38 protein-coding genes and 1 riboswitch are annotated in these 41166 nt (G+C 59.3%); of the genes, 22 read left to right on the forward strand and 16 right to left on the reverse strand.

Going from position 1 to position 41166, the window contains the following annotated elements:
• Positions 1-239: 239 nt before the first annotated feature.
• Entirely contained in the window at positions 240-1463 is a 1224-nt protein-coding gene (locus HDF15_RS24370; RefSeq protein WP_184260683.1) for a hypothetical protein, read from the reverse strand.
• A 138-nt stretch (positions 1464-1601) separates the two neighbouring features.
• On the opposite strand from HDF15_RS24370, the gene HDF15_RS24375 reads away from it, so the two are divergent.
• The 3 genes from HDF15_RS24375 to HDF15_RS24385 all read left to right on the forward strand — a co-directional run bounded on the left by HDF15_RS24375 (position 1602) and on the right by HDF15_RS24385 (position 4017).
• Positions 1602-1874 carry a hypothetical protein gene (locus HDF15_RS24375; RefSeq protein ID WP_184260685.1) on the forward strand — a complete coding sequence of 91 codons (273 nt, stop codon included), beginning with the start codon at positions 1602-1604 and terminating at the stop codon, positions 1872-1874.
• A gap of 251 nt (positions 1875-2125) precedes the next feature.
• Positions 2126-3517 (forward strand): carboxypeptidase-like regulatory domain-containing protein, encoded by a 1392-nt coding sequence (locus tag HDF15_RS24380; protein ID WP_184260689.1) that lies wholly within the window; start codon positions 2126-2128, stop codon positions 3515-3517.
• Entirely contained in the window at positions 3514-4017 is a 504-nt protein-coding gene (locus HDF15_RS24385) for a DUF4149 domain-containing protein (protein ID WP_184260692.1), read from the forward strand. Before HDF15_RS24380 ends, HDF15_RS24385 begins: the two co-directional genes overlap by 4 nt.
• Positions 4018-4263: 246 nt before the next feature.
• Here the strand turns inward: HDF15_RS24385 and HDF15_RS24390 are convergent, their stop codons facing one another.
• From HDF15_RS24390 to HDF15_RS24425, 8 genes are all read right to left on the reverse strand, one after another.
• Positions 4264-5427 carry a VWA domain-containing protein gene (locus HDF15_RS24390; protein WP_184260695.1) on the reverse strand — a complete coding sequence of 388 codons (1164 nt, stop codon included), beginning with the start codon at positions 5425-5427 and terminating at the stop codon, positions 4264-4266.
• A 386-nt stretch (positions 5428-5813) separates the two neighbouring features.
• Positions 5814-6398: a hypothetical protein gene (locus HDF15_RS24395; RefSeq protein WP_184260698.1), complete on the reverse strand. Its 585-nt coding sequence runs from the start codon at positions 6396-6398 to the stop codon at positions 5814-5816.
• A gap of 86 nt (positions 6399-6484) precedes the next feature.
• The gene (locus HDF15_RS24400) at positions 6485-7156 is read right to left on the reverse strand and encodes a hypothetical protein (protein WP_184260701.1); all 672 of its coding nucleotides are present in this window, start codon (positions 7154-7156) and stop codon (positions 6485-6487) included.
• 37 nt (positions 7157-7193) lie between these two features.
• Positions 7194-7835 carry a hypothetical protein gene (locus tag HDF15_RS24405; protein ID WP_184260704.1) on the reverse strand — a complete coding sequence of 214 codons (642 nt, stop codon included), beginning with the start codon at positions 7833-7835 and terminating at the stop codon, positions 7194-7196.
• 38 nt (positions 7836-7873) lie between these two features.
• The gene (locus tag HDF15_RS24410) at positions 7874-8293 is read right to left on the reverse strand and encodes a hypothetical protein (protein WP_184260707.1); all 420 of its coding nucleotides are present in this window, start codon (positions 8291-8293) and stop codon (positions 7874-7876) included.
• Between the two features lie 306 nt (positions 8294-8599).
• On the reverse strand, positions 8600-9217 hold the full coding sequence (locus tag HDF15_RS24415) for a hypothetical protein (RefSeq protein WP_184260710.1): 618 nt from the start codon (positions 9215-9217) through the stop codon (positions 8600-8602).
• Positions 9217-10023: a LysM domain-containing protein gene (locus HDF15_RS24420; protein WP_184260713.1), complete on the reverse strand. Its 807-nt coding sequence runs from the start codon at positions 10021-10023 to the stop codon at positions 9217-9219. Before HDF15_RS24420 ends, HDF15_RS24415 begins: the two co-directional genes overlap by 1 nt.
• Positions 10024-10026: 3 nt before the next feature.
• Complete coding sequence (locus HDF15_RS24425; RefSeq protein WP_184260716.1) at positions 10027-10440, reverse strand: hypothetical protein; 414 nt, start codon at positions 10438-10440, stop codon at positions 10027-10029.
• A gap of 411 nt (positions 10441-10851) precedes the next feature.
• Here HDF15_RS24425 and HDF15_RS24430 point away from each other — a divergent pair, with 411 nt between their 5' ends.
• The 7 genes from HDF15_RS24430 to HDF15_RS24460 all read left to right on the forward strand — a co-directional run bounded on the left by HDF15_RS24430 (position 10852) and on the right by HDF15_RS24460 (position 19761).
• The gene (locus tag HDF15_RS24430; RefSeq protein WP_184260721.1) at positions 10852-12093 is read left to right on the forward strand and encodes an ABC transporter permease; all 1242 of its coding nucleotides are present in this window, start codon (positions 10852-10854) and stop codon (positions 12091-12093) included.
• Between the two features lie 300 nt (positions 12094-12393).
• Entirely contained in the window at positions 12394-13083 is a 690-nt protein-coding gene (locus tag HDF15_RS24435) for an ABC transporter ATP-binding protein (RefSeq protein ID WP_184260724.1), read from the forward strand.
• 235 nt (positions 13084-13318) lie between these two features.
• Entirely contained in the window at positions 13319-14125 is an 807-nt protein-coding gene (locus HDF15_RS24440; protein ID WP_184260727.1) for a hypothetical protein, read from the forward strand.
• A 294-nt stretch (positions 14126-14419) separates the two neighbouring features.
• Complete coding sequence (locus HDF15_RS24445) at positions 14420-15646, forward strand: RHS repeat-associated core domain-containing protein (protein ID WP_184260730.1); 1227 nt, start codon at positions 14420-14422, stop codon at positions 15644-15646.
• 37 nt (positions 15647-15683) lie between these two features.
• The gene (locus HDF15_RS24450; protein ID WP_184260733.1) at positions 15684-16322 is read left to right on the forward strand and encodes a hypothetical protein; all 639 of its coding nucleotides are present in this window, start codon (positions 15684-15686) and stop codon (positions 16320-16322) included.
• 364 nt (positions 16323-16686) lie between these two features.
• A complete protein-coding gene (locus HDF15_RS24455; protein WP_184260736.1) occupies positions 16687-19164 on the forward strand; it encodes an ATP-dependent Clp protease ATP-binding subunit in 2478 nt (825 codons plus the stop codon).
• A gap of 78 nt (positions 19165-19242) precedes the next feature.
• Complete coding sequence (locus HDF15_RS24460) at positions 19243-19761, forward strand: cupin domain-containing protein (protein ID WP_184260739.1); 519 nt, start codon at positions 19243-19245, stop codon at positions 19759-19761.
• A 78-nt stretch (positions 19762-19839) separates the two neighbouring features.
• Here the strand turns inward: HDF15_RS24460 and HDF15_RS24465 are convergent, their stop codons facing one another.
• Both HDF15_RS24465 and HDF15_RS24470 read right to left on the reverse strand, forming a co-directional pair.
• Positions 19840-20136: a YtxH domain-containing protein gene (locus HDF15_RS24465; protein WP_014266378.1), complete on the reverse strand. Its 297-nt coding sequence runs from the start codon at positions 20134-20136 to the stop codon at positions 19840-19842.
• A gap of 98 nt (positions 20137-20234) precedes the next feature.
• A complete protein-coding gene (locus HDF15_RS24470) occupies positions 20235-20912 on the reverse strand; it encodes a uracil-DNA glycosylase (RefSeq protein ID WP_260331331.1) in 678 nt (225 codons plus the stop codon).
• A gap of 260 nt (positions 20913-21172) precedes the next feature.
• On the opposite strand from HDF15_RS24470, the gene HDF15_RS24475 reads away from it, so the two are divergent.
• The 7 genes from HDF15_RS24475 to HDF15_RS24505 all read left to right on the forward strand — a co-directional run bounded on the left by HDF15_RS24475 (position 21173) and on the right by HDF15_RS24505 (position 30662).
• Entirely contained in the window at positions 21173-22462 is a 1290-nt protein-coding gene (locus tag HDF15_RS24475; protein WP_184260742.1) for a hypothetical protein, read from the forward strand.
• A 157-nt stretch (positions 22463-22619) separates the two neighbouring features.
• Positions 22620-24056 (forward strand): trigger factor, encoded by a 1437-nt coding sequence (gene tig / locus HDF15_RS24480; RefSeq protein WP_184260745.1) that lies wholly within the window; start codon positions 22620-22622, stop codon positions 24054-24056.
• Between the two features lie 108 nt (positions 24057-24164).
• Positions 24165-24755, forward strand: a complete 591-nt coding sequence (gene clpP / locus HDF15_RS24485) for an ATP-dependent Clp endopeptidase proteolytic subunit ClpP (RefSeq protein ID WP_044176876.1) — start codon at positions 24165-24167, stop codon at positions 24753-24755.
• A gap of 254 nt (positions 24756-25009) precedes the next feature.
• Positions 25010-26296 (forward strand): ATP-dependent Clp protease ATP-binding subunit ClpX, encoded by a 1287-nt coding sequence (gene clpX, locus HDF15_RS24490; protein ID WP_184260748.1) that lies wholly within the window; start codon positions 25010-25012, stop codon positions 26294-26296.
• A 228-nt stretch (positions 26297-26524) separates the two neighbouring features.
• Positions 26525-28954, forward strand: coding sequence for an endopeptidase La (lon, locus tag HDF15_RS24495; protein ID WP_184260751.1), 2430 nt, complete (start codon positions 26525-26527; stop codon positions 28952-28954).
• A 286-nt stretch (positions 28955-29240) separates the two neighbouring features.
• Complete coding sequence (locus HDF15_RS24500) at positions 29241-29393, forward strand: DUF3309 family protein (RefSeq protein ID WP_184260753.1); 153 nt, start codon at positions 29241-29243, stop codon at positions 29391-29393.
• 69 nt (positions 29394-29462) lie between these two features.
• Positions 29463-30662: a pyridoxal phosphate-dependent aminotransferase gene (locus tag HDF15_RS24505; RefSeq protein ID WP_184260756.1), complete on the forward strand. Its 1200-nt coding sequence runs from the start codon at positions 29463-29465 to the stop codon at positions 30660-30662.
• Positions 30663-30964: 302 nt separating this feature from the next.
• Here HDF15_RS24505 and HDF15_RS24510 read toward each other — a convergent pair whose 3' ends face one another.
• The 3 genes from HDF15_RS24510 to HDF15_RS24520 form a co-directional block, all read right to left on the reverse strand.
• The gene (locus tag HDF15_RS24510) at positions 30965-31246 is read right to left on the reverse strand and encodes a MoaD/ThiS family protein (RefSeq protein ID WP_184260759.1); all 282 of its coding nucleotides are present in this window, start codon (positions 31244-31246) and stop codon (positions 30965-30967) included.
• On the reverse strand, positions 31243-32535 hold the full coding sequence (gene thrC / locus HDF15_RS24515) for a threonine synthase (RefSeq protein WP_184260761.1): 1293 nt from the start codon (positions 32533-32535) through the stop codon (positions 31243-31245). Before thrC ends, HDF15_RS24510 begins: the two co-directional genes overlap by 4 nt.
• Before the next feature lie 116 nt (positions 32536-32651).
• A riboswitch (SAM riboswitch) is annotated at positions 32652-32754 on the reverse strand.
• A 106-nt stretch (positions 32755-32860) separates the two neighbouring features.
• Positions 32861-34582, reverse strand: a complete 1722-nt coding sequence (locus HDF15_RS24520; protein WP_184260764.1) for an esterase — start codon at positions 34580-34582, stop codon at positions 32861-32863.
• A gap of 194 nt (positions 34583-34776) precedes the next feature.
• On the opposite strand from HDF15_RS24520, the gene HDF15_RS24525 reads away from it, so the two are divergent.
• The 4 genes from HDF15_RS24525 to HDF15_RS24535 all read left to right on the forward strand — a co-directional run bounded on the left by HDF15_RS24525 (position 34777) and on the right by HDF15_RS24535 (position 37767).
• Complete coding sequence (locus tag HDF15_RS24525) at positions 34777-35457, forward strand: heme exporter protein CcmB (RefSeq protein ID WP_184260767.1); 681 nt, start codon at positions 34777-34779, stop codon at positions 35455-35457.
• Between the two features lie 26 nt (positions 35458-35483).
• Complete coding sequence (ccsA, locus tag HDF15_RS24530) at positions 35484-36209, forward strand: cytochrome c biogenesis protein CcsA (RefSeq protein ID WP_184260768.1); 726 nt, start codon at positions 35484-35486, stop codon at positions 36207-36209.
• Complete coding sequence (locus HDF15_RS26105) at positions 36199-36330, forward strand: hypothetical protein (protein ID WP_260331332.1); 132 nt, start codon at positions 36199-36201, stop codon at positions 36328-36330. Before ccsA ends, HDF15_RS26105 begins: the two co-directional genes overlap by 11 nt.
• Positions 36331-36564: 234 nt before the next feature.
• On the forward strand, positions 36565-37767 hold the full coding sequence (locus HDF15_RS24535) for a YncE family protein (protein WP_184260770.1): 1203 nt from the start codon (positions 36565-36567) through the stop codon (positions 37765-37767).
• A 5-nt stretch (positions 37768-37772) separates the two neighbouring features.
• On the opposite strand, the gene HDF15_RS24540 is transcribed toward HDF15_RS24535, so the two are convergent.
• Positions 37773-38738, reverse strand: a complete 966-nt coding sequence (locus HDF15_RS24540; protein ID WP_184260772.1) for a YihY/virulence factor BrkB family protein — start codon at positions 38736-38738, stop codon at positions 37773-37775.
• 348 nt (positions 38739-39086) lie between these two features.
• Positions 39087-40286 carry a tRNA epoxyqueuosine(34) reductase QueG gene (queG, locus tag HDF15_RS24545; RefSeq protein ID WP_311733201.1) on the reverse strand — a complete coding sequence of 400 codons (1200 nt, stop codon included), beginning with the start codon at positions 40284-40286 and terminating at the stop codon, positions 39087-39089.
• On the opposite strand from queG, the gene HDF15_RS24550 reads away from it, so the two are divergent.
• A complete protein-coding gene (locus HDF15_RS24550; protein WP_311733202.1) occupies positions 40264-40998 on the forward strand; it encodes a zinc permease in 735 nt (244 codons plus the stop codon). The two genes, queG and HDF15_RS24550, sit on opposite strands and share 23 nt — an antisense overlap.
• Positions 40999-41166: the final 168 nt, after the last annotated feature.

The following is a 41166-nucleotide window of genomic DNA, read 5'->3' on the forward strand; positions in this document are numbered from 1 at the left end:
TCCTCCGGATGGATTATCTGTGCCTCGAGCACGTACCAGGAAGGTACGCCGCTCTTCATACCATCTGAGCGGTACGCGAAGGACCCCCGCATTCTTGCCACCACAGACGCACGCCCCTACCAACAACGTGCGGGTACGATTTCGTAGACTTCCTCTGTGCCTTGGTGCAGCCACCAATGCGGGGGTCCTTCGCCTACGGCTCAGGATGACGACGAAAAACAAGCAACGGCGAAAAACTCTTACTTCCCCGTAAACGGCGTCTTCTGATACTTTCTCGCCGCCTCGGCCTGCGACTGGTCCCCACCCGACGCCGCAGCCATCTGGTACATCCGTACCGCCTGCGCGCGGTCATTCAACAGGTCATACATCTCGCCCGCATTCAACTGTGCGCGCTTGCGCAGCCAGTCGCTGCAATTGGTCTGCATAGCGGCCTGCATATACCCTTCCGCCGCTGCGTGAATGTCGTTGTATCCCCGCTGCGTATCGGCCAGGCCAAACCACGCCATCTGCAGGCGCGGGTCAACGAAGTACCCAGGCTTCTGTGCCAGCTCCAGCACATGCTTGTACGCTTCGATGGCCTGCAACCCCTGCCCCGAATCCTTCAACAGGTTCGCCACCTCAAGCTGAAACAGATAGTCGTGCGGATACTGTTCCGCCAGTCCGCGCTGCGTCTGCAACGCCTCGGCATAGCGACCATCGTGCCGTAGAAACAGCGACAGCGTCGTGCGCGACTCGATGCCTGTAATCACGCCATGCGCCGCAGCGTCGCGCAGCATGTCGAGACCCTTCTCCTTCGATCCGCCCACGCCCATGATGCCCACCATGAGGCGCACAAAGCGCGGCAGGCTCGCCACCGCAAACTGCTGAATGCCGATCGCCATCTTCGCGTCCGCGTACTGCGGATCGATCTTCAGCGCGGCCTCGCTGTCGTTGCGCGCCTCGTACCCCTGCTTCGCCGCGGAGGCAAACGAGTGGTCCACCAGCGTAATAAATGCCGAGTGCATGCCATGCGCATAGCCCCGCGCAAAGTAGGCGTTCTTGTCGTTCGGATTGTTCTTGATCCGCGCGTCGCACATCGCGATGACCTTGTCGGTCAGCGAGTTGATCTGGTCGCGCGTCGCCTGCGGAACCTCCACCTCGCGCTTGGTCGAAAGAAAGCTGTCATGCGCGTAGTAGGTCGTATCGAGCAAGTCCTGGTGGTAGAGCTCGCGGAAGATCGTCGCCATCAGCACGTAGTTCCAGGACATCGGCTCCTGGGGATGCTGTTGCGTGGCCTGGTTGAAGTACTTCAGCGCGCCATCGTAGTCGAGGTTGTAGAAGCGCTCATACCCCTGCCGCACGATGGGGTCGAGGTTCAGGGGGTCAGTATGCGCCGCAGCCTGCGCCCTGCAGTTCGCAGCCATCCCACCCAGGGCCATGACCGCCATAAGGACTGCCAGCACCACGCGTCGACTTCGACTCACCAGTAGAAACCTCCTGCCGCTCCGCCCGGTTTCAGGCGAAAGGGCAACCGCAGATACACTATACCTTCGACGCAAGAAAATCGGCGCCGGCTTTCTCCCGCCGCCACTCCAGGTCTGCGCCGAACCGAGGCCGCTGCTATGAACACCCAGATCATCCTCTCCGTCACGCTCCTCTCCATCGGCTGCTTCGCCTACATCTTCTGGCCCCAGCAAAGGCTGGCAGCGGTCGTCGAAAAGACGCGACTCGACTACCTGCGCGAGCGCAAAGAGGTCGTCTATGACAACCTGCGCGACCTGAACTTCGAATACCGCGCAGGAAAGTATCCGGAAGACGACTACGCCAGGCAGCGCGCCTCTCTGGAAGCGGAAGCTGCATTGATCTTGGGCGAAATGGATTCCCTCGGCGGCTAGGCTTTCCACTGCACTATTGACCGTTGCTTGTTTTTCGTCGTCATTCTGAGCCGCAGGCGAAGAATCCCCGCATTTGTAGAGCCTCAGACCTCAAGGGCAAACAAACAACCTCAGATTCGCGTGTGCCCCGGACGCTCGTTCCACCGCTAAATGCGGAGGTTCTTCGCCTACGGCTCAGAATGACGGCGAAAAACGAAACGCGCCCTCTCTATCCTCTACACTCCACCCTCTACACTCTGTATCCTTGACCTGTGCCCGCATTCAGAACTCTCTTCCGCAGCCTGACCGTCCTCGCACTCACCCTGCCCGTCGCCGCCTTCGCAGCCGACTCCATCACCGGCACCGTGACGAACCGCACGAACAACCGGCCCGCCGCCGGAGACGATGTGGTGCTCATCCGTCTGCAGCAGGGCATGCAGGAGTCCACGCGCACCAAGACCGACGCGCACGGCCACTTCAAGCTCGATGTTCCGGATACAGGCATTCACCTCGTCCGCGTAACGCACGACAAGGCCAACTACTTCCGCCCCGCGCCTCCGGGAACCGACTCCGTCGATCTCGACGTCTACAACGCCGCCCCCAAGGTAAAGGGCGTGAGCAGCGAAGCAGACGTCATGCGCATCCAGACCGACGGCAGCGGCAACGGTCTGCACGTCGTCGAAAACTTCTTCGTCAAGAACGAGTCGACACCACCCATGACCCAGTTCTCCAACGAGCCGTTCGATTTCTGGCTCCCCGAGGGCGCCATCGTCGAAGGCTCCGCCGCGCTCGCGCCGGGCGGCATGCCGGTGCAGGCCGCGCCCGTGCCGCTTGCCGAGAAGAACCACTACACCTTCCTCTTCCCCATTCGCCCCGGCGAGACGCGCTTCCAGGTCACCTACCGGCTTCCCTACTCGGGCAAGTTCAACTTCGCGCCGCATCCTTCGATGACCACCGACACCATCGCCATCATGCTGCCCAAGAGCATGACGTTTGTGCAGGCGCCGAACACTCCCTACACCTCGGTCAGCGATGAAGTGAACGCGCAGACCTTCGTCGCGCGCAACGTCTCCCCCGAACAGCCCATGGGCTTCACGCTCTCCGGCAGCGGCCAGCTTCCGCGCGACACAGGCGCACCCGATCAGGGCGGCGGCGCACAGGCCCAGGGCCAACCCCAGGCACAGGGCGCCGACTCCGGCCAGCCCATCCCAGAGACCGAAAACAAGATGCCCGGCCGTGGCCTGCAGAATCCGCTGGACCCCGAAGGCACCCGCGACCCGTGGGCGAAGTACAAGTGGTGGATCCTCGGCGGCCTCGCCGTGCTGTTGACTGCCGCCGCAGGCCTGCTGCTGCGCAAGCCTTCCGGCGCCCCCAGCATCGGAGGCGCACCTCAGCCGCAGCCCTTCACACGGGTCCTGAGCGAAAACGACATGCAGACCCTCCTCTCCCCGGAGCCCCATACCAGCAGCAACAACGTACTGGCGTGGGAGAAGACGGTGATGACCGTGCTCAAAGAAGAGCTCTTCACCCTGGAAACCGAACATCTTCAAAACCGCATCTCAGAGAACGAGTACCAGGAGCTCAAAGCCGCACTGGAGTTGATTCTGCGCCGCGCTCTGAAACGCGCACAGGCAACCTCAGCAGGGACATCCGTTTCACTATGACCACTCTTCTTCGCATCCTTCGTTCCTTCGCCGCTACAACCTGGGTCGGTGGTCTTATCTTCTTCGGCTTCGTCACCAAGGTGGCGTTCAGTTCCCTGCCCAACGCGCACGAGGCCGGCATCATCGTCCGCGGCACATTGAGCGAACTGCACCATATCGGCCTGATCGCGGGCCTTCTGTACCTGCTGCTGACGCTGACCCTGCTGGCAACGCAACGCGACAGCCACCCGGCCCGCGCCGCCGAGCTGGTGCTGGTCATCGTCATGCTCGTCATCACGCTCTACTCGCAGTTCTCGATCCTGCCGCGCATGGAGAACGACCGCCTCTCCGTCGGCGGAGACATCGCCACCGCCTCGCAGGATCTACCTGCCGTACATCACTTCGAGCGCCTCCACGGGCTCTCCGTCAAGATGGAAGGCGCAGTCCTGATCGAAGGCCTTCTTCTCCTGGTCCTCGCCCCCATCCACGGCCGCGAAGACTTCGACCGCTTCGTCAGCTAACACCAAACCCCAAGTAGGGTCCATCCCCAATCGGGTGCCCCATCCTCGACGCGCGCCTTTTGCGCGGCAGGGTGGGGTATCGTTTGCGGTAGCAAACGACCGCACTCTCTAATACAGGCACCATCTCCGCTACGAGCCAAAAGCGGTCGTGCTTTCGCACGATACCCCACCCTGCCGCGCAAAAAACGCGCGTCGAGGATGGGGCACCCGACTTGTGGCACGCCACTACAAGAGAGCTGTAGCCCCTTACTCCACCGGCAGCTTCGCCCGATACCCATCCCGCGCAATAATCGAATACTTCAGCGGCTTCCCCTTCTCATCCTGCATCTTCAGCGGCTTCCCCTCGTTATCCACGAGATAGATCTTCACCTTCCGAAAGGTGCCGTCATTCTTGTTGTTCGTCGGCTTGTAGGTCAGCACGTACTGCGTGCGGATCGACTCGTTGATCTGCGAGAAGATATCCGGCAGCTCGCCCTGGAACAGGGGCTGATAACTCGCGCCTCCGGTCATCTGTGCGAAGGTGCGCATCTGGTTGTCAGCCTGCAGATAATTCATGCGCGTCGACCCGCTCATTCCCCCGCGAGCATCGCTCAACTCCCGCGCCAGTCCCCCGGTGCTGATCGTGTAGATCGTTACATTTGGAGTCGCCTTGATCTTCGCCATCATCTGGTCGAGCGTCAGGCGCGACATCGTATCGCGGCCATTGGAGATCAGGATGACGTACTTGCGGCCCTCCACACGGCTCAACCGGTCGAGCGTCTCATAGAGCGCGTCGAACTCGTTGGTCTCCCGAAAGCCCGGCATCGTAAGGCTCTGCAGCGCCTGGCGAATCGTGTCCTTGTTGTTTGTGAAATCGGTCAACACATGCATGCGCATGTCGTAGGTCTCGACCGCCACATAGTCGTCCGGCTGCAGCGAGTGGAAGAAGCTGGCCGAGGCATTCTGCATGTCCTGGATAAACGCATACGAGTTCGACGCGAACTCCAGCAGCATGACCGCCGTAATGGGCGTCCGCGCCGTGCGAATGGTCTGCACGTCCTGCTCGACTCCATCCTCAACCACCAGGAAATTATCCGCCTTCAATCCCGGAACGAACGCATGTGTCCTGTCCAACAGCACACTGACATCAAGGTTCACAATGGGCACATCCACCCGCATCGAGAAGACCTCTTCGCCGGGATTCTTGACCTTCTCTTCAGCGGGCGCCGGAGGAGGCGGGGTCTCCTCTTTTTTCTTCGGCAACACAATGGAGCCGTTATCCATGACGGGGCCGCTGTCATCGGTCTGAGGGACCGTGGGAACTGGAGCCGGGGAAGTCGGGGCCGGAGGAGCGGGCTTTGTCGACTGCCCGTAGGCAGGCAGCACCGCCACCATCATTGCCAATCCAAGAACGAGTCTCTTTCGCATCATGAACACCTGTCCTGCCGGGTCCGAGTCTCTGACGTAGGGATTTACAAGAGAGTTTAGACCCAACGAGGGCAGTTCTTCCAGAGGAAGAGAGCTTCAAAAGAACGATTCATGGAGAGGCATTAAGAAACTTGCATCCATCAGTTGTAGTTCTTAGAGCGCACACGTGATACCACGCCCTGGCAATTTAGGAATCGCACAGCCGTCAGATCAGGCACCAAACCAAGCCCCAAAGGGGCGACGCCATCACAGCCCAGGGCGAAGCCCTGGGTCAAGGACCCTATAGCCTGCAGAGCGCTGTAGGCGCGACCTATCGATACCACCTCTCCCCTGCATGTCCTGTATGGATGTGGAAAGCTAGCGCTGAAGGCAAAAGATAAATGAAATGATTAATGAACAGGCACAGGCGCAGGCAAGAGCTGTAGGTTGTAGTCGAAACTGCAGGACGCGACCTTCCGATGACGTGGATCAAGACTGACTCCGATGAGGATTTGTGCGTGACCGCATTGGAGATCTGAGGTGATGATCCCGGTGTTCTCTTCCAGCAGATGCCGAATCCGAGCGGGCGAATCCCGGACGGCATAGGGAGTAAACTTCCAGCCAGCAGCTTCCAACCGCCTGGCGAGGCGGGTTGCTGTCGCGAGCGCCAACTCTTCTGTCATGTCTCCAAAGCTGTCGATGATTAGCCTTGTCGCAACGTCATTTGGCTTGGACGCGGCGAGGAGAACAAATGCCGCGTGTTTGTGGGGAACCGGCAGACTAAAGGAGCATCCTGGCTCACCACCCGCGAGTGTAAAAGATGTCTCAACATCCCACAGGGTCCCGGTGGGACTGTCATCAAAGACGAGATGTGTGATCTTTACACCAGGCGATACAGCCTGCACGTCAGCCACCGGCTGCTCGGTGGACAGATGCAGCATCGGAGGAGCCGTCTGGGCTTTGACGCGCGTGATCGGCAAAGCGATCACGCTCAAGCAACTTACAGCGAGGACAGTAAAAAACGGGACAGAAGACGCGACCATTTGAGCCTCATAAACATTGCTGCAGAACAATGCAATACCTAATGAACCGCAGATGATTTAGACGGCAGATCAGGCGGACGAGGAGCCAACAGCAACTCGGGCTTTGGCTGCATATCGTAGATGAACCGCCAGGTCGCGTTCTTTGAATGACGCGGATCGCTGCTGATTGAGACGAGTATCTCGGCATGACCGCAACGGAGATCTACGATCTCTGCCTCGAAGTCCCTTTGCAGCAGGCGCAGAGCTCGGGCAGGCGAGTTTCGGTCGACATTGGGGGCAGGCTTCCAACCCACGCTCTCCAATCGACGGTCGATCCGGATTGCAGCGGAGAGAGCCTGAGCTGCCGACATGTTATTGGATCTTGCGATTTCAAGCCTTGTTACAACATTATTTGCCGTAGGTGGCGTGACGAGAACAACGTCCTCTATGGACATGTGGGCAATAGGCAGGGTGAAAGAGCATCCTGCCTCGCCACCGGCAATCGTCAGAGGCGTCTCAGCCGACCACATGGTAATGGTGGGACTACCGTTGTAGATCTGAGTGATCTTTACCCCCGGCGACGCCGCCTGCACCGTGTCCAGTGGCTGCGCGGTAGGCAGATGCAGTACGGGAGGTGCCGTCTGGGCGCTGACGCGCGTGATAGGCAGAGCGATCAGGCTTAAACAACTTGCAGCGAGGGCATAAAAAGACAGGGAAGAAAACGCGGCCATCGGAGCCCCTAAACCTTGTAGTTGCGCGATGCAATGCCTAATGAACGGTAGACGGTTGAGATAGCGGATTGGGCCGAGGCTGCAGATCGTAACCAAAGCTCCAGGTTACGTTCTTTGGATGACGCGGATCGCTGCTGGCTGAGATGAATATCTGAGAGTGGCCGCAACGGAGATCCCTGATGGAAACGCTGAAGTCCCTTCGCAGCAGACGCTGAGCCTGGGCGGCCGAAGGTTTTGTGTAGGGGTTCGGTACCCAGCCGTGCGCTTGCAGTTTGGCAGCCAACTGGTAAGCAGCAGCCAGAGCCTGCGCTGCGGACATATTTCCGAAACGAGCAATGTCTAACGTTGTCACAACGCCGTTCGCTTCAGGCGGCGTGCTGAGAACAACATCCTCCGCTGACATATGGGGAACAAGCAGACTGAAGGAGCATTCGCTCTCACCACCAGCAATCGTCAGAGGAGTCTCAGCCGACCACATAGTAATAGTGGGACTGCCGTTGTAGATCTGCGTGATCTTTACCCCCGGCGATGCCGCCTGCACCTTGTCTAGTGGCTGCAAGGAGGACAGATGCAGCACGGGAAGAGCCGTCTGGGCGTTGGCGCGCGTGATCGGCAAAGCCATCAGGCTTAAACAACTTGCGGCGAGGATATAGAAAAACGGAAAAGAAGAAGCGGCCATCTGAGCCTCATAAACCTTGCTATTGCGCAATACGATGCCTAATGAGCCACAGAGGGTGTAGACAGAAGATCAGGCTGCGACGGTAGACCGTAGGTGAAGCTCCAGGTCGCACTTTTGGGATGCCGAGGATCACTGTCGGCTGAGATCAATATCTGGGAGTGGCCGCAACGGAGATCGCTGATGGCAACGCCGAAATCCCTTTGTAGCAGGTGCTTGGCCTTAATAGGCGAAGGCTGGATGTAGGGGTTGGATGTCCAGCCGTGAGATTGTAGTTTCGCAGCAAACTGGTAAGCAGCAGCCAGGGCCTGCGCTGCGGACATACCTCCAAAGCTGTCGACCTGGACTTTATCCACAACGTCGTTGTGCCGGCCTGTCAAGGTGGCCGCCCCTGTTCGTACCGTTGAAAGATCGAGGTTGAAAGAGCATGCCCCTTCGCTTCCTGCCAAAAGTACAGGCATCGTAACCTCCCAGTAGAACAGCCCCGCGTTCCCACCGTACGTGGGCACGATGTGAACGCTAGGGGAAATGGACTGGATTGTTGCTTCAGCCTGCGGCAGATTTAATCGCAGCACCGGCGCCGTAGCTTTCTGTTGACCAGGAAGCCTCCATGCGATCAACAACGCAAGAACGAGGGGAACAATCTTGCAAAGTTGGATTCTCATTTCGTTTTAGCCTTTGCGTTGGCTTCATTCGAGCACCGCCATTCCGACCCACAGGCAATATGGAACTTATGCGTATTCCGTCCATAAAAGACAAATGAATGCTTAAGGAATAGGCGGAGGCACGGGCTGTAAGTTGTAGTCGAAACTGCATGACACAATCTTTCGATGACGCGGATCAAGACTAACGCTGATGAAGATTTGTGCATGGCCGCATTGGAGATTTGAGGTGATGATACCGGAGTTCTCTTGCAGCAGGTGCCTAATCCGGGCAGACGAAAGCCGGACGGCATTGGGGGTAAACTTCCACCCCGCAGCTTCCAACTGTCTGTCAATGCGGGTTGCCGTGGCAAGCGCCAACTCTTCTGACATGTCTCCAAAGCTGTCAATTACTAGCCTTGTTGCCATGTCGTTTGGCTTGGACGCGGAGAGGCGAACAAGCGCCGCATGTTGGTGAGGAACCGGCAGATTAAAGGAGCATCCGGACTCACCACCCGCAAGCGTAAAAGGTGTCTCAACATCCCATAGAGTGCTAGTGGCACTGTCGTCGAAGACGAGATGCGTGATCCTTACACCAGGCGATGCGGCCTGCACATCAGCCACCGGCTGCTCAGTAGACAAGTGCAGTACGGGAGGAGCCGTCTGAGCATAGATCGTTGTCGTGCGTAGAGCTATCAGACTCAGGCCACTTACGGCGAGGACACAGAAGAGAAGCCGCGTCACTATTTACCTTTCCTTACCGTAGCCAAGGCTGCTGCCTTAGCTGCATCCTCTGCCTGCGCACCACCCTGAAACACCCACATACAATATAGAAGCTTCTTTGTGTATCCATCCACATCGTTGTTGTTATAGGTGGCCGCAGCCCGTGCCTCATCAACACGACCGACGAAGCCAAGAAAAAAGTACTCGGTCATATGACGGAAGCTCAACTCCGCACCAAGCTTCAGAGCGGAGGGATTGAGTTTCGGGTTGGCATTGCGCAACTCGTCGACTGTAGTGTGATCGCGGGCAGCTATCCGGTCCAAACTATCTCCTTTTCGCACCTTATCGGAGAAGGTCTGGCCATTATCTACAGGCAACCAAGGCCCATTAAGTCTGCAAGCGCGCAGCAGCAGGTAACCGATCCCCGCGCGGATATTAAAAGCCGGGATCGTGCGGACATTGGCGGAAGTAAGTTGAAGCGCGCCGCCTTTGTAGAAGGCGGGAGGCAAAAGAAGACGATTCAGAGGCTTCGTTTTCAGTAGCTCCGCCAGCCCTGCATCCCCTGCGTTGCCGATCTGCATGGGGCGGGTGCGCCACTCTGGCACGTTCGCCCCGGTCTCCGTCCAGCACATGGCTTTAACCAAAAGAGGATCGAGCGGGACAAACCCCTGCTGCTTGGCGAGATACTCGTTGTAGGTCCTCGTAATAACCGCAATGTCGTTATCGTAGACGCTCCAGTCCGGATCCAGGGGGGTGTGCGGAATGCCGCGCAGCCATGCCTCAGTAAGGCCGGAGGTGTCGGGTCTGGACGGAGTGGGAGTAGCCACAGATCAGTTTCCCATGGAGATATTGACGAATTGCTTATCGTCCAGCGCTGGCTGCAGGCTCAGGTTCAGGGTGTGGTTGGAGCCGCCTCCGCTGGTGCTGGCAAAGTTGCTGATCCAGCCGCGAAAGGTATACGTGCAGATGGCATCCGTCTGGCTCTCGTCCGTCCAAAAGGTGATCTTGATGTCTTTGATCGCGTCCTTGGTCACATTGCTGGCGAGCGTAAAGAGCTTCTGCAAGGTGGCGTAGGGCAGGTTGTCTGCGTCGTGCATATCGATGGTCACATCGATCGTGCACATGAGAGAGCCCATCTGGGGAACACCGTTAAAACTATGGTGAGAGGCGACGCCAAAGTGGGTGCTGAGGGCGTTAAAGCTGTTGTCATCCACCGAAACGGTGGCGTTAGAAGGACGGGCCATAAGAACGCTTGCTCCTGACGCAATTATGCCAGAGCCCCTCGCCAAGGCACGGCCCCTCCCGCTTCCTATGGCACAACCCACAAACAGCTTGCCCCTGTTCTGAACTGCGTCCCCTATGGGTGATGGAGCGAAGCAACGGCCTTCCCTCCTTTATCAAATTTTTATCGATTCTTTAAACACAATGGGCCGCTGGGGGGTGCCAGCGGACCCATTGTTTTCAAATGGCGCCTCCTATCAAGGGATGCAACCGGTGGGGGGTCGTCCCGACCAGAGGCGCGTGGAAATTATCTCATAATCGTGTTTCACTTGGATATCGGACAAAAAAAATAACACTCAGTTCCGGTCCACCTTTCCACACCCCTCACATCCTTCCACATCAAACGAAAGAACTTGCTCTACGATAGCGACTGAGTGCGCTTCGAACTTTTCATCGCCGCCCGGTATCTCCGTGCCCGCCGCCGTCAGGCTGTCGTGGGCTTTATCACCGTCATCTCCATCATCGGAGTCGCGGCCGGAGTCGCCTCCCTGATCGTCGCCCTGGCCATCACCAACGGCATGCGCCGCGACCTGCAGGAGCGGCTCGTCGGGTCCACGGCCCATGTCATGCTGATGCGCACCGCAGGGGATGGCATACACAACTGGCGTCCCCTGATGGAAAAACTGGCCCAGATGCCGCATGTCCAGGCCGTTGCCCCCGGACTCTTCGGCCAGGTGCTCATCTCGCGCGGCGCCCACTCCGGCGGTGCGCTCATCAAGGGCATCATCCCCGCTGACGAGCTTAAGGTTGGAGATCTGCTGCAGTCCATCAAGCAGGGCTCCGCCGACGAACTCGAACCGACCGCGACCGCCGGCAACGAGCTGGCACCGCCCATCGTCATCGGCAACGACCTCGCGGAGACGCTCGGCGCGACCGTCGGCGACGCCCTGCTCGTTACCAGTCCGCAGGGCGAGCTCACCCCGCTTGGCCTCGTTCCCCGCTACCAGCGCTTCCGTGTGGTGGGAATCTTCGCTTCGGGCTTCTACCAGTACGACTCCAGCTATGCCTTCATGCGGCTGTCGGATTCGCAGCGGCTCTTCTCCGAGCCCGACCTCATCAGCGCCATGAGCTTCCGCATCGACGACCTCTATCGCGCGCAGGAGGTCGGCCAGACACTCGAACAGGCCGCCGGACCGGGCTTCCAGGTCACCAACTGGATGGAGCAGAACCGCGAGCTCTTCCGCGCGCTCAAGCTGGAACAGGTCGTCACCTTCATCGTGCTGGCCCTGATCGTGGTCGTAGCCGCGCTCAACATCCTCATCGCGCTCACCATGATGGTGATGGAGAAGACCCGCGACATCGCCGTCATGATGAGCTTCGGCGTAAGCGCCGATCAGATACGGCGCGTCTTCCTGTTCCAGGGCCTGCTGATCTCTTCGCTGGGCACGGTGCTGGGCATCGTACTGGGCTACGCCGCCAGCGTGGCCGGCTCGCACTACAGCTTCATCCACCTGGACCCCGGCGTCTACTCCATCGACCACCTGCCCTTCGCACCGCGCATCGTCGATGCGCTGATCGTGGCGGCGGTCTCGTTGAGCATGAGCCTGCTGGCCACGCTGTACCCGTCCTCCTCCGCGGCACGCATCCTCCCGGCGGAAGCGCTGCGCTACGAGTAGAGCAGTCTGCGAATTGAGCATTTGTTTTAGGGCATGTCGTCCCATTGCGCGGAGCGCGTTCCGCGACGCTTCAGCGTCGCGGAGACGGAGGGAGCCGTAGCCTTTAGGCTACGGAATAAAGGACAAGCAAGAATTGGGCTTTAGCCCCGGGCCTTTTGTTCGCAGCTGGAAGAAAAACAGGCAACGGCAAAAACGCACTCACAGCCGCCCTTTCGGAACGATGCCTTCTAAAATAGGCATCATGTCTATCCGGCTCCACGACAACCCCTCTGCACTCGAAAACCCAGTCTGGAGCCCCCGTTGACCTCACCCGTTCTCCGCGCCCTCGCACTCGAAAAAACCTACGCTCCCCTCTCCACCGGGGCGACCGGTCTGCAACTCTTCCGCGACCTCTCGCTGGAGGTCGCCGCCGGAGAGATGGTCGCCATCGTCGGCGAAAGCGGCGCGGGCAAGAGCTCTCTGCTGCACCTGCTGGCAGCGCTCGATAAACCCACCTCCGGCCAGGTCTGGTGCGGCAACGTCGAGGTTACGGGGCTAAACGCCAAAGAAGCCGCAGGCTTTCGCAACCGCGACATCGGCTACGTCTGGCAGTTTCACTATCTGTTGCCGGAGTTCACCGCGCTGGAGAACGTCGCCATGCCCCTGCTGGCCCGCGCAACCCCGCACAAGCAGGCTATGACACAGGCTGCGCTCTGGCTGGACCGCGTGGGTCTGGGCGGACGTGGCCATCACCGCTCGGGAGAACTCTCCGGCGGCGAACAGCAGCGCGTATCGATCGCCCGCGCCCTGGTGACGCAACCGAAACTATTGCTGGCCGACGAGCCCACCGGCGATCTCGACAACGCCACAGCCCAGCGCGTCTTCGACCTCTTGATGGGCCTGCATCGGGAACACTCGCTGGCCAGCGTCCTGGTAACGCACAACCTAGACTTCGCCTCGCACTGCGACCGCGTGCTGCGGCTCCGCGAGGGGCGGCTAGTGCAGGGATAGGGCCTAGGGCTCAGAATACAAAATCTTCTGGGTCTTGAACCCTGGGCCTTGAACTTTACACGTCAGGCTTCTGGAGAGTATTGTTTTTCGCAACGCAATCAGACTTTATAAGGAATCCTAGGTAAGTCTATGCTCACTAGCCGAGTTGGAGCCGTGTCACGTCGCCTGAGAATCATCGCTATCTCTTTCCTTTCATCGCTGGCAGTCAGTTCTATATATGCCCAAAGCCCATCCAATGAATCGGGCACAGCACCACAAGCCGGTGCGCGCCGCAGAGTGGGCAGCCATGAAGTCCAGTGGCAGTGCGGGACTGCAAAGGCCGGGAGTAGCCTCATCGCGAGACAGTTACGATGCACAGGGACGGTTGGTGAAGGTGCTGGAGCCGGATCAGGACGGTCAGCCGAAACTCGAGACCGACTACACCTACGATGACCTTGGCAACATTGTGACGATCATGCAACGAGGGAAGCCAGGAGATACGCCACGCATCCGAAGGTTTACCTACGACCAACACTCTAATCTGCTTTCGGCCATCAGTCCTGAAGGTGGCACGATTACGTACAAGTACGACAGCCATGGCTATCTGGTATCGACAAGTGATTCTCGTGGCATCACAACAAACTACACCCGAGACGCCTCAGGGCGGCTAGCCGGCATGCAATACTCCGATGGCACGCCAAGTGTCGTCTACGTGTACGCTAACGACAGTTCGAATCAGCTTATCAGCTCCTATCTGGACGCCCCCGAGGGCCATAAGGCCGAACGCGATTATCACTACAACGCTGGCGGCAATCCGGACTTGATAACTCAGAAGGGCAAGGAGAATTACACGATCGGCCTGGGATACGATGCGGCTGGGCATATCAATCAAATCACCTATCCGGATGGACGTGTGGTTCGCCAGGTCTGGAATCAAACAGGAACACTCAGTTCGCTTCTCGCCCAGGACGGATCGGCTTACTTTACCCAGCCTGGCTATACATCCTCGGGCGCCCTGCAGTCCGTACTCCTCGGCAATGGAGTAACCGTTCAGAGCAGCTAAGATTCCAAAGGCCGCCTGAGCTCGCTCACGGCTGCTCAGGGAAATCAACGGATACTGAATAAAGGATATGCCTACTCAGATTTCGGCAGCATCTCCAGCATCACGGATGCACTTGATCCCGATAGCAGCCTGAACTTCCAATATGACAACCTGCATCGCCTTTCGAGCGCCAGGCAAGCGGGAAAAGGTTTAGCGCAGAGCTTTGAATACGATGCTTTCGGCAACCTGAAACAGGAAGGAAGTTTCCCATCTCTTCAGCCATACAATGCCGGCAACCAGGCAGAGTCCGCAGGTGTGACCTATGACTCTGCTGGAGAAGTGACATCTGACGGGGTACATCGTTATCGGTACGACGCTGCTGGGAATATCGTCGATGTAGATGATGGAGCGATCCAGTACATGTACTCCGCGGAAGGCCATCGAGTACAGAAGCAAGTACACGGTGCTGTGACGGAAGAAGTGTGGCTGGGCGACGACCTTTTGGCGGAGAGAAGTCCAGATGGCAGCTGGGTGGATTACCTCTACGCCAATGGACAGCGAATCGCGAAGGTGCAGGGAACGGAGGTCAGCTACTACGTAGCTGATCCCCTGGGGATGACGCGGGTAGAACTCTCGAACAAAGGCGCTGTGCTGGCACATGCAGAACTGGCTCCCTTTGGGCAGGTGCTGGCGCGAGACTCTCAAGCAACAGGACAAGCAGTCCCGTTTACCAGCGGCGAGGAGCACGATACGGAGACCGGGTTGGACAGCTACCAGTTCCGTAGCTATAACCCCACCCTGGGGCGGTGGATGTCACCTGATCCTTCCGGGGAACACTATGCGAATCTGCGAAACCCTCAGAGCCTCAATCTTTACTCCTACGTCCTCAACGATCCGCTCAAATATATCGACGTGACAGGACTGGATGTCTGCGCCGATGGCACAGTAGCGGATGTATGCGTCACTCCCGGCAACTGTGATGACGACAATACAGTGGGTTGCTGGGGATCAAGCGAGCCCACCGCCTGCAGCCCTCCTATCTCTTGCGTTGCACCGCCTCCTCCTCCTCCTTCTGCTGAAGAAATTGCAGCAGGACACGCGGAGGCCAACATGCAAAAATACGCCAACCTTCATGCCCAATTACTGCCGGGAGACAGTGCCGCAAATATGCGGATAACGGTAAGTTGCGACTCAGGAAACCATAATTGCACCTATACCCTGACAGGGGCCACCCAAAACCATAGCTATTACATCTATGAGCATCAAACCATGCAGGGAATAACCGGGACTACGTCTGTTGGCCCCTACGACTATCAATCTGGTGATCCAACAGCAAATCGATTCGACGACACTCTTGGCGCCGCCGCAGGATTTGTATTGGATAGCTACAGGTTCTTTACGATTTCAACAAGCTCAACGTTCGACGCATCCAACCAGACGCCAATCATGATCAACGAACTAGGCGGAACATCAGGATTCGAGCATATCTATTGCACGGGCGGGCCTGTCTATATTAATGGCTCGTCGTCCAACCTTCATTGAAGGTATTGGTCATCTTGAGCGGAAGCCGGGGGGCCTCATGTTGCGAAAAAAAACGATCTTATTGCGAGCGACTGCGACAGTGGCAGGTCTTGCGTTTGTCCTGCTGCTGATCGGCATTGCAGAATCTTACTACGAGCGCTTTCAAGCACAGAGATTGATTAGTGTGCTTTCCAATATTCAAGTCGGGATTACCTCTGAATCTCAGACGAAAGAGCTTACAAAGCAATTTTCTCGCTATCACGTCCACTTTGACCAGAATCAAGTGAGAACTGACTCTGATCAGTATGGTTTTACCAATCCCGCATTTCAGCGGCTTCATCTTGCCCCAGTAACTGATATATGGATAACGATCGACTATAGAGAGGGCATGGCGGTCGGTAAAACATTCGAGTCTTTCACGGCTCCACGCCATGGGATCAGCGTAGTAGAAGTAGTGAAACACGGCGACGCTTTCCTCAGAAAAGTGGCACCTCCCGGTCGCATTGTGACCGTTTCCGGTTATGAAACATCCCCACGCTTCATACTGTGGATCGAAGACGATGCGTCTGTTCCATTGTCCCAGCGCCAGAAGGACTGGCAGATTGATCTGTCGTGCATGACCGAGATCGGGGGCTGCCAAGATCCCAACAAGCTTGTACGCTATGCCAGTAAAGAGGCGGCAAGTCATCGAAACTGATACTCGCTACCCAGAGGTTCCCTCCCCTTTTTCATTCATGATCATGTCCTCTATCCTGCGTGAAAAAGAGGAAAGAATGACAGATGGAACCCTCGTTGCCCCGAGCCCAAAACCCTCATTTGCGACCATTTTCCCACAGCCACGTCTAATCTTTGTCTCCGAATCTTCGCCGGGGCTTCGTTTTCACGGTCCGGCGCGGATACACTAGGAGGCAACTCGCTGGCGGCCATAACGGCAGTCAGTCCTCTCCGCCGCAAAAAATCGCGGTGGTGGCCACGGTAATCGTCATTCGCAGACCGCGTCCTTGTTTCTGGTCCTGGTAGTTTCAGCTCCATACGCGGGGGCGGCGGTTCGAAGGGGGAGCATGTTCGAACGCTACACAGAAAAGGCGCGGCGCGTTATCTTCTTCGCGCGCTACGAAGCGAGCCAGTTCGGCTCGCCCTACATTGAAACCGAACATCTCTTGCTGGGCTTGCTGCGCGAAGACAAGGCGCTCACCAATCGCTTTCTGCGCTCGCACGCCTCAGTAGAATCCATTCGCAAACAGATTGAGCAGCACACCACCGTACGCGAGAAGGTCAGCACGTCCGTCGACCTGCCTCTCTCCAACGAGTGCAAGCGCGTGCTTGCCTACGCGGCCGAGGAGGCCGAGCGTCTTTCGCACAAGCACATCGGCACAGAGCATCTTCTGCTGGGCTTGCTGCGTGAAGAAAAGTGTTTTGCAGCAGAGATCCTCACCGAACGCGGCCTGCGCCTCCCCACCATTCGCGAGGAGTTGCAGCGCACCACGCAGGAGAAGCCCGCACAGCAAAGCGGCGGCTCCAAGCAGCGCGGCGGTCAACAGGAGCAGTCTCTGCTCGCCGAGTTCTCACGCGACCTGACCCAGGCCGCAGCCGATCAGCAGCTCGATCCGCTGGTGGGCCGCGACTTTGAAGTCGAGCGCGTGATCCAGATCCTCTGCCGCCGGACCAAAAACAACCCGGTCCTCATCGGCGAGCCTGGTGTCGGCAAGACCGCTATCGTCGAGGGCCTCGCGCAGAAGATCGCCGACGGCGAAGTTCCCAGCTTCCTCGCCGACAAGCGCGTCCTCTCGCTTGATCTATCGTTGATCGTCGCGGGCACCAAGTACCGCGGCCAGTTCGAAGAGCGCCTGAAGACCATCATGAAAGAGCTGATGGAGAATCAAAACTCCATCGTCTTCATCGATGAGCTGCACACGCTCGTCGGCGCTGGCTCGGCCGAGGGTTCGCTCGACGCGGCAAACATCCTCAAGCCCGCGCTCAGCCGTGGCGAGATCCAGTGCATCGGAGCCACCACCCCGGCGGAGTATCGCAAGTCCATCGAAAAAGACCGCTCGCTCGAACGCCGGTTCCAGGCCGTCAAGGTCCCGCCGCCGAACGAGGAAGACGCGATCAAGATCATCATGGGCATCCGCGAGAAGTACGAGAAGTTCCACGCCGTCAGCTACACCGACGACGCGATCACCTTCTCCGTCTCGCACTCCAACCGCTACATCCCCGACCGGTTCCTCCCGGACAAGGCGATCGATCTCATCGACGAAGCCGGTGCCCGCGTGAAGCTGCGCCAGACCACGCTTCCCGAAGAGCTCACCGAGGTCCAGAAGCGCATCAAGTTCATCGTGCACCGCATGGAGAACGCCATCGCGAACCACGAGTTCGAGAAGGCACGCTTCTACTCCGACGAGGAGCGCAAGGAGCGCGAGAACCTTCGCGTCCTGCGCGACAAGTACCACCTCGACGAGAACTCCGCGGGCATCGTCACCCGCGAGGACATCGAAGACGTTGTCTCGCGCTGGACGGGTGTTCCGATCACCTCGATCAAGGAAGAAGAGACCCAGAAGCTGCTCCGCGTGGAAGAAGAGCTGCACAAGCGCGTCATCGCCCAGGACAAGGCCATCAGCGCCCTGGCCCGTGCGATCCGCCGCTCTCGTGCCGGGCTCAAGAATCCCGCACGCCCCATCGGCTCGTTCCTGTTCCTCGGACCGACCGGCGTCGGCAAGACCGAAGTCGCGCGCACCCTGGCACAGTTCCTCTTCGGTTCGGAGAAGTCGCTCATCCGCTTCGATATGTCGGAGTTCATGGAGAAGCACTCGGTCTCCAAGCTCATCGGCTCGCCTCCGGGCTACGTCGGATACGAGGAGGGCGGCCAGCTCACCGAGCGGGTCAAGCGCTCCCCTTACTCCGTCGTGCTGCTGGACGAGGTCGAAAAGGCTCATCCGGACGTCTTCAACCTGCTTCTGCAGGTCTTTGAAGACGGCCAGCTGACCGACGGCCTGGGCAACACGGTCGACTTCAAGAACACGATCATCGTGATGACCTCGAACATCGGGGCCAAGCACCTCATGAAGCGCGAGGGCCTGGGCTTCCAGTCGAGCAAGGACGAGATTGTGCTCGAGAAGATGCAGGAGATGGTCATGAGCGAGGTGAAGAGAACCTTCAACCCCGAGTTCCTGAATCGTCTCGATGAGGTCATCGTCTTTACGTCGCTGTCCGACTCCGACCTCATGCAGATCCTGGAGCTGCTGGTGCAGAGCCTCAACACCAACCTGGTACACAAGGCCATCACCATCTCGGTACAGGACGACGCCAAGCGCTGGATCCTGGACAAGACGCTGGTCGACCGCAGCTACGGAGCACGTCCGCTGCGCCGGGCACTGCAACGCTACATCGAGGACCCTCTCTCCGAGGCGCTGATCGCCGGCCTGATCGCCGAACGGCCAGCCTTCCTGGAGGTCTACCTCGAGAACAACCAGCTTCACTATCGTCCAGTCGCTGCCGACGGCGAAGAGAAGTCGGCCGGAATGGCTCTCACCACCGTCTAATCGCAATCATTTCTTGAAAACAATACGCTCCTGCCTGACAGCAGGAGCGTATTGTTTTACAGGAGGTGATTTACCAAGATGGATCGACGTGAATTTACGGCACTTCTCCCCACTTTGCTCGCAGTTGGGGCCCTGCTCCCCGAAGCGGCCACCGCTCAAACCACCGGCACCATGGACCACCCGGTCATGGGCACTCCCACCCCCGGCACCATCAACGGCAACAAGCCCAAGGGAGTTCTGCCGGAGCTCATCTCCGGCGTCTACACCCCCGGCAAATCCTACGGCTCACAACCCAAGCGCACCTCCCAGCGATACCTCGCCGGAATGCTCAAAGCGGGCAACATCCAGATCGAGATGCACGAGACCCACCAGGAGGTTGGCGCTCTGCACGAGCCCACCGACAAGCATCTGCATAACGAGATATGGCTGGTCAGAGAAGGTGTCTGCGAACTCACCACCAACGGCGTCACACGCCGCATGGAAGCAGGCGACATCGGCCTCTGCTGCGCAGGCGATCTGCACTACGTGCGCAACGCCGGCGACACTCCCTGCACCTATTTCGTGGTCACGATCGGCCCACCCGAACAATACAGTTAGAACAACTAAAAGCCCCATCTCACCATGCGTAGAACGCGTAGTGAGATGGGGCTTCTTGATTTAATCCATAGACCTGCTTCAGACCAGCTTCTGAACCGACTTCGCGGCCTTGGACGCAGCCCCGCTGGCTGCATCTAGCGCATCGTCAAACTGATCTTTGCTGCGCTCAATCAGCTTCTGCGCCTCGCGGCTCAGATACTCGGCCTGATCCCTGAGGTAATCGCCGGCCTCTTCCAACGCCTCACCGGCGTCTTCAATCCCGCGTTTCAGCTTCTTGCGTGTCTGCGCTCCCGACTGCGGAGCGTAGAGCAGCGCGGCAACACCCCCAGCCAGGGCTCCGAATCCTAGCGCGATCCAAAATTCCTTATTACGCATGGCATACCTCCGTTTGGTCTAACTCACTAACTCAGCAGGTGAGATTCAAGCCTGTCGCAACAGGTTGGTCACTCCCGTTATTTTCTGAAAACACCGGCTCAAACGAGACCGGCAATCTCCATCGCTTTCACAAAGACCCGTGCAAACATCACCCGGTCCAACCGCCCGGTGTTCGTGTTCCGCAGGGACGGATGATAGCTGCCCAGAAGCGTAACTCCGTGGGGCAAAAGATACTCCGCCCCATGCCCGAAGACATAGGCTGACCTGCGTTCGATCACGCCACCGGCCACCAGATGAGCTAAATACCCATCCCAGGCGATCTTCCCGAGGCACACCACCACGCGCACTCCCGGCAGGGCTTCGATCTCAGCCGTCAGATGTCCGGAGCAGTTCCGTATCTCTTCCGGCTTCGGCTTATCGCCCGGCGGAGCGCACCGAACGACAGAGCTGATCCACAGATTGCGAAGCTTCAGGCCATCTTCACGAGAGACAGCCTTTGGCTTGGTCGCCAAACCCAGCTCATGGAGCACCGGGTACATGAAGTCGCCGGAGCCATCCCCCGTAAACGGTCTTCCGGTTCGATTGGCCCCGTGCGCTCCCGGCGCCAGACCCATGACATGAATCCTGGCCTTCGGGTCGCCAAAGCCGGGAACGGGCCGCGCCCAATAGACCTCATCCCGATAGGCTTTGCGCCGTGTTTCGCCGATGCCGCGGCAGTATTCACGCAGGCGCGTACAGCGTTCACAGGTGGTGATTGCTTCGTGTAACTCCTGCAATACCAGCAATTTCTTCGAAGAGCGTGTACTCTTCCCTTGATTGATTTTTGACTGTTTGTCCAAAAGCTTCACGTTGGCCGATGATAGAGCAGTTCGCCTCCTGGTGCACTCCGAAGTGCATCGGAGAGAATAGCTCTACGTCAGGATTTCCATTTGCATCCAACCATCAGATCCTGATGGCGCCTCTTCCATAGAGTCACCATCATGCATTTGCTCGTACAGCGGGGCCGGGCAAAACCGGTCCAAGAGAGATTTGCTCCATGAAGTTTGAAATGCCTAACTCCGGCAGCCCCCGTTCCTCCTGGTTCGGACGCTGGAGCACTTCAGGCTGGATGACCCCCAGTTTGATCGCTACGGTTTGCCTGATCCTCGCACTCGGCTCCTACGAACACTCCCAGGGCAATCTGCATCGTCTGCGAGCAACGTCCACGAATCACGTTCAACCGCAAGGGCCGGGCGGTCAGGATCCAATCCGCATCTCGCGATCCCTCCGCGCAAATGGCGATGGGCCTGAGTTCGTCTCTGCCACGCTGTTGCCGGGTCGTGGCTTCAACCTTTGGCAGCTCACCGCTTCCCTCCCGGGCCGGGGTGAGGTTTCCCTGCTGGTCTCTCCGCCTGTATCCCAGGCCGCGCAGATCCTCTCCGGGCTGGACAACGATGACAATGGCAGCGCCTCGACCAACTACGGTGGCGCCTTCCTCGCCCCCTGGGCAGCGCAACTGACCGGCTTTCCGGCGCCGGGAAGCGGCGTCCTGCAAACTCTCTGGGAAGGGCAGCGGCTCACCTTCCCTGCCAGTATTCCTGGTAGCCCTATTTCGACAGAAGGCCTTCTGCTGGCACGCGGTGCCGATGCCGTAAAGACGTCTTCCCTGCCGGACGGCCAATCGGCGGAGGCAACCTTCAGTGCCAGTTCGTTTTCCGGCAACTGGCCCTCCAATACCGATGTCACCATCCTCGTCGAACTTTCAGGCCACTCCCTCGATCTCACAATGACGGCGCACAATACCGGCGATACCTCTGAGCCGATGGGACTCGGATGGCATCCTTACTTCGCCATCCCCAGCGGAAACCGGGCCCAGGCCATGCTCGTCATCCCCTCTCTCAACCTTGTAGAGGCCGGCGATCGCTCCACAGGCGTATCCAGCGGACGCATTATTCCGACCCAGGGCACGTCCTACGACTTCCTCCACGCCAGCGGAACTCCGTTGGGCCACATCTCGCTGGACGAAACCTACGTCAATCTTCACGGCAGCCTCATCTCCGATGGCCCGATTGCGGAACTGCGGGACCCGGCGGCTGACTACGGCCTGCGCGTCATTCCACTGACCCCTAACATTACAAACCTGCGCGTCATCGCCCCCGAAGACAAACCCTGGGTTTCGATCGGCCCCAACACAAATCTCAGCAACCCGTTCGGCAGCGAATGGGGACATACGGATATGAGCAAATCGGGCATCGCTATCCTGAAACCCGGCGAAAGCATGCAGTGGAAGGTACGCATCGAAATCTTTTCCTTGACAGGCCCCTGGCGTCCCTCCCACAACCACTAAGCCCGGCGGCAACGTGCCCGCGTGCACAGCTTGCCGTTTGACCCTACCGCCGCAGCCTCGTATCCTTGTCACTGGCGAGCGGTTACTGGCACGCGGCGCAATCTCTGCGCTTTTTTGAAGGCAATGCCACCGCCAAAACCTCTGGAAGGCAACAAACTTGACCCCCTCAAATACGATCCAAGACACGAACGAAGAGACTCTTGCCCCTGCAGTACAGCCCTCCGACGCGCTCGAACAGAGCCACGAAGGCCATGATCACGATCATGCAGGCCACGATCATCAGCACGCGCCCACGCTGAACCCCGAGCTCACACACTCCATCGAAGTCGAAGCGCCCGCCGCTGACGTCGATAAGGCCTTCCGCCAGGTGATCAAGCGCTACACCAAGCTCGCGCGCATCCCCGGCTTCCGCGCCGGCAAGGTGCCCGAGGCGATGATCAAGTCGCGCTTCGGCAAAGAAGTCCGCCAGGAAGTTCTCGAGTCGCTGGTCTCCGACCGGTTCCGGAAAGCTCTTGAAGAGCAGAAGATCAACCCGGTCTCGCAGCCCCAGGTCTCCGAACTGTTCCTCGTTGAAGGCCAGCCCCTCCGCTTCAAGGCCACCTTTGAAGTTCTGCCGGAGATCAATATCGACGGCTACGATTCCATCTCCGTCCAGCGCCCCGACTCCACGCTGACCGAGGAAGAGTACCAGGCCGAGCTTGCCAATGTTCTCGACCGCCACGCCACCGTTGAGCCGGTTGAAGAGGACCGTCCGCTCGTCGACGGCGACTGGGCCGAGATCGGCTTCCAGGGTCAGGTTCAGGAACTCGCCCAGACCGTGACTGAAGATGGCCTCGAGAGCGCTTCGAACGCCCAGCCCATCACTGGCGAAGACGTGCTCATCGAGATCGGCGGCAAGAACACGCTGCCCGCCTTCACCGAAGCCCTGCGCGGCGCGAAGATCGGCCAGGAGCTTACCTTTGAGGCCAGCTACCCCGCCGAGTTCGGCGAGGCTCGTCTTGCCGGCAAGACCGTCAGCTACGACGTCACCGTAAAGTCCATCAAGCGCAAGGACTACCCCGAGCGCGACGAAGAGTTCGCCAAGCAGCTCGGACCCTACGAGAACTGGGGCGACTTCGAGACCAAGCTGCGCGAGCATGCCGGTTCACGCAAGAAGGACGCGCTCGAAGCCCAGGCTCGCGACAAGATGCTCGACGAGTTGGTAGAGAAGTTCACCTTCCCGCTCCCCGAGACCTTCGTCCAGCAGCAGATCGACGCTCGCCTGGAGCGCGGCCTGCGCGCACTCGCACAGCAGGGCATGAGCTCCGATGCGATGCGTCAGCTCGACTTCGGCCGTCTGCGCGAAGCGCAGCGCGATCAGGCCGTCAAAGAGGTCAAGGCCTCGATGATCCTGGACCGAGTAGCCGAGCGCGAGACCGTTGAAGTCTCCGACGAGGACCTGGAACGCGAGCTCCTGATGCTCTCCATCCAGTCGCGCGAGCCCTACGACGCGCTGCGCAAGCGGCTGACCGAGGACGGATCTCTCGATCGCATCCGCGAGCAGATGCGCCGCGAGAAGACCGGCGCCGCCCTCTTCGAAAAAGTCGCCTCCTAGTGCTTTCGGGCATGACCTCCTCGTAGCGGATTCAACGTCACGAGGAGGTCATGCTTTTCCCCAACCCACCTGCCTGTATCCTGAGCAGGCTGAAAGAAAGAGAGAGCTATGGGACTCATACCAATGGTGCTCGAGCAGACGAGCCGGGGCGAACGCTCCTACGATATTTACAGCCGTCTGCTGCGCGACAACATCATCTTCCTGGGCACGCCGATTGACGACAACGTCGCCAATCTCATCATTGCGCAGATGCTCTTCCTCTCCGGCGAAGACCCAGAGAAGGACATCCAGCTCTACATCAACTCTCCCGGTGGCTCGATCTCGGCAGGTCTCGCGATCTACGACACCATGCAGTACATCAAGAACGATGTCGTGACCTTCTGCATCGGCCAGGCCGCGTCCATGGGCGCGTTCCTGCTGATGGCCGGCAAGAAGGGCAAGCGCTTTACGCTGCCCAACTCGCGCATCCTCATCCACCAACCGTCGATGGGCGGCCTGGGCGGACAGGCCACGGACATCGACATCCACGCCCGCGAGATCCTGCGCATTCGCGAACTCACCAACCGTCTGATGAGCGCCAACACCGGCCAGCCGCTCGACCGCATCGAGCGCGACGTGGAGCGCGACTTCATCATGACCGCACCGCAGGCCAAAGAGTACGGCATCATCGACGACATCATCGACCGTCCACGCACATAGCTAGAACGAGTGACAAGTGGGAAGTGATAAGTGGCAAGTGGCAAGTGACCTCAATTGAGGAGACTTGCCACTTATCACTTTCCACTTGTCACTCATTTTTGCCCCGTACCACCCTCGACACCTAGTATCTAGCTGCATATCGCCGCTCGGTTTCAGACCGGTTTTCCCGCACTTGCAGGTGTAAACTTTAGGTTGTTGCGTGGCGATCTGCCGATCACTTGCGGCAGCCTGACACAAAGGAGTTACACCCCATTATGAAGACCTCCCGGGGCTCGGAAGATTCCCTCCGCTGTTCGTTTTGCCACAAATCACAGGATGCTGTCGCCAAGCTGATCTCCTCGCCCTCCGACTACCCTCGTGCCTATATCTGTGACGAGTGCGTGGCCGTCTGCAACTCGATCCTCGAAGACGACAAGGGTGACACCCAGCCCGGCGCAGCCCCCGCGCATCTTCCCAAGCCTGCGGAAGTCAAGGCTTTCCTCGACGAGTACGTTATCGGCCAGGAGATCACCAAGAAGAAGCTCGCTGTCGCCGTCTACAACCATTACAAGCGCGTACAGATGAACCGCACCCGCGGCAACGACGTAGAGCTCGCTAAGTCCAACATTCTATTGGTCGGCCCCACAGGCTCTGGCAAGACTTTGCTCGCGCAGACGCTGGCCAAGATGCTCGACGTTCCCTTTGCGATCGTCGATGCGACCACACTGACCGAAGCCGGCTACGTCGGCGAAGACGTAGAGAACATCCTGCTCAAGCTGCTGCAGGCCGCCGAAGGCGACGTGACCAAGGCGCAGCAGGGCATCATCTACATCGACGAGATCGACAAGATCGGCCGCAAGGACGAGAACCCCTCGATCACCCGCGATGTCTCGGGCGAAGGTGTGCAGCAGGCGCTGCTCAAGCTGCTTGAAGGCACCGTCGCCAGCGTTCCGCCCCAGGGCGGCCGCAAGCACCCGCACCAGGAGTTCACCATCGTCGACACGACGAATATCCTGTTCATCTGCGGCGGCGCGTTCGTCGGGCTTGAAAAGGTCATCGGCCGACGCATCGGGAAGAAGGCGCTGGGCTTCAAGGCCATCTCCGATCCCAACGCCAAAGAGGCCGACGTTACCCCCATCCGCGCTCAGCGCGATTCCGAGCTGCTCCGCAAGGCCGAACCGCAGGATCTCCTCAAATACGGCCTGATCCCCGAGTTCGTTGGGCGTCTGCCGGTGCTGGGCATTCTTGACGAGCTCGACGAAGCCGCGCTCATCGAGATTCTCACCAAGCCGCGCAACGCGATCCTGAAGCAGTACGCGAAGCTGTTCGACTACGAGGGCGTCAAGGTCATCTGGACCGACGATGCGGCCCGTGCCATAGCCCGTGAGGCGTTGACCCGCAAAGTCGGCGCGCGCGGCCTGCGCATGATCCTCGAAGAGCTCATGCTCGACCTGATGTACCACATCCCCGGCAACAAAAAGGTGAAGGAACTCATCATCACCGAAGAAATGGTGCTCTCGCGTGATATCACCATGCCGGTGATTCTCGAAAAAGCCGGATAACGGTAATCAGAGCTATTTAGCGATACGAAAAGGGCTGAAGGCTGAATTTCTTGGTTATTAACTAAGAAATCCAGCCTTCAGCCCTTAAATTTTTCTTCGGTCTAACGGGCTATTGGCCATAAATCGTCGTCCCATGTGCAATTCCCCGCCCCGGAGTGCGCGTACAATTTCCTCCATGCCGGGCTCGCGCATCGTTCCTGCGCGATGCACGTCTAATCGGGAGACCTTATGACTAACGACGAACGCAATCTCCTCAACGGCGCTCAACGCAAACTCCCGATGATGCCCATCCGCGAGATGGTCATCTTCCCTCACATGATGGCGCCCTTCGTCGTCGGCCGCGAATCCAGCGTCCGCGCTCTCGAAGAAGCCCTCAACGGCGACCGCCGCATCTTCCTCGCGACACAGCATGACGCTGCTGTCGATGAACCTACCGCCGAAGACATCTACACCGTCGGTGTCATCGGCAACATCGTCCAGTCCGTGCGCATGCCGGACGGCAACATCAAGGTGCTGGTCGAAGGTGTCGAGCGCGCCCGGGCCAGTGCGGTGAACGACGACGATGGCTTCTTTGTGGCCACCGTGCGCACCTCGCTCGTCGAGCTCACGCCCACTCCGCAGACCGAGCAGCTCGTCGTCCGCGTGCACCAGCTCTTCGATCAGTACAACAAGCTCCAGCAGTCGCTCAACCAGGAGACGACCGCGGCGCTACGCACGGACGAGCCCGCCAAGCTGGCAGACGTCATCGCCGCAAACCTCCAGCTCTCCATCGAAGAGAAGCAGCAGATCCTCGAAGTCTTCGATCCCGAAGTACGTCTCTCGCGCATCGCCGACACGCTCGACATCGCCATCGAGAAGCTGAACATGGATCGCACCATCTCCTCGCGGGTAAAGCGCCAGATGGAGCGCGCCCAGAAGGAGTACTACCTCAACGAGAAGATCAAGGCCATCCAGAAGGAGCTCGGCCGCGGCGAGAAGTCCGAGTTCGATGAGCTGAAGAAGAAGATCGAAGAGGCCGGCATGACCGCCGAGGTCAAGGAAAAGGCCCTGCAGGAGCTGAAGAAGCTCGAAGCCATGCCGCCGATGTCCGCCGAGTCCACCGTCTCGCGCAACTACCTCGACTGGCTGCTCGCCGTGCCATGGAAGAAGCGCAGCAAGGAGATCCGTTCCATCGCAAACGCGGAGCAGATCCTCAATGAGGACCACTACGGACTGGAGAAGATCAAAGACCGCATCCTGGAGTTCCTTGCGGTACGCCAGTTGGTGAAGAATCCGAAGGGCTCGATCCTCTGCTTCGCCGGACCTCCGGGCGTCGGCAAGACCTCGCTCGGCATGTCCATCGCGAAGGCCACCGGCCGCAAGTTCGTACGTATGTCGCTCGGCGGCGTGCGTGACGAGGCTGAGATTCGCGGACATCGCCGCACTTACATCGGCGCGCTACCGGGGCAGATCATCCAGTCGATGAAGAAGGCCGGCACCAAGAACCCGGTCATCATGCTCGACGAGATCGACAAGATGGCCTCGGACTTCCGCGGCGACCCTGCCAGTGCCCTGCTCGAAGTGCTCGACCCTGAGCAGAACAACACCTTCCAGGACCACTACCTCGACGTCGAATACGACCTGTCCCAGGTTCTCTTCGTCGCGACGGCGAACGTCCTGCACACCATTCCCGGCCCGCTGCAGGACCGCATGGAGATCCTACGTCTCACCGGCTATACCGAGGTCGAGAAGCTCGAGATCGCCAAGCAGTACCTGGTGAAGAAGCAGCTCGAAGCCACCGGCCTCAACGGTGAGCAGATCAGCTTCACCGACGATGCCCTGCAGGAGATCATCCGCAACTACACGCGCGAAGCCGGCGTCCGCAACCTGGAACGTGAGATCGGCAATCTCTGCCGCAAGGTAGCGCGCAAGGTCGTCGAGAACTCCACTCATACCGTGGTCGTCACCCCGGAGGTCCTGAACGATCTGCTTGGCGTGGCCCGGTATCGTGACTCGCAGGTACAGGAGAAGTCCGAGGTCGGCCTCGTCACCGGGCTTGCCTGGACGGAGATGGGTGGCAGCATCCTGCAGACCGAAGTGCAGGTGCTCGACGGCAAGGGCAAGATGACTGCCACTGGCCAGCTTGGCGACGTGATGCAGGAGTCCGCACAGGCTGCGCTCACCTACATTCGCTCGCGCTCGCAGCATCTGGGCCTGCCACGCGACTTCTATCGCAGCATCGACATCCACGTCCACGTTCCCGAAGGCGCTATTCCGAAGGACGGCCCATCAGCAGGCATCACACTCGCTACAGCTCTCGCCAGCGCACTCACCAAGATCGCAGTACGTCGCGATATTGCCATGACCGGCGAGATCACGCTGCGCGGCAAGGTGTTGCCTATCGGAGGCCTGAAAGAGAAGCTGCTCGCGGCCCATCGCGCGGGCATCTTCGAAGCGATCCTTCCTGCCGACAACCGCAAAGACTTGGCAGACTTTCCCGAGCTCATCAAGAGCACGATGAAGCTGCACTGGGTAGAGCAGATGGACGAGGTGCTTGAGATCGCATTGACTTCCAAACTGCCGAAGCTCGCGGAGGAGTTGCCGGAAGCGCTTGCAGATGCAGTTCCCCTGATTCCGCCTTCGCACGAAGCCTCGGCTAATATCAGCACCCACCAGTAACCTTAGCTTTGGTAATTCGTTTCACAGCCCCGAAGGGGCGACCTATACCAGCCCAGGGCGTAGCCCTGGGTTACTGGCTAAACAAGAAAGAGGGCTGAAGGCCCGACCTATCTGTGGCACAACGATAGGTCGGGCCTTCAGCCCTTTACATTTCGTCTGACCCTAAATCCAGGGCTACGCCCTGGGCTGGTATAGACCGCCCCTTCGGGGCTATGAAGCCACCATCAGATAACAGCGACTGCCCTCGTTGCATCTACCTCTTAAATCGCTGTACTGGAGGCTGGACGTGGAAACTATCGTTGTTGTGATTCTCGCCCTCTTGTTGCTCGGTTCTTTCCCTGTTTATCCGTACTCCCGTAACTGGGGATATCGCGGCAGCGGAACCCTTGGCACCATCCTTCTGATCGTCATCATCCTCTGGCTGATGAAGTGGTTCTAACACTCCCGTAGTGCACTCCGGAGCTTCGCGAATAAGATGGAGGGGCGCGGTACGGAGCGCCCCTCCATCATGATCACTGCCCCTACGACCTCGACCAATCTCTACCTCAGCGATCTCGCACCCAACAGCACGCAGTCCGAGATACGCGCCATGACGGTCGCCTGCTCTGCGGTCGACGGCATCAACCTCGCGCAGGGCGTCTGTGATACCGACCCGCCGCACCCAGTCGTCGAAGCCGCCATCGCTGCCATCCGCTCCGGCCATAACATCTACACGCGCCTCGACGGCATCGCTCCTCTGCGGGAGACCATCGCACAGAAGTTCGCCACCTTCAACGGCCTGTCCGTCGATCCGGACCGCGAAGTGCTCGTCACCAGCGGGGCCACCGGCGCACTGCATGCTGCCCTGCTCGCGTTGCTCAACCCTGGCGATGAGTGCCTGGTGCTGGAACCCTTCTACGGCTACCACGTCAGCACCCTGCGCTCACAGCGCGTCATCCCGGTCATCGTCCCGCTTGATGCCCCAGACTGGCGGCTCGACCTCGACCGCCTGCGGGCCGCGATCACACCACACACTCGCGCCATCATCCTCAACTCCCCGTCAAACCCCTCCGGCAAGGTCTTCACCCAATCAGAGCTCGAAGCTCTCGCCGAGTTCTGCATTGAGCACGACCTCTTCGTCTTCACCGATGAGATGTACGAGTACTTTCTCTACGACGGCGCACGGCACATCAGCCTTGCCACACTGCCCGGCATGGCGGAGCGCACCGTCACGATCTCCGGCTTCTCCAAGACCTTCTCGGTCACGGGATGGCGTCTCGGCTATCTTGCCGCCGATGCACGCTGGCTCCCGTCCATCGGCTACTTCCATGACCTCACCTACGTCTGTGCGCCTTCTCCCCTGCAACATGGCGCTGCGGCAGGCCTGCTGGCCTTGCCTGCTTCGTTCTACGAGGAGATGGCTGTTGAATACCAGGCCAAGCGCGACGCTATCTGCGCTGCCCTGACGCGCGCGGGCCTTACTCCTTCCATCCCCACAGGCGCGTACTACGTGCTCGCCGACGCAACTCGTATCCCAGGTGCGGATGCCAAACAGAAGGCCCGCAGGCTGCTCTCCGATACAGGTATTGCTGCTGTGGCGGGGTCGGCGTTCTTCGGTAGCAATGCGGATGGGACGAATCGTGGCGAAAACCTTTTGCGCTTCTGCTTTGCGAAAAAGGAAGAGGAACTGGAAGAGGCTTGCCGAAGGCTGGATAGCTATCGTTCGTAGCGAACGATGGCTACGCGAACATTGATCTGGTTAAAGCGCTTTTAGCTTTTGCTTTTCTGGTTGTCATTCCGAGCGCAGCGAGCGAACCTGCTTCCCGCTCGTGCCGCCACAAATGTTCTTGCCCCTCCGAATGCGGGGGGCCTTCGCCAAACCACCCCAACAAGCGCAAAGTACGCGCTCGCTGGGAACCCCGGTACGGCTCAGGATGACGACGAAAAACAAGCAACGGCAAAAACGAACAACGGCAAAGACAAAGGGCGACGAGAATCTCTCGTCGCCCTTCATCTTTCGCTAGATCTTACTTAGAGACTTCCACCCGCAATCGACGGGATCAACATCACTTCATCGCCATCTTCAAACTGGTGTGCATCTCCGCCGAGAAACCGAATGTCTTCATCGTTGATGTAGACATTGATAAACCGGCGCAACTTGCCGTTCTCATCCTTCACGTTCTGGGCCAGAGCGGGAAACTTGGTATCGAACTCCGCAATCAATGCGGGAAGATCCTTCGCCTCTGAATCAAACGCCTTCTGACCTTCCGTATGCCGCGCCAATGCCGTCGGCAACACTACCTTCACGCTCACTGTACTCCTCCTGCCAATACCAGTTCCTGGGCCGCACCCACAAGGGAGCCGTCGACCTCACGAATGTACTCATCGAACGCTGCAAGCTTCGGCTTGACCGCGCGCTCCACTTCAAAGCGGCCTTCCAGCGCATCGGTCGTCTTGAGACCGTTGCCCGTAATGCACACCACTGTCGTTTCGTCGCGAGAGATACGGCCATGCGAATACAGGCGCGCCGTAACAGCCGTCGTGACGCCGCCGGCAGTCTCGGTAAAGATGCCTTCCGTCTCGGCGAGTTCCTGAATGCCGGATACTATCTCGACATCCGAAACATCCTCGGCCCATCCGCCTGTCTCGCGAATCATCTTCGCCGCTGCAGGACCGTCCGCGGGATTGCCGATAGCCAGTGAACGCGCGATCGTGTTCGGACGCTGGGGCTCAATGTAATCCCAGCCCTCCTTCACCGCGTGCGAGATCGGTGAGCAACCTGTGGCCTGTGCGCCGAAGAACCGCACATCCTTGTGCTCCACCAGACCCAGGGCGATCAGTTCCTTGAATGCCTTGCGAATCTTGCGAATCAGCGAGCCACCAGCCATCGGCACAACGACGTTGTCCGGTAGACGCCAGCCAAGCTGCTCGGCGATCTCATAACCGACCGTCTTCGACCCCTCGGCGTAGTAAGGCCGCAGGTTTACGTTCACGAAGCCCCAGTTGTATTCATCCGCAATCTGCGTGCAGAGACGGTTCACGTGATCGTAGTTGCCGTCGATCCGCACCAGCCGTGCACCATACACTTGTGTGTTCAGAATCTTTGCTGCCTCGAGATCGGACGGGACGAGGATGCAGGCCCGCAGTCCCAGGCGCGCGGCCTGCGCAGCCACCGAGTTCGCCAGGTTGCCCGTCGACGAGCAGCCCACGGTCGTAAATCCAAACGCCTGAGCGTTGGCCAGCGCGACTGAAACCACGCGGTCCTTGAAGCTCAACGTCGGGAAGCACACAGCGTCGTTCTTTACGTAGAGATTGTCAGCGCCGATGCGCTTGCCCAGGTTCTTCGCGCGAACCAGAGGAGTGAAGCCTACCGGCAGGTCGGGCTGAAAGCCCTCGGGGATTGGCAGCAGCTCTTTGTAGCGCCAGATGTTCGCGGGTCCCGCAGCGATCGACTCGCGCGTAAAACGTCCGCGCACGGACTCCAGATCGTACTGGACTTCCAGGGGAGCAAGGCACTCGGAGCACGCCGAGAGAGGAACATTGCCATAACTCTTGCCGCACTCGTTGCAGCGCAGTTCATACTTCGTACAAGAAGACACCATCATCAGCTCCGATGGCCGAAGGGTTCTGGTCTTGTGAACGCCACTCTCAATTGTCTGGAAATTGGGTACGGAGAATCGTGGAATACAGGCTCAATAGACGGGTCTGCTTCCACCGAACCTCATGTGCCCTGTTTCCAGGAGAGAGTTGACACCGGTACTTTGTTCTGTCCGGTTGTCGTGGCGTCACAGGGCTCGTCCCTCAACCACTCTGCATGAAATTCGACCCGCCGAAGCGGATGGAATAGATATTTTGTATCACGTCGACAGAGCCATCGCAAGCTTTGGCGTGGATTTCTGCCAGGGAGGCCCCTTCCGTCCGAGCGATCTAGTAGCGCCAGGATTTTACGTCAGCCCCTGCTGGAGCCGACTGGATCATGTGATCGGCCATCAACGGCAGCACGCGCTGGGTCCAGTTCGCGCTGTTCTGCTGCATGGTGTATTCCGAAGGTCCGCCCGTATAGCAATGCGGCATACCGGGACCATACTGGAACGTCGCATCGGAGTGCGGGTTTGAGGTCGCCTCAAGCTGGTTCTGGAGCAGATGGACAGCATTGTTCAGAAAATAAGTATCGCCGTCGCCCACTGCAATATGCAGCTTGCCTTCCAGCTTCGGCCCCAGGGTGCTCCAGTCCCGCTTGAGGATCGCAGCCATATCGTAGTGATCGTGCCAGTACGCCACCACTTTTTTATCGATTACGCCCGTAATCGGGTCGAGAACCTGGGCAGGATAACCATCGGGCCCAGCGGGCGAGAAGACCGCCTGCCAGATGGCCCATTGCTCCGTCGAGCGGCCGTGAGTCCCGAGGACATTCTCAAAGGCAAACTCTCCCTCGGCGGTGGCAATGACGGTGCCATCCGGCTTGCGGTCTCCGGCAGTAGGAATCTGCGCAAAATCGCCGTCCAGATGGAAGGCGTTGGGGCTGTCGTAGAGATTGATGTTCTGATAGGCGTGAAAGTCGACCGGATCAGGGCACGCGGCATACGCGCCGTTGTAGTTATCGGGGTAGAGCACCTGCGTCGCAAGCGCCTCCCAGCCGCCGGTTGAGCCGCCATAGGTCGCGCGGGCCCAGCCCTGTCCGATGCCACGGTACATCTTCTCAACCGCCGGAATCAGCTCGTCATTAACGGCTGCGCCGTAAGGACCTACGTTCGCCGAATCGACGACGTAGGAGTCGTCATAGTAGGGGTTCGCGTTCTGCACATAGAGGATGATGACGCGCGGCAGGCGGCCCGAGGTCCAGTCCTGAAACAGGCGATATCCGGCATCCCCACCACGACGGCTACGGCTAGCTTCTGCACTGGGCCTGGTGGCCAGGAACGCAGGCCCGGAGCTGGCATGATAGTGGTCCTGATAGACCACCAGAGGGTATTTGGCGTCCGGATGCTCATCGAAGCCGTCGGGCAGCAGAATCCACGCCCCCAGATAGGTATCCCTCCCCCAGAACTTGCTCAGCTTCTCACTCTTGAACTTCATATACTTGAGCCACTTGGCGCCGGGGTCTTTGGCGGCCATCACGGCAGGGTCCTGATCCGTGCCTTCGATGGGAGGAATGACCTTGTCGAGCGTGATCTTGAGGTTCACAGGTGATTTCGCGTCGACATGGAGCTTTACCGGCGTGCTGTAAGGATTGCCCGGTTTGCGGTTCCACTTCTGGCCCTCTCCCTTATCGGGAGGAAGCCAGACGTTCTTGCCGGTTTCAAGATGGAACTGCTCGTAGACGTTGAAGACCGCCTGAACGTTGTAGTCTCCCGGCGGAAGCTCCGTCAGAGAGTGCAGAGGATAGCCAAAGGTCTTGGCATCGATCACGATCGGCTTGCCAGGAGCAACGCCCTCCACGTCCACGCCAAAACCCTGCTCGGACTGGTAGTTCTCCGACAGCTCCATGCGCGGCTCGGTGCGGTCGTTTTTGGAGATGACCAGAATAAGGCGGCCATGAAGCGGAGCCGTGCCTGGAACGCTGACTTCGATGCGCTGAGCGAGCATCTTCGCCCCGGTAACAGCAAGAGCACAGCAGACAAACGCAGTGGAGAGGAGAGGCTTCCGCATAAGATCCTTCAGGCAGGAGATAGTGTCGAGACGGACAGAATAGCAGTCCACCTCTACGACTCACTATCACCTGCGTGGCAGGTAATCCCACGCATTCGTAAATGCCATACCGTGGGATATCCCGGCTGTACTCTCGGCGTCCATGAGATCCTGTCTGGCCCGGCCACAGGCCAACGCACGGTACGATAGAACTTATGAGCTATACACGGCACGTCGTCGCGCACCTGCGGAAAGACCTCCGCATCGAGTGGCGCGCGAAGGATTCGATCAACGGCATGCTGTTCTTTTCGCTGCTGGTGGTCGTCGTGTTCTCGCTGGCCTTCGACCCGACGTCCTACCCGACCGTTGCCCGCCAAATCAGCGGGGGCCTGCTGTGGGTCGGCCTGCTCTTCGCCGCGATGACCGCGCTCAACCAGTCCTGGTCCCGCGAGCTGCGGAATCACGTCCTCGATGCCCACCGGCTCGCTCCGTCGTCGGCCTCAACGCTCTTCCTCGGCAAGGCGCTGGCGAACTTTCTCTTCGTCAGCGGGGTCGAAATCGTGCTCGCGCCGGTCTTCGCGATCTTCTACAACCTGCACCCGCTTGGGCAGGTCTGGTACCTGCTGTTGATCCTGCCCCTGGGCACCTGGGCGCTGGTGTGCAACGGAACCTTCTTCGCCGCGCTCAGCCTGCGCACCCGCAATCGGGAGCTGCTGCTCCCCCTGGTGCTCCTGCCGATCTCCGCTCCGGCCCTGCTGGCGATGATCCAGGCCACCACCGCCGTGCTGACGGGCGACTCCGAACCCGGCCTCTGGCTGCGCGGACTCGTCGGCTACGACCTGATCTTCACCACACTTTGCATACTGTTATTCGACCTCGTGCTGCGCGAGGATTGAGGCCCTCAAGATAAACTGGAGGCATTGTGCAGACACGCAGTATCCCGAAACCCCTTATCTGGCTATGGCTCATAGCGACCTTTGCCGTTTTGGCAGAGGGCTATCGTCAAGCCATCTTCATCTCGCCCGCGGAAGCCACGATGGGCGACATCTTTCGCATCTTCTTCTACCACGTCCCCAATGCCTCCCTGGCGCTGGTTCCTCCCTATATCAACCTTCTGGGGTCCTTCGGCTACCTCTTCTGGCGGAATACAAATCCGGAACGTGCTCAAGCTTCAGACGCGCTCGCTATCGCCGCAGCCGAGGTAACCCTCGTGCTCACCAGCATTGGTCTCGTGACCGGCATGCTCTGGGCGCGGCCGATCTGGGGCATCTGGTGGACGTGGGACGAACGCCTGACCACCTATCTGCTGCTCTGGCTGCTCTATGTGAGCTACGTGCTGCTGCGCCGCCTGTCGTCCTCCGGCCAGACCCACACCCTGGCCGCCGTGCTCTCGATCTTCGCCGCGGTAGACGTGCCCATTACCTTCATGTCCATTCGCTGGTGGCGCACCCAGCATCCCGGCCCGGTGCTGACTGGCGGTCAGGTGGATAAGAGCATGCTTCCGGCTATCTTCTGGAACATTGCCGGTTGGGGTATGTGGTCTGCCGCTGTGCTCTGCTTCCGTTACGCGCTCGAACGCCGCCGGCAGAAGTTGGACGCTGTAAAGTCACAAGAATTTCTCGCCGAGGGAGACGCCCGTGGATATTGAAAGCTTTACCAGGGTTCATCCCATCGCCTACGTTCATATCGCCTACGCTGTCGTGTGGGGTCTTCACTTCGGATATGCCCTTTGGATCGCCGTACAGTGGCGAAAGACACCCAAGGTATAAAAAAGCAACGGAGCCAGGCAGAGTGCCCAACCCCGTTGTTCCGAGGAGTCATGCGTGGGCCCCGGCTTGGCTTGCTAGCCGCCGGGCTGTTTCCCTGAACACGCTATTTTTGAAAATGTTGCACCGGCAGTAAAAAGTTTTAAGCGGGCAAAGCCTCACACCTCAACCTCCGGTTGCAGCCACCTCTCCACACCCATACACTTCCAGACAGTGCCCATTGCCTCCAGACGCTATATGAAGCTCGCCACAGCCGCGCTCCCGCTGCTGATGGCGGGGCTTACGAGTTGCCACGGCAACGCCTTCCCCGATCATCAAGCCGGATACCACGAGTTCGCCTACGTTGCCGATGGCGACGCCGACACGGTTGCCGTGCTGGACCTCGTGTATCTGCGTCAGGATCGCATGCTGCAGGTGGGCCATCGCCCCACGGGCCTCGCCGTCAACCCCGTCCGCAACGAGGTGTATGCCGTCAACACCGGCAGCGACTCGGTCAGCGTGATCGACACCGAAAATAATCGTGTCGCCGCCACCATCGGCGTGCATCATACGCCGTATTTCATCGATGTTGCCCCTGACGGCAAACGTGCCTATGTCGCGAACTCGGCGTCGAATACCGTGAGCGTGATCGATCTGGACAAGCGCCGCGAGATTGCCGTCGCAGCGGCCGGAGAGGGCCCCGGCATGGCCCGCGTGGCTCCGGACAACCGCACCCTGGTCGTCAGCAATCGGATTGCGGGCAGCGTCTCCGTCTATTCCATTACGGACTCCGACAGACATCCCCTGGAGTTCCGGGAGGCCTTCTCCGGCTGCCCCGGAGCGACAGACATTGCCATTTCAGCGAACTCCACTTCGGAGCCGAAGTCGGGAGCCAAGGCGTTCGTCGCCTGCTCCGGCGGCCACCAGATCATGGACATCTGGCTCGCCGCCTCTGCTGATTCATGGCGCGGTCAGCAGGACCATTCGCTGCAGCACGATCAGATGCTGGCCCTGCTCGACGTCGGCAAGACTCCGACACACCTCGCGCTGAAGCCCGACAGCGGCGAAGTCTTCTCGACCAACTTCGACTCCGACAGCATCTCCGAGATCTCTACCTGGACCAATGAGGTAAGCGGCACCTATGTCATCGGCGCCAAGCCTTCGCGCGCCATCGTCAGCCAGGACAACACGAGCTTGTGGGTCACGAACTTTGGTGCGGACTCCACCAGCCTGTACAGCATCGATGACGGTCGGCTTATCACCGGCATCCGTACCGGCTCGCGCCCCGATGCCATCGCCTTCTCCGCGGATGAACACCTGCTGCTGGTCGCCGACTCAGGCGCCAGCGATGTTGCGGTCATTCGTACCCAGAGCAAGAGCGGCTTTCCGCAACTCTTTACGATATTGCCCGCGGGCAAGCATCCGAACGACATCGTCGTGAAGGCGTTTCAGTCGAAGTGAAGCAATCAGCTGGCGCGCTGTTCGGCGATCTCGTCAGCGCGCGTCTCGCGCAGGGCCTGCCGTGTAGCCGAGACATAGGCCCCTGCCAGTAGCAACAGGCCTGAGATAAAGGCCCACATGATCAGGCTGACCGACACCTCAAACGGCCCATAGACCGAGCGAAAGTCGAGGTGCGGCAGCGCGAGAACGTAGAGATACTTCGCACCCTCCCACAGGAGACCGACGATGATCGCCGTCGGCAGAACGGCCCGTGCAGGAATCTTGCGGTTCGGCAGCACCCAATAGATCAGGAAAAACAGGCCGATGCTGGCGATCATTGCGCACAGCTTCATGAAGATATGTGCGATGAAGTTGAAAACAACTCCATCGGTGTGCCCGAAGAAGATCCAGCCCATCACGGTGCGCTGTCCTGCGCTAAGCGCGACCGACGACATCGCCAGAGCAGCAACCCCTACAGCCAGGCCGATCGATACCACCTGGTTCTGCAAGTAAGAGCGGTTCTTGCGAACGCCCCAGACGCTGTTCAGAGCAACCTCCAGCGGGAGGAACACGCCGGTTGCCGTAATGAAGAGCATCACCACCGAAACGAGTTTGGTCTTGGTATGCGCATACGCCAGCACACGCATATTCCGCATGACGAAGTCCTGGTTGTTGGGCAGAAAGTGGGTCATCATCTCCCCGACGACGTCGAACATCTTCGCCGAGTGAAAGACCTTCTGCGACAACGTAAGCATGAGCACGATGAAGGGAAACAGGGAGAGAATCACCTGCGCCGCGACACTGAAGGCATAGGTATGCACCTCGGTCTTGGTCATGTAGAGGCCGAGCGCCTTTACCTGTTCCCAGGTCCCGCCTGCATGCACGGGACGTGCAGGTGCCGCGACGAGGTTCGTCGCAATGTTCTCGTCCCCGGCCTCGCGAACCGTTGCCGGGGCGACGCTGCGCGGCGCTATGGAACTCTCAGGGGACATGCTCATAGTTTACTTGGATGGCTGTATGGGCATGGAACGACATGCCGTTGTTTGTTTTTCGCCGTTGTCTGCTTTCGCCGTTGCTTGTTTTTCGTCGTCATCCTGAGCCGTAGGCGAAGGACCCCCGCATTCGTGCCATCACGAGCGCTAAATGAGCCACCACAAATGTTTGATGTTGCGCTTTTCGTTCGTGGCAGCACAGACGCAAAGCGCACTACAAGCATTAGTGGTGATGCGCTTTGTATCTGTGGCGATACTTAATGCGGGGGTCCTTCGCCTACGGCTCAGGATGACGACGAAAAACAAACAACGGCAAGGACAAGCACCGCACCCACGCTATCGTCTGCTCTATGAAAGCCGGCGAATCGCCCACGCCGCAGCCTCCGCCAGCACAGCATCATCCCCTGCGGCCCAGCTCTCAAGCTGCGGCAAGAACTCGTGTTCGCCGCTATTCCCCATCGCAATCGCCACGTTGCGCAGAATACGCTTGCGCCGCGTGCGTTCGAGTGGCGACCCACGAAACCAGCGATTGAATGTCGGACCATCCATCCCGGCCAGCCACTCGAGCGCGGGGTTCACCAACTCGCGCCGTGCAGGCAACGCAGGAGAAGCCGCCACCGGCGCGCGCCGGTTCCACGGGCACACATCCTGGCAGATATCGCACCCAAAGACCTGCCGTCCCATCAGTGGGAGCAGGTCTTCTGCAAGGCTTCCCTTCTTTTCGATGGTCAGGTAGGCGATGCAGCGCGAGGCGTCCATCTGCCTCGGAGCAACCAGGGCGTCGGTAGGGCAGGCATCGATGCAGCGCGTGCAGGAGCCGCAACGATCGGCTGCGGGCACAGCCCAAGCGTCCGCCGCGAGCTCCAGCGATGTAACGATCACGCCCAGCAACAGCCACGACCCCTGTTGCTGGTTGATCACGCAGGTATTCTTGCCAATCCATCCGACACCTGCACGCTCGGCATAGCCGCGCTCCAGGATCGGGCCGGTATCGACATAGCAGCGCGTCTCGCAACTCTCTCCGAATCGCTGCTTCAGCTCGGCCTCTACAGCGCGAAGCTTCGGTAGTAAGACCTCGTGATAGTCGCTACCTTTAGGCTCTTGGCCGCTGCCAGCCTGCTCAAGGCCACTCCACGCATAGCGCGCGATCCACCCAGCGATGGCAGGAGCGGGATCGATCGATCGTGGCTCCTCCGCGTTGTAGTTCACGGCACAGACGATCACCGATTGCGCCCAGGGCATGGCGCGGCGCAGATCTCCGCGCAGCAACTCCCCGGCTTCATTCGCCCGCTTCAGGTACTCCATCTCGCCTGCGCGACCGGCCGCAATCCACTCCGTGAAGCGACGATCGTTCATATCCGCTTCCGGGCTGCTCTCCGCAGGCACTGCGGCAATCCCCGCGAGATCGAAGCCCGCAGCCAAAGCGCGTGCTTGAATCCAGTCCCGGTCTACGCGCATCAGCATATTGTTATTTTCGCCGACCAATGCCAATAAGGTAGTCTTAAGTTCTAGCTCCAACCTGCCCGTGCCTATTTTGTTACTCATCATTCCCGTGCTGTCCACTCTCACGGGAGGCCTTCTGGCCATTCGCTTTCGGCGGTCGCTGGCCCTGCTCATCGCGCTCGGCGCGGGGTTGCTGCTCGGCGCGGCCTTTCTCGACCTGTTGCCCGAAGCCATCCTGCTGGGCGAACCGACCGGATTCACCCCCACAAACGTTCTTGGCGTGGCCCTGATCTCCTTCCTGTTGTGCCTCGCTCTCGGGAACGGGCTGGATGCCCTGGCAGCGCGCTGGGAGTCCACCGCCTTCTCCCGCCGCACCATCGGCAGGATTGGCGGCACCATGCTGATCTTTCACAGCTTCCGCGATGGCATGGCCATCGGGCTCGCCTATGCCGCGTCGCACGAGGCCGGATACGCCGTCGCCGCAGGCATCGCGGCACACGACCTGGGCGACGGCATGAACACGGTCCTGCTGACCAGCGGCGGAGAACATGCCCAACCAGCGGACTATGCGTTCCTCATCGCCGACTCTATCGCTCCGCTGCTCGGCGGCCTGGCGACCGTCTGGTGGACGTTCTCCACGAAGAGCTCGGTGATCCTGCTCGCGATTGCCGCCGGGTTCTTCATCCAACTGGCAACCAGCGACTTCCTCCCCGAAGCCCGCCGTCGCGAAGGCCCACGCACAGCCATCATGGCCGCGGTATTTCTCGGTTCAGCCGGAATCTATGTCGCAAACCTGCTGATTGGGCATCTTCACTAGCGGGAGCCATCCAACGGCTATCCGAACTTGTGTTTGAACCGTGCAAAGAGCTTCCTGTGGCAAGCCCCGGAAGGGCACGGTTTCACAGGCTGCGGAAAAAGGGTGTTACCGCTGCGTGTTTGTTCCTGTAATGAAGGAAGAGGGTTTTTCAGCCTTTGCTTTTGTGGG

The sequence above is a fragment of the Granulicella mallensis genome, from assembly GCF_014203225.1.
GTDB lineage: Bacteria > Acidobacteriota > Terriglobia > Terriglobales > Acidobacteriaceae > Granulicella > Granulicella mallensis_A.

Coding starts and splice junctions, on each gene's coding strand:
- queG (WP_311733201.1), bottom strand. CDS start 40,286: ATGATGAGTAACAAAATAGGCACGGGCAGGTTGGAGCTAGAACTTAAG.
- HDF15_RS24460 (WP_184260739.1), top strand. CDS start 19,243: ATGGATCGACGTGAATTTACGGCACTTCTCCCCACTTTGCTCGCAGTT.
- HDF15_RS24440 (WP_184260727.1), top strand. CDS start 13,319: ATGAATCGGGCACAGCACCACAAGCCGGTGCGCGCCGCAGAGTGGGCA.
- clpP (WP_044176876.1), top strand. CDS start 24,165: ATGGGACTCATACCAATGGTGCTCGAGCAGACGAGCCGGGGCGAACGC.
- thrC (WP_184260761.1), bottom strand. CDS start 32,535: ATGGTGTCTTCTTGTACGAAGTATGAACTGCGCTGCAACGAGTGCGGC.
- HDF15_RS24535 (WP_184260770.1), top strand. CDS start 36,565: ATGAAGCTCGCCACAGCCGCGCTCCCGCTGCTGATGGCGGGGCTTACG.
- HDF15_RS24375 (WP_184260685.1), top strand. CDS start 1,602: ATGAACACCCAGATCATCCTCTCCGTCACGCTCCTCTCCATCGGCTGC.
- HDF15_RS24525 (WP_184260767.1), top strand. CDS start 34,777: ATGAGCTATACACGGCACGTCGTCGCGCACCTGCGGAAAGACCTCCGC.
- HDF15_RS24450 (WP_184260733.1), top strand. CDS start 15,684: ATGTTGCGAAAAAAAACGATCTTATTGCGAGCGACTGCGACAGTGGCA.
- HDF15_RS24385 (WP_184260692.1), top strand. CDS start 3,514: ATGACCACTCTTCTTCGCATCCTTCGTTCCTTCGCCGCTACAACCTGG.
- HDF15_RS24455 (WP_184260736.1), top strand. CDS start 16,687: ATGTTCGAACGCTACACAGAAAAGGCGCGGCGCGTTATCTTCTTCGCG.
- HDF15_RS24475 (WP_184260742.1), top strand. CDS start 21,173: ATGAAGTTTGAAATGCCTAACTCCGGCAGCCCCCGTTCCTCCTGGTTC.
- HDF15_RS24410 (WP_184260707.1), bottom strand. CDS start 8,293: ATGCCTGTACTTTTGGCAGGAAGCGAAGGGGCATGCTCTTTCAACCTC.
- HDF15_RS24505 (WP_184260756.1), top strand. CDS start 29,463: ATGATCACTGCCCCTACGACCTCGACCAATCTCTACCTCAGCGATCTC.
- HDF15_RS24405 (WP_184260704.1), bottom strand. CDS start 7,835: ATGGCCGCTTCTTCTTTTCCGTTTTTCTATATCCTCGCCGCAAGTTGT.
- lon (WP_184260751.1), top strand. CDS start 26,525: ATGACTAACGACGAACGCAATCTCCTCAACGGCGCTCAACGCAAACTC.
- HDF15_RS24520 (WP_184260764.1), bottom strand. CDS start 34,582: ATGCGGAAGCCTCTCCTCTCCACTGCGTTTGTCTGCTGTGCTCTTGCT.
- HDF15_RS24390 (WP_184260695.1), bottom strand. CDS start 5,427: ATGATGCGAAAGAGACTCGTTCTTGGATTGGCAATGATGGTGGCGGTG.
- clpX (WP_184260748.1), top strand. CDS start 25,010: ATGAAGACCTCCCGGGGCTCGGAAGATTCCCTCCGCTGTTCGTTTTGC.
- HDF15_RS24425 (WP_184260716.1), bottom strand. CDS start 10,440: ATGGCCCGTCCTTCTAACGCCACCGTTTCGGTGGATGACAACAGCTTT.
- HDF15_RS24400 (WP_184260701.1), bottom strand. CDS start 7,156: ATGGCCGCGTTTTCTTCCCTGTCTTTTTATGCCCTCGCTGCAAGTTGT.
- HDF15_RS24465 (WP_014266378.1), bottom strand. CDS start 20,136: ATGCGTAATAAGGAATTTTGGATCGCGCTAGGATTCGGAGCCCTGGCT.
- HDF15_RS24540 (WP_184260772.1), bottom strand. CDS start 38,738: ATGTCCCCTGAGAGTTCCATAGCGCCGCGCAGCGTCGCCCCGGCAACG.